This is a genomic window from Pseudomonas salomonii (assembly GCF_900107155.1).
Lineage (GTDB): Bacteria > Pseudomonadota > Gammaproteobacteria > Pseudomonadales > Pseudomonadaceae > Aquipseudomonas > Aquipseudomonas salomonii.
In genome coordinates this window covers 333,717-390,375 of sequence record NZ_FNOX01000003.1, presented here as the reverse complement: position 1 = coordinate 390,375, position 56,659 = coordinate 333,717, and the positions used below count along the sequence as shown (strand labels likewise).

The window sequence follows — 56,659 nt, the reverse complement described above, 5'->3', positions numbered from 1 at the left end:
GCCTGCGTGTACCGGGCGGGCCGGCTCATTCGCGGCATATCGAACACCGGATTTGCGGGGCCGACGCCAACCCATACCTGGCCGCTGCTGCCATCCTGGCGGGTATTCACCGAGGCATTCGCGAACAGCGCGACCCCGGTGCGCCGGTGGAAGGCAACGGGTACGCCCAGGCCAATGCATTGCTGCCCACCGACTGGCTGACCACCTTGCGTGCGCTGGAGGGTTCAAGCTGGGCGCGGGAGGCGTTTGGCAGCGAGTTCCTCGGCGTCTATTTGGCGGTGAAACGTGAGGAATATCGCCAGTTCATGGGGGCGGTGGGCGAGCAGGATTGGCGCTGGTATCTGCATCAGGCGTGATCCGCTGGCAGCAGATTTGGATACACCGAAGCGCTGCTTTTGTGTGGGAGCTGGCAAGCCAGCTCCCACAGTCGATCGCCGGTGTTTTATAGCCGTCATGGTTTCAACCTTTTTTTCACGTTGCAGTGGTTAAGCTGCGGTTCAAGGTCGTTCACCACCGTTCCACTCACATGAGCCCGCAATGTCGCCACAACCTCCATCCTCTATCGAGATTGAATTCGCCGAACGCTGTGACCGCGAGCATGCCCAGGTCTGCGGCGACACGCGTCCGCCCGCGCTGCTCAAGCGTCTGGCGGCCTGGCGTGATGAACGGTTGGTGCGCCAGGCATTGAAAGTGGCCGGCGAGCCTGGGTTGATCCTGGACTTGGCGTGTGGCTCGGGCCGGTTCTGGCCGGTGTTGGCCGAACACGTCAACCGGGTGATTCTGGCCTCGGACAATTCCCAGGCCATGCTCGACCACGCGCGCACCCATCACCCGGCGGCGTTGCTCAAGCGGGTCAAAACGTTCCAGGGCTCGGCGTTTTCCATCGGCCTGTCGGCCAACGCGGTGGACTGTATTTTCTGTCTGGAACTGTTTCGTCACGTGCCCGGCAGTGACGTGCGAATAGCGCTGTTGCGCGAATTCCACCGTGTCAGCCGCGACACGGTGATTGTCTCGGTGAACTCGCGCACGCCGGTGGAGGACGAATTCCGCCAGGCCGGGTTCAAAGTCCTTCATCACCAGGAGTTCCTGCCGGGCTCCAAGTTGTGGCGTGTCTATGTTTTGCGTAAGAGGGGCTAACTCCCGCCTGTCGGACTATTCTCCATCTCTTGTCAGAGTTTTCATGAAGGTGTGTGCACTGCGGATGCTCGCAAGCCCCTTTCGCGATATATACTGCGCGCCATTCTTCAAGGGAGAGCCGTGTGGCCATCGATATTCACTGGATCTGCGACAACGATAGCCTCGGCCAGCATTGCGCCGAATGGCAGCAGTTGCCATTCGTCGCCCTCGACACCGAATTCATGCGGGTCGACACCTTTTATCCCATTGCCGGGCTGATCCAGATCGGTGATGGCGTTCGCGCTTACCTGATCGACCCCCTGACCATCGACAACTGGCAACCCTTGGCCGCCTTGCTGGAGAACCCGGCGGTGATCAAGGTGGTGCATGCCTGCAGCGAAGACCTGGAAGTGCTGCTGCGTCTGACCGGCAGCCTGCCGGTGCCGTTGTTCGACACTCAATTGGCGGCGGCTTACCTGAACCTCGGTTTCTCCATGGGCTACTCGCGCCTGGTGCAGGCCGTGCTGGATATCGAACTGCCCAAGGGCGAAACCCGCTCGGACTGGCTGCAGCGACCATTGTCCGAGACGCAGGTGAGCTATGCCGCCGAAGACGCGGTGCACCTGGCCGAGGTCTATGTGCGCTTGCGCCCGCAGCTGTCGGATGACAAATACGCCTGGGTACTGGAAGACGGCGCCGAGCTGGTGGCCAACCTGCGCCGCGAAGTCGACCCGTATGAGGTGTACCGCGACGCCAAGCTGGCGTGGAAACTCTCGCGTGCCCAGCTCGCGGTATTGCGCGAACTGTGCGCCTGGCGCGAGCAGCAGGCCCGTGCCCGAGACCTGCCGCGCAACCGCATCATTCGTGAGCACTCGTTGTGGCCCCTGGCCAAGTCTCAGCCGGATAACCTCGCCGCGTTGGGCAAGATCGAAGACATGCACCCGCGCACCGTGCGTCAGGATGGCCAGTTCCTGCTGGACCTGATCAAACGCGCCGCCAGCGTGTCGATGGACCAGTGGCCGCCCGCCGTGGCCGAACCGTTGCCGGTGGATGCCGCTGCGCTGATCAAGCAACTGCGCGCCCTGGGCCAGGCCGAGGCCGAGCGCCTGGAGATGGCGCCGGAACTGATGCTGCGCAAGAAAACCCTCGAAGCCCTGGTTAAAAGTGGCTACCCCGATGGGCCTTATACATTGCCAGACTCGCTGCGTGGCTGGCGCCGCGAGTTGATGGGCCAGGCGCTGCTCGACAGCCTGGCCACTGCCGGAGAACAGCCTTGAAACGTATTTGCTCCATCTATCGCAGCTTGAAAAAAGACGGGATGTACCTCTACGTGCTCAAAAGCGATGCGCTGGAGCGCGTGCCGGAGCCGTTGATGGCCGCCTTCGGCAAGGCTCATCTTGCGTTCGAGATGATACTGACGCCCGAGCGCAAGCTGTCGCGCGAGGACATCACCGTGGTCCTGGAAAACCTCGACAAGCAGGGCTACCACCTGCAAATGCCGCCGGCCGAGGACGAGTACATCGAACACTTGCCCGAAGAGCTGCTGCGCCGCAACGACCCGATGTAAGCGTTCAGTGCCCTGTTCAGGGCACATTCTTTTATGGACTCGTATTCGATTGGCGGTGGCCGTAAGGAAGCGGGCGGCCGTCTGCATTGTTTTTGAAAGGTTTGAACCATGCGTGTTCTGATTGCTGAACAGGATCACCCGCTCTACGCCCAATTGCTGAGCGAAGCGGCCCCGGACGTTGAGGTGTTGACCAGCGGCGACTCCGCCCAATTGTCGCGCCTGGCCGCCGATTGCCCGGTTTGGCTGGGCCAGCCTGACCTGCTCGCCACCCTGCTGCGTCAGGGCCATAAGCCGCAATGGCTGCAATCGACCTGGGCGGGTATTACGCCACTGCTGGCCGACGGCTTGCCGCGCGACTACCGCCTGACCCGCGCGGTCGGCATCTTTGGCCAGGTCATGGCCGAGTTCGTGCTCACCTATATGCTCGGGCATGAGCGCGAAGTGCTGGCGCGGCTGGTCAGCCAGGTCGAGCGCAAGTGGGACAACCGCATGGGCCAGAGCCTGGCGGGGCGCAAGGTGCTGGTGGTTGGCACCGGCGATATCGGCCAGAGCGTGGCTGATTTTTTGCTGCCGTTTGGCGTCAAGCTCTACGGGATCGCCAGCAGCGCGCGGGAGCAGGCACCGTTTATCGAAGTGGCCGGCCTGGACCAACTGAGCCGGCTGGTGGGCGAGGTGGACTACGTGATCAACCTGTTGCCGAACACGCCTGACACCCATGATTTGTACGATGCGGCGCTGTTCAAGCAATTCAAGCCGACCGGGTTGTTTATCAACGTCGGGCGCGGCGTGGCGGTGGTCGATGCCGACTTGGTCGAGGCACTCAAAGAAGGGCACTTGGCCGGTGCGGTGATCGACGTGTGCCGTCAGGAGCCTTTGCCGCAACGCCACCCGTTCTGGACCGCCTGGGGTTTGCTGCTGACCGGGCACAGTTCCGCGCCGACGTCGCCGGGGATGATGGTGGAGTTGTTTGTGCAGAATCTGCGGGCTTATCAGGCCAAGGAAGCGTTGCGCAGGGAAGTCAGCTTCGAAAGGGGTTACTGACACAACGCCGGAAAAAATGTGGGAGCGGGCTTGCTCGCGAAAGCGGAGGGTCAGGCACAAAATGTGGCGACTGATACACCGCTTTCGCGAGCAAGCCCGCTCCCACATTGGATCTATGCAAGGTTTACAGGCTGAAGTCACCCTCGGACACCAGCTCGCTCAGCGGCCGACGCGGGCTTGGCGCTTCACGACCTTGCAGGTACTCCGGCAAGCTCGACTTGTCCCCCAGCTTGCCCACCGCTACGGCTGCATGCAGCGCATAACCTTCAGGAATCTTCAGCTCCTTGCGGGTCAGCTCCTGATCGAAACCGGCCATGCCGTGGGTGTGCCAGCCGCTGAGGCTGGCTTGCAGCGCCAGGTGGCCCCAGGCTGACCCTGTGTCGAAGGTGTGCCACAGCGCCGGGGTTTCTTCAGTGGCGCCGGGGGCGATGAAGTCGGTTTTTGAGGCGATGATCACCAGGGCTGACGCGTGTTGCGCCCAACCACGGTTGAATTCATTGAGCAAACCCAGGAAACGCTCCCAGTTTGGCGTGTCGCGGCGCGCATAGAGAAAGCGCCACGGCTGCGAGTTGTAAGCCGATGGCGCCCAGCGAGCGGCTTCGAAGAAGCTCAGCAGCGTCTCTTGCGGGATGCTTTCGCCGGTAAAGGCGCGGGGCGACCAGCGCTCGGTGAATTGGGTGTGGATCGGGTAATCGGCAACGCGTGTCATGGGCAGTTCCTGATCGTCAATTCGGCCTTCAAAGCTACTGCGCGCCCACTGGGCTGACAAGTGTTGTTGCACCGCCAGTCGTAAGCGCTTGGCCCCAGGCGCCTTGGGCACTAGACTGGCGGCCTTTTCACCTACCGATACTGATGTAGAGCCATGGCCGCCAAAGTCGAACCTTTCTGGATACGCAAAACCCTTGAACACCTCGACCAGGAGGAATGGGAGTCGTTGTGCGACGGCTGTGGTCTGTGCTGCCTGCAAAAGCTTGAGGATGAAGACGACAACAGCGTCTATTACACGCGCATCGCCTGCAAACTGCTTGATCTAAAAACCTGCCAGTGCAGCGACTATGCCAACCGTCGCGCCTCGGTGCCTGACTGCATCCAGCTCACGCCGGGCCAGGCCGACCAGTTCAAATGGCTGCCGCCGACCTGCGGCTACCGCCTGGTCAGCGAACGCAAGGACCTGCCGCTGTGGCACCACCTGGTGTGTGGCGACCGCGATGCCGTGCACCATGAACGCATTTCCCAGTCCGGTCGCATGCTTGCCGAAGGCAGCGTGCCCGAAGATGACTGGGAGGATTACCTGATCTTCCGCGCAGGCTGAAAAAAGGAGTGTGTATGAGGGTGGCAACCCGGCTGGCGGCATCCTTGGTGCTGCTGACACTGAGCCTGCCTGCGTGGTGCGCGAAGAAAGTCGACCTGGATTATCACGTCAAACTGCTGCCCCAGAGTGATCAGGCCGAGGTGCGCGTGAGCCTGTCCCAGGGCTCGGCCGTGCGCAGCCTGAACTTCGACCTGGGCCGTGACGGCGACTACAGCGACTTCAAGGCCGACGGCCAATGGCAGGTCACCGGCAGCCGTGGCCTGTGGCAACCCAGCGCCGACAAAGCCAGCCTGACTTACCGCGTGCGCCTCACCCATGCGCGCAAGGCGGGCGTGTATGAGGCGCGGATGACGCCGAGCTGGGCGCTGTTTCGCGGCGAAGACCTGGTGCCGGCTGCGCGCCTCGATCAGCAGGACGGTATCGAGTTGGTGTCGCGGCTGATGTTCGAGTTGCCGGCCGGCTGGAAAAGCGTCGAAACCGCCTGGCCGCGTGTCGGTAAGCACAAGTTCCGTATCGACAACGTGTCCCGCCTGTTCGACCGGCCCACCGGCTGGATGCTCGCGGGTAACCTCGGCAGTCGTCGCGTGCGCCTGGGTGAAACCGAAGTCACCGTGGCCTCGCCCAAGGGCCAGGCCATGCGCCGCATGGACGTGCTGACGCTGCTGACGTTCGTGTGGCCGCAAGTGGAGGCCGCACTGCCGCGCCATCCGGCCAAGCTGTTGATCGTCGGCGCCAGCGACCCGATGCGCCGTGGCGCTTTCTCGGCGCGCGATTCGATTTACCTCAACAGCCGCACGCCGCTGATCAGCGAAAACGGCAGCAGCCCATTGTTGCGCGAAGTGGTGCAAGCCATTGGCCGCTTTAACGACCACGATACCAGTGACTGGATCAGCGAAGGGTTGGGCGAGTATTACGCCATTGAACTGCTGCGGCGTGCCGGCGGCATTACCGATGAGCGCTATGCGGCGATACAGACGCGGTTGGCCAGGGAAGGCAAGGGCGTGACCAGCCTGCGCGGCGATCACGTCAACGGTGCGACCGTGGCGCAGGCGGTGCTGGTGTTGCAGGAGCTGGACCGCGAGATCCGCGTCAAGACCCACAACAAGCGCTCGCTGGATGATCTGGCGCAGGCGGTGATGCGGGCGAACAGTGTGAATACGGCGGAGTTTGTGCAGTTGGCCGAAAGTGTGATCGGCGAGTCGTCGGTGGTGCTGGACAACAAATTATTGCGTTGACCCAAAACAACTGTGGGAGCTGGCCAGTTCCCACAGTTGATTGGGGTTGGCCTGGCTATTTAGTGGCTTTCTCCGCCGCCACTTCAGCCTTGGTCTTCAAGTTCTTCAACTCTTCGCCCGCGCGTTCGATCCTGGTACGCACGCTGTTCATTTCCTGACGGCCTTGCTCCAGCTTGTCCTTGAGCGAGCTGTGCCCGGTCACGCCGCGCACCAGCGCCACGCCACCAATCGCCACCTGGATCAGCCCGAAGATGCCGCCACGGCGCAGGCCTTTGCCGACCATCATCACACCGCCGGCCACCGAAAGAATGCGTTCCGACCCGTGCACGTTTTGCGCGCTTTTGGCGGCTGGTTGCAGGTGTTCGATGATAGGTCGCAGGGTTTTGCTGTCGCTCATGGTGTGTCTCCAACAAAGGCAAGTGTAAGTAGCTGACTGTTTGCAGGCGTCGGATGTTCCCGAAATATCAGTACTTGGGGCCCGAGCGGGTGTTGTTGCCTTTGGCCAGACGGTCGTAGAGCACCACATTGACGGTGGCGGCCAGGTTCATGCAGCCGGAGGTCGGGATGTACACCACGTCTTCACACCAGTCGCGGATCTCTTTGTCCAGCGAGCCGTCTTCGGGGCCGAAGATGTACAGCGCGCGGTCGGGGTGCGTGTACTCGGGCAGCGGGCGGGCGCCTTCCACCAGCTCCACGGCGACCGGGATACAGCCCAGCGGCAGGATCTTTTTCAGGTCATCGATGCCGATCAACGGAATGTCGTGGTGGACCTTCTTGGTGTCGGTGATGAAGTCCCGGGCGCGCTCGTAACGCACGCCGGTGTAAAACACCGAGGCCACGCCGTAGCAGCCGGCGGCGCGCATCACCGAGCCGACGTTTTCGGGGGATTTGGGGTTGTACAGACCGATGCAGCTGTAGCGTTTATTGCCCACGGGGAAGGGTGCCTTGGAGGAAAACCGCGATTATACGGCCTCAACGAGATGCAGTGTTTGTGCTATCGCCTTCGCGAGCAAGCCCGCTCCCACATTTGTCCGCGTACATCATTTGGAATGCGGTCGAATGTGGGAGCGGGCTTGCTCGCGAAGAGGCCAGTACAGGCAGCCTCTAGTCGTCCTTCTTCATCAACCCCGCCAACGCCGCAAACGGGTTGTGCGTGGCCTTGGCAATCGTCGGGCTGCTGGTGGAGCCTTCGCCGAAGTACTGCTGGTCGGTGTAGCGCGAGTGTTCGTTGTCGTGGCAGTACAGGCACAGCAACTCCCAGTTGGAACCGTCCTGGGGGTTGTCATCATGATTGTGGTTGCGATGGTGTACGGTCAGTTCGCTCAAGCGTTTGCCGGCAAACTCACGGGCGCAGCGGCCGCACACGTGCGGGTACATCTTCAAGGCTTTGTCGCGGTAGCCCATTTCCCGGTCGCGCTGGGCATCGGCGAGGATGCGGTCCAGCTTGGCGGTGTGGGAGGGCGGGTTGGTCGAGCTCATCATGGCTCCTGGCTATTTGGGGGTTCACGGATAGGGTTGATTCTAGCCGCTCGCGCGGCAAATGACCGCTGGCTTTTTCAGCCGCGGTACAGCCGGGCTTGAGCGAAGGTTTGTAGTATCGGCACATTCACTTCACAAGGATCTGAAACCTATGCGTGTGTACACATGGACCGCAGCCCTGCTGCTCAGCGTGCTGGCCGCTCAAGCCCAGGCGTTCTCCACACCCAGGCCCGGCCAGGTAATCGAAGTGGCCCTCGAGCAACTGCACCCGACCCAGGCCGTGGTGGGCTTTGACCAGATCTACTACAGCCTGGGGCTGTTCGCCGACAAACCGGCCAAAGTGTTCGACGAATACTGCGAAACCAACGGCCAGGGCGCCGCCGACAATGTGCCGAAAAAAGCCGACCTGCACCAACCCGACAGTTTCACCTGCAAGGACCCGGTGGGCACCCACCCCGACGACATGAAAACCGTGGTGGTCGGCCCCGGCGGCCAGTTGTACCTGACCGACGGTCACCACAGCTTCACCACCTTGTGGGAAGTGCCCGGCGGCGGCCCGCAGTTGAAAATGTGGGTCAAGGTGACCGATGACTTCAGCAACAGCGCCGACATGAATACCTTCTGGCAGCGTATGGAGGCGGCCCGCAAGGTCTGGCTCAAGGACAATCAGGGCCAGACCCTGCCGCCGCAGCAACTGCCTGCGCACCTGGGCTTCAAGAACCTGCAGGACGACACCTTTCGCAGCCTGGTGTATTTCACCCGCAAGGCCGCCTACGGCAAGCCGGACGATGGCGCGATTGCGCCGGAATTCCTGGAGTTCTACTGGGGCAATTGGCTGCGTACGCAGATTGATTTGAAGGCGTACAACCTGAACAAGAAGGGCGGCTACAAGGATGCGATTGAAGCGGTCGCCAAGCGCATGGTCAGCCTGGCGCCGGGTTCACAGGTGGGCAGCAGCGGTTTCACCGCCAGGCAACTGGGCGGTATGACCCAGCTGGACCAGGGCGAGCTGGACAAGACCTTCGAGAAAAAAGTGCCGTATGTGATCGACCACCGCAAATCCCGAAACTGACGCAGAACCAAAAATGTGGGAGCTGGTTTGTGTGGGAGCTGGCCAGTTCCCACAGGGAATGTGTGGTGTCAGCGGGCCTCAGCCCTTGAGCTTCTCGGCAATCCAGATGGTATGCCGGGTGCCCTTGTTGCCATGGGCAAACACTTGCACTTCTTCGGCCTTGAACCCGGCCTTGCGCAGTTTGTCGCTGAACAGCTTGTCGGCGCTGGCTGACCATACCGCCAGCACGCCTTTGGGCCGCAGCGCCTTGGCACACGCGGCCAGGCCACCGGCCGAATACAGCCAGCTGTTGGCCTTTTGCGTCAGGCCTTCGGGGCCGTTGTCCACATCCAGCATGATCGCGTCAAAGCCCTGGGGCTCGGCCTGCAGGACCTTGGCCACGTCTTCCATGCGGATCACCGTGCGTGGGTCCAGCAGCGGACGGCCGGATTTTTCCCCCAGCGGGCCACGGTTCCATTCCACGACGCCGGGCACCAATTCCGCCACCACCACTTCGGCGCTTTTGCCCAAATGCTTGAGTGCCGAGGCCAGGGTAAAGCCCATGCCCAGGCCGCCGATCAGCACCCGCGAACCCGGCCGGCCGGCGACTTTACGGCAAGGAATCTCCGCCAGCGCGTCTTCGGAGCCATGCATGCGCGTGTTCATCAACTGGCCGCCGTCTCCGCCCTGGATCTTGATGACAAAATCCTCGCCGTATTCGAACAGGCACAAGGCACCGCCGTTGTCGGGGATCGGGGTGGTGTCGAGCAGAACGAAACGTTTCATGGAAATCTCATTGGGAAGGGCATTCTTGCGCGGTTGGGAGTAGCCTTACGACATTCCGGTCAGGCCATGGAGCCATCGATGAAGTGCAGCATTCTAACGGTCATTGCGTTGAGCGCGCTCACATTGGGTGCGGCGCAGGCGCAAGAGGCGCAAACCGTGCCGGTGGCGCCAGCGCCAACTCCCGGTGCGCCGGGCACACCGACGCCCACCTTGTACCCGCAAGTCACCCCGCCCGTGGCGCCCAAAGCCTCTGCGAACGGTTCACCGGCGCTGGTGCCGATTGTGTTGCCAACGCCGCCCAAGGATCAGACGGTGCCCGGCCTGCTGCAAAATGACAGCAAGCCGAAGACACCCGGCGGTTAAAACTGCTGGGACAGTAATTGCCCGTCGGCCATGCGCAGGCGCTTGGACAAGGCAATCGCAATCGCGCGAATGATCTTGGCCGCCACCCTGGGGGCTTCGTTGAGCATTTTTTCCAGCGCATCCTTGCCCAGGTTCAACAGCACGCAATCACTGGCGGCCACGCAACTGGCGGAGCGGCGCTCGCCGTCAAGCACCGCCATCTCGCCAAAAGCCCGGCCACTGCGCAGGGTGGCGATGGTCAGGCGCTGGCCGCTGTGATTGGTTTTCTGCACGGCCACCTGGCCGCTGTGCAGGATGCACATAAAGGTGCCGGCATCGCCCTCGAGGAAAATCACCTCGTCGCGGGCAATGCTGCTGATATTGAAGTAGCCGGCGGCCACGTGAAAATCTTCCGGCAACAGTGGGTCGAACAGGCCGCAATCCATGAGCATGTCGCGAATTTCGTTGTTCATCAGAGTCGGTAGTGGCATAGCTGCAGTCTTGGTCCATCAATCAAGTCGGGCGGTCTTGTGTTCAGACAGGACCGCCAAACTAAGTTCCTTAAACGAGGCCCAGGGCCTTGAAGACAAATCCATATTCGAGCGCTACGTCACGTAATCCCTGATAACGCCCGCTCATTCCGCCATGGCCGGCACCGAGCTCGGTCTTGAGCAGCAACAGGTTGTGGTCGGTTTTGGTGTCGCGCAATTTGGCCACCCACTTGGCCGCTTCCCAATACTGCACGCGGCTGTCGTTATAACCGGCAATCACCAGCATGTGCGGATAAGCCTGGGCCTGGACGTTTTCGTACGGTGCGTAGGCCTTGATGCGTTCATACACCTCGGGCTCTTGCGGGTTGCCCCACTCGTCGTACTCGGTGATGGTCAGCGGCAGTTCCGGGTCGAGCATGGTGTTGAGCACGTCGACGAACGGCACTTCGGCAATCGCCGCCTGGAACAGCTCCGGGCGTTGGTTGAGCACCGCGCCGATCAACAGGCCACCGGCGCTGCCGCCGCTGATAGCCAGCTGCTTGGAGCTGGTCAGCCCTTCGGCGATCAAGTGCTCGGCGCAGGCGATAAAGTCGCTGAACGTGTTCTGTTTATGCGCCTGCTTGCCGTTGCGATACCAGGCTTCACCCAGCTCACCGCCGCCGCGTACATGCGCGATGGCAAAGGCCACGCCGCGCTCCAGCAGGCTCAGGCGCGCATGGGAGAACCACGGGTCGAGGCTTGAACCGTAGGCGCCGTAGCCATAGAGGTACAGCGGTGTGGGTTTGCCCAGTTGATCACGCTTGACCACCAGGCTGATCGGCACCTGGGTGCCATCTGCAGACGTCGCCCACAGCCGTTGGCTGACATAGTCGTCGGCGTTGAACACGCCGAGTACCGGGGTTTCCTTGAGCACCACCTGCGCGCCGCTGGCCAGTTCAAGCTGGCGCACCTGGGCCGGACGGTTCAGGGCTTCATAACGCAGGCGAATCTTGTCGCTGGCAAATTCCAGGCTGTTTTGCACGTAAAGGCTGTAGGCGGCGTCAGGCAATTCCACGCGATAGGCGCTCGAACCCTGCGGGTGCACTTCGATCACCGGCAGGCCGCCGATACGCAGGCTCAAGGTCATGGCGCCGGCATTGAGGGTCACGCCGTCGAGCATCACGTCATCGCTGTGGGGGATCAGGTTCTGCCATTGATCCTCAGTCGGCACACTGCCGGTGTCGGTGGCGACGAACAGCGCATAGTTGATACCGTCACGGTTGCTGCGGATAAACCAGGTCCATTTATCATCCAGCATGCCGTGGTCGACATCGTATTCATGGTCTTCGACCCGTGGCGCCAGGCAGGTGAAAGCTTGCTGTGGCTGGTCGGCGTCCAGCGCCCAGATTTCGCTGGTGGTCTTGCTGCCCAGAGCCAGCAGCAACTGGCGCTCGGAGCTGGAACGGTAGCAATGCAGGAAGAACCGCCCGTCGGGCTCGTGGAACACTTCCTGCGCCGCCGTGCCATCCAGGCGGTAGCGGTAAAGCTTGTGTGGGCGATGGGTGTCGTCCAGTTCGCCGAAGAACAGCGTCAGGCTGTCGTTGGCCCAGGTCATGCTGCCGTCGCAGTCTTCAAACTCCAGTTCGCTGACCTTGCCGGTGGCCAATTCCTTCACGTACAGGGTGTAAATCTCTTCACCACTGGTGTCGAGGCTGTAGGCCAGGCGCTGGTGGTCGGGGCTGATGCTGAACGCGCCAAGGGAGAAAAAGCCGCCATTGGCCAGCACGTTCGGGTCCAGCAGCAGTTCTTCGCTGCTTTCATCCACCCCGTTGCTGTCATCCGTCGGGCGACGGCAGCGGTAATGGCGGGCGTATTCATCACCGGCGGTGGTGCGGGTGTAATACAGGTACGGGCCCCACGGCGAAGGCAACGACAGGTCGGTTTCCAGGATGCGGCCCTTGATCTCTTCGAACAGGCTTTCGCGCAGGGCTTGCTGGTCGGCGAGCTGGTCTTCCTGCCAGGCGTTTTCGGCTTTGAGGTAGTCGAGCACTTCAGCTGTGTCACGTTCCTGCAACCAGGCGTACGGGTCTGGGCCTTGGGCCTTGCGGGCGATCGGGGCGGTCGATATAGGCATGGATCACTCTCTGTCTGGCGGATGGTGGCAGGCATTGCAGCCGAGACACGCAAAAGCCGTTATCATAGCCGCCTCTTTGCCAGCCTTGCCATGGACACCATGACCGAGAACGACTATCTGACCGCTTGGGGCCTTTACGCCTTCGCCGCTTTGGGCTGCCTGTTGGTGTGGTGGCGCATGACCCGCTGGATCTGGCGCTGGCTGCGCGAGCCGCTGCAATTGCTGATGGCGGTGTTGCTGTTCAGCCCGACCATCGTCGACCCGGTCAAGACCCAGTTTGCGCCGGCCGTGGCCATTACCGCGCTGGACCTGGTGCTGCATGTGGGCAATAACGCCTGGCGCGCCATCTCCGACCTGTTCATGTACACGATGATCGCGTTTGGCGTGTATATCGTGATCGTGTTGATCCGCTGGCCCATCGAGCGCGCCGCCAACGCCCGCCGTGAGCGCAAGGCCGCCGCCGATGCCGCCCTGGCCGCCGAGCCGGTAGACGAAGACGACGAACCTTTCCGTCGCCCTGCGCCTGCCGGCAATCTGCGGGTTGAGCCGCGCCTTTAACGTTGTAAGCCCTGCAGCGAGAGCCCTGGCATGTGTGAATTATTGGGCATGAGTGCCAACGTCCCCACCGATATCGTGTTCAGCTTTACCGGGCTGATGCAGCGCGGCGGGCGTACCGGCCCCCACCGCGACGGTTGGGGCATCGCATTTTACGAAGGCCGTGGCCTGCGGCTGTTCCAGGACCCGGCCGCGAGCAGCGAGTCGGAAGTTGCGCTGCTGGTGCAACGTTATCCAATCAAAAGTGAAGTGGTGATCGGCCATATCCGCCAGGCCAATGTGGGCAAGGTGAGCCTGGCCAACACGCACCCGTTCGTGCGCGAACTGTGGGGCCGTAACTGGTGCTTTGCGCATAACGGCCAGCTGGCCGACTTTAACCCGCGCGCCACGTTCTACCGGCCGGTGGGCGATACCGACAGCGAAGCGGCGTTCTGCGACCTGCTCAACCGCGTGCGCGAAGCCTTTCCGGAACCGGTGGAAATCGAGCAAGTGCTGCCGGACCTGATCGCCGCCTGCGCCGAGTACCGCAGCAAAGGCGTGTTCAACTGCCTGCTCAGTGACGGTGACTGGCTGTTTTGCTACTGCTCGACCAAACTGGCACAGATCACCCGGCGCGCACCGTTTGGCCCGGCGCGCTTGAAAGATGTCGACGTGATCGTCGATTTTCAGGCCGAAACCACGCCCAATGACGTGGTCACGGTGATCGCCACCGAACCCTTGACCGACAATGAAAACTGGACCCGCTACGAACCGGGCCAATGGAGCCTGTGGCGACGTGGTGAATGCGTCAGCCAAGGCGTTACCGAGTAAGGATATCGACCATGTTGCTCAGTTATCTGCGGTTGGTGCTGTTTGCCATTGGCTTGTTGGTCGGCGTGCAAGTGCCGGGGTTTATCAACGACTACGCCAAGCGCGTCGAAGCCCATTTGATCGAAGCCCAGACCGGCCTGCGCGGCTTCGATGCCACGGCGCAGCAGTTCTTCAATGGCGACTTGCAGGCGCTGGTGGCCCATTACCGCGCCAGTGATGACCCGGTGTTTCGCAGCGATGCCAACAGCCTGGGCACTTTGCTCGATCGTCAGGTGGCGTTGGACACGCAGTTCCAGGCCATGCAAGGCCCGTGGTACATCCGTGCGCTGCAAGTGGCGGTGGCGGCCGACCCGGATATCCGCCTGGAAACCTGGAATGGCTACAGCTACCAGATTTTGCTGACGCCTGAGGCGATGGGCTGGGGCCTGGGCGGGGCGATGCTGTTGTCGTTCGGCCTCGAATGCCTGTTCCGCCTGATCGACTGGGTGGTGTTGGGCGGCAAGCGCCTGCGCCAGAGCCGGCCGATCGAAGAGCGCGACCTTAAAGGCCTCTAAAGATGATCGTTCCCACGCTCTGCGTGGGAATGCCTCTTGTGACGCTCTGCGTCAGGCTTTGGGACGCAGAGCGTCCCGGGCTGCGTTCCCACGCGGAGCGTGGGAACGATCATTGGCTTAGTACCATCCTTTCTTCACCCACTTCCTCGGCATACCGCGCCACGACCTTCTGACACAACCCCACAATCTCCTCCACCAACTCCACCCCCACACGCCACGACACCACCACCTGCAAATTCGGCAGGCGTTGCGCCATGGGCAGCATCACCAGCTCTGCGCGGGCCAGTTCTTCCATCACCAGCACCGGCGGTAACGCGCCAATCCCGAAACCATCGCGCAGCAAGCGGGTAATCGCCGACACCGAGTTCACACAGTTCATGCGTGGCGAGGCCACCCCGTTGGCCTGCATCAGGCTCAGCACATCCTGGTGCGGGTGGGAGTTTTTCGAGTAGGTGATGATGCGCTCCTGGGCCAGTTCGGCGAGGGAGGCGTAGTCACGGTTGTAGAGAGACTGGCTGGCGACGATCCAGGCCATGGGATGGCTGGCCAGCTCCAGGCTGCGCACGGTTTCCAGGCGCAGCAGGTCGGTTTGCAGGATCAGGTCGAGGAAGCCTTTTTGCAGTTGATCGCTGAGGTTTAACGCGGTATCGGCGACCAGTTCGATTTCTACTCGCGGGAAGTGCTCCATCAATTGCGCCACCAACTGGCTCAGCCAGGTGTGGATCACCGTGTCCATGGCGCCGATGCGGATGCGCCCAACCTTGCTGCTGGTGGTCTCCAGGGACTGCTTCAAACCCTGCATAGTGACCATCATCTGCTCGGCATAATCGAGTACCTTCACGCCTTCCGGGGTCAGGCTCACGCCGCGTGAGTCGCGCAGCAACAGCTTCACACCCAACTCGCTTTCGAGCACGGCGATGCGGCTGGAAATCGAGGCCTGGGTAGTGAACAGCTTCTCGGCGGTCAGGCGAAAGCTCTTGAGCTTGGCCACCCAGACGAAGGTTTCGAGGAACTTCAAATTCATGGGATCAACTTTTCTTATGCTTGGATCGGTTTTTATTAGTTGGACGCCGCACCGGGCAAACGCCAAAAATCGAACCATTGCACGATAAGCGTCGCTGGGGTGTCAGGACAAGTTGCGAGTTCTGCGTGAAAAATCCCACACTACAAAAAATACAACGCCTACAGGAGTATCCACCGTGAGCCGCTTGCTATTGAATTGTGATATTGGCGAAAGCTTTGGCAACTGGACCCTGGGTCTGGACGCCGAGGTCATGCCGTTCATCGATTGTGCCAACGTGGCTTGCGGCTTTCATGCCGGCGACCCGAGCATCATGCGCAAGACCGTCGGCCTTGCGCTCAAGCACGGTGTGCAAGTAGGCGCGCACCCGGCCTACCAGGACCTGCAAGGGTTTGGTCGCCGCTCCATGAACTATACGCCGCAAGAAATCCAGGACCTGATGCATTATCAAATCGGTGCCCTTGATGGTATCTGCCGGGCACAAGGTTCGCGTGTCAGCTACGTCAAACCACATGGTGCGATGTACAACGACATGATGGCTAACCCGGCTCAATTGCGCGCGGTAATCCAGGCGGTGGCCGCCTATGGCGATCTGCCGTTGATGCTGCTGGCCATGCGTGACAACAGCGCGGCTCAGGCGTTGGCTGACGAATATGGGGTCACGCTGTGGTTCGAAGCCTTCGCTGATCGTGCCTACGACCCTACAGGCCATCTGGTTTCCCGCCAGGTGCCGGGTGCCGTCCATCACGATTGCGACACTATCGTGCAACAAGCCCTGACCATTTCCCGTGGGCAAGCCCTGACGGCCAGCGACGGCAGCGCCCTGGTGTTGCAGGCCAACACCCTGTGCGTGCACGGCGACAATGCCAGCTCGATCGCCGCTGTGCAGCGCATCCGCGAGGCGTTGAAGCCAGCATGAAGCCACGCATCGAAGTGGTGGCCATCGACTGCCTGATGGTGCGTCTGTTTGAGGTGATTGCCGAAGCCAACATGCCGTGGATGCTCGCCGCCACCCAACGTCTGCGTGAAGGTTTTGGTAACGCGCTGGTGGATCTGGTGCCGTCCTACACGACCTTGATGGTGCATTACGACCTGACTGCGCTGAGCCCCGCTCAAGCGCGGGAACTGATCGATCAGGCGCTGACCGACTTGCAACCCCAGGCGCAAGGCAGCGGCCAGTGCCACGTGTTGCCGGTGTGGTACGACCTGAGTGTCGGCCCGGAACTGACCTTGCTCAGCCAGCGCAGCGGGTTGTCGGTTGAGGACGTGATTCATCGTCACAGTGCCCACGAATACCAGGTATTTGCCCTCGGTTTCGCCCCCGGCTTTGCCTTTATGGGGTTGGTGGACGAAATCCTCGCCACGCCACGCCTCAACACACCGCGTAAACGCGTGGTGGCCGGCAGTGTCGGGATTGCCGAGCGGCAAACCGCTGCCTACCCGGTGGTGTCGCCGGGCGGCTGGAACCTGATCGGCCGCACCCCGGCCAAACTGTTCGACCGTGAGCGTGACGGCTACAGCCTGATGCAACCGGGCGACACGGTGCGTTTCGAAGCAGTTGATCACGCCGAATTCATCAATCTGGGTGGCGATGACACGTCCTTGGAGGCGCAGGCATGAGCCGCTTGTTGATCGAGGCCAGCACGCCGCTGTGCCTGTTGCAGGACGCCGGGCGCTTTGGCGTGCGCCACCTGGGCGTGACCCAGGGTGGTGCGCTGGATTGGGTGTCGATGTCTTGGGCCAATTGGCTGCTGGGCAATGCGCTGGATGCATCGGTGGTGGAAATCACCTTGGGCGGGTTTACCGTGCAGGCCGAAGACTATTGTTTGCTGGCATTGGCCGGGGCGGATTTAGGCGCCTATATCGACGAACGCGCCATCAGCCCTGGGCGCAGTTTTATCCTGCAAAAGGGCCAGCGTCTGCGCTTTACCCAGCCGTTCAGCGGTGCGCGGGCTTACCTGGCGGCGCCCGGCGGGTTTGATGCGCCGGCTGTGCTGGGCAGTTGTGCCACGGTGGTGCGTGAGGCATTGGGCGGGCTGGACGGTTTAGGCAAGGCCTTGGCCGAAGGCGGGCGGTTGGTTTATTCCGGTACGGGCGGCGCGATGAAAGTGCTGAGCACGCCTGATCTGCCGGCAAAAGCGCCGCTGGAGGTGATTGTCGGCGCGCAGATCGGCCAGTTCAGCGGGCAGAGCCTGTTCGATGCATTCAATACCGACTGGTCGCTGGATAGCCGTGCCGATCGCATGGGCATGCGTTTGCTGGGCACGCCGTTGCAGTATCAAGGGCCGTCGTTGATTTCTGAAGGGATTGCGCTGGGTGCGATCCAGGTGCCGCCGGATGGGCAGCCGATCGTGTTGCTTAATGACCGGCAGACCATTGGTGGGTATCCACGTTTGGGCGCTTTGACGCCGTTGGCGCTGGCGCGGCTGGCGCAGTGTTTGCCGGGGGAGACGGTGAGGTTGGCGCCGGTGGTGCAGGAGACGGCGCATCGGCAGCACATCGAGTTTTTGCAGCGGTTTAACGCGATCTAAAAATGTGGGAGCGAGCAAGCCCGCTCCCACATTTGATCTTCATTTACTTGGAAAGAAACCGCATCCCTTCTTCCAACCCACGCAACGTCAGCGGGTACATCTGATCCTCCACCAACTCGCGCACAATTGCCGTCGACGCCGTATAACCCCAGGTGTCTTTCGGGTAGGGGTTAATCCAGATCAGCTTCTTGTACTTGGCCATGAAGCGCTGCATCCACACATACCCAGGCTCTTCATTCCAGTGCTCGACACTGCCGCCGGCCTGGGTGATTTCATACGGCGCCATCGACGCATCGCCGATAAAGATCACTTTGTAGTCGGCGCCGTACTTGTGCAGCAGATCCTGGGTGGAGGTGCGCTCCGAAGTGCGGCGCTGGTTGTTCTTCCACACCGACTCGTACACGAAGTTGTGGAAGTAGAAGTACTCCAGGTGCTTGAACTCGGTCTTGCACGCCGAAAACAGCTCTTCGCAGATCTTCACGTGAGCGTCCATCGAACCGCCGATATCGAACAGCAGCAACAGCTTGATGGTGTTGCGCCGCTCCGGGCGCATCTGGATATTCAATAAGCCGGCATCCCGCGCCGTGTGGTCGATGGTGCCGTCGATATCCAGCTCTTCAGCCGCACCCTGACGCGCAAACTTGCGCAGGCGGCGCAGGGCGATCTTGATATTGCGCGTGCCCAGCTCGACCTGATCGTCGAGGTTCTTGTATTCGCGCTGGTCCCAGACCTTCACGGCTTTGCCCTGGCGTTTGCCGGCATCGCCAACCCGAATACCCTCCGGGTTGTAGCCGCCGGAGCCAAACGGGCTGGTGCCGCCGGTGCCGATCCACTTGTTGCCGCCGGCGTGGCGTTCTTTCTGTTCTTCCAGGCGTTTCTTGAACTCTTCTATCAACTTGTCCAGGCCGCCAAGGGACTGGATCTGCGCGCGTTCCTCATCGGTCAGCGAGCGTTCGAATTCCTTGCGCAGCCATTCTTCAGGGATCAACGCCTGCAAGTGGTCGTCGAGCTTTTCCAGCCCATTGAAATAGGCGCCGAACGCGCGGTCGAACTTGTCGAAATGCCGCTCGTCCTTGACCAGAATCGCCCGGGCCAAGTAATAAAACTCGTCCATGTCGGCAAAGACCACGCGCTGTTTAAGCGCGTTGATCAGGTCGAGCAGTTCGCGCACCGACACCGGCACCTTGGCGGCGCGCATCTCATTGAACAGGTTGAGCAGCATCAGCGATTACCGCGACGGCTCATGAACGCCAGACGCTCCAGCAGCTGTACGTCCTGCTCGTTCTTGACCAGGGCGCCGGCCAGCGGCGGGATGGCTTTGGTCGGGTCGCGCTCGCGCAGCACGGCTTCGCCGATGTTGTCGGCCATCAACAGCTTGAGCCAGTCGACCAGCTCGGAGGTGGACGGCTTTTTCTTCAGGCCCGGCACTTTGCGCACGTCGAAGAACACGTCCAGCGCTTCGCTGACCAGGTCCTTCTTGATGTCGGGGTAGTGCACGTCGACGATTTTTTGCAGGGTGCTGCGATCGGGGAAGGCGATGTAGTGGAAGAAGCAGCGGCGCAGGAAGGCGTCCGGCAGCTCTTTTTCGTTGTTGGAAGTAATGATGATGATCGGGCGTTTCCTGGCCTTGATGGTCTCGTCGATTTCGTAGACGTAGAACTCCATCTTGTCGAGTTCCTGCAACAGGTCGTTGGGGAACTCGATGTCGGCCTTGTCGATTTCATCGATCAGCAGAATCACGCGCTCATCGGCCTCGAAGGCTTCCCAGAGCTTGCCTTTTTTCAGGTAGTTGCGCACATCGTGGACTTTCTCATTGCCCAACTGCGAGTCGCGCAGGCGGCTGACCGCGTCGTACTCATACAGGCCCTGATGCGCCTTGGTGGTCGACTTGATGTGCCAGGTGATCAGCTTGGCGCCGAAGGATTCGGCCAACTGCTCGGCAAGCATGGTCTTGCCGGTGCCCGGTTCGCCCTTGACCAGCAGCGGCCGCTCCAGGGTGATGGCGGCGTTGACGGCCAGTTTCAGGTCATCGGTAGCCACATAGGCCTGGGTGCCTTCGAACTTCATCGGTCATTCCTCGAATTCATCAATGCCCGGACTATACCGCGCAGCCCCGGCGACTGTGAACGCAGACGGGTTATTCAGTCTCTGAATGGCCGGTCACATCGCAGGCCAACGGGCGGGGGTTATGCTGATGCTTATGTGGGAGCTCCCAGGGTTAGTTGGCGGAAGGCTTGGGTTGTTCATACCGAGCGTTGAACGCTTGAATAAAACCATTGCGCAAAATCGCCAAAAACGCAGAGAACGCGCTGATATCTTGCTGATGCACGCTGCCACTGAGTTCCACGCGGGTGGCAAACTGGTTTTTGTTCTGGTTTTTGAGCACGGTTTCGCTGGTGCCTACCACGGCTTCCCAGATCGAGCGGAAGATGTTTTTGTCCTTGTTTTCCACGTCCTGTTTCCAGTCGAACACTTCTACATCGCGCAGCAGCGGCTTGATATAGCCAGTGAGCTGGCCTTTTTCCGCTTGGGCTTCAATCACCACGTCGCCGGTACCAGCCTTGAAGTCGAATTTGCCATAGGCCGAGGCGAAGTCGTTCATGCGTTTAAGTTGCAAGTCGCGGGCGCGGAAGCGGAATTCGAAGTCTTCAAAATTATTTAAAGGATCAAAGGTTGCGTTGGCCTCCATAGGGGCCTGGCCCTGCAGCAGGGCCTTGCCTTCGAATCGCGCGTCGCGTTTGCCTTTGAGGTCTACCACGTTGGTCAGGTTGTACAGACTGGCATTGACCTCGGTGGCCTTGATGTTCACCTGGGGCTTGGAGCTGAAATTATGAAAGGCGATCTTGCCATCTTCAATGCGCACTTCATTCAGCGTGATCGGCAGCAGTTTTTTCAACTGTTGCTGCCAGTCTGTGCCCTTACCGGTTTGGGACGCCTGTTTGTTGGCACCGCCGTCGACGAAGTTGATTTCAGGCTTTACGAAATGGCCCTCGGCGACGACGGCATGGTCGTACCACAACGAGTGCCAGCTGACCGCAAATTCAATCAGCGGCGCGTTGACGAACGGCACCGGCACTTTGCCGTCGACCTTGACAATTTTCAGGCCATTAATGCGGTAGGCACCACGCCACAAGGCCAAGTCCACGTCAGTGACCTGGCCACGGTAATCGCCCATGTCGGCCAGCTTGTCGTTCAGGTAATTGCGCACCAGATAGGGCAGGGCCAGGTCCAGGGCGATCAGTACTACCACCAGTACGGCGACGATCCATAGCAGCCCACTGTAGCGACGTTTCATGTCAATGCTCTCCAACGGTATAGGCGATGGACCGCACGCGCGGGCGCAACGTTCCTCTGACTGGACGCCCAAAGGCCTGAGGCATACCCTTGGGGCCTTCTTGAAATTGCCTTAAGGACCCGTCATGAGCCGTATCTTTGCCGACAACGCGCACTCCATCGGTAACACGCCCCTGGTGCAGATCAACCGCATTGCGCCGCGTGGCGTGACCATCCTGGCCAAGATCGAGGGGCGTAACCCGGGTTATTCGGTGAAATGCCGCATTGGCGCCAACATGATCTGGGACGCCGAAAGCACCGGCAAACTCAAGCCGGGCATGACCATTGTCGAGCCGACCTCCGGCAACACCGGCATCGGCCTGGCGTTTGTCGCCGCCGCCCGTGGCTACAAGCTGCTGCTGACCATGCCGGCCTCCATGAGCATCGAGCGCCGTAAAGTGCTCAAGGCCCTGGGCGCCGAGCTGGTGTTGACTGAACCGGCCAAGGGCATGAAGGGCGCCATCGACAAGGCTGGTGAAATTGTCGCCGGCGACCCGGCTACCTACTTTATGCCGGCCCAGTTCGAAAACCCGGCCAACCCTGCAATTCACGAGAAAACCACCGGCCCGGAAATCTGGAACGACACCGACGGCGCGGTGGACGTGCTGGTGGCGGGCGTGGGCACTGGCGGCACCATTACCGGGGTTTCGCGCTATATCAAAAACATTGCCGGCAAGCCGATTCTGTCGGTGGCGGTTGAGCCGAGGGTGTCGCCGGTGATCACCCAGGCGCTGGCCGGTGAAGAAATCAAGCCGAGCCCGCATAAAATCCAGGGCATCGGCGCCGGGTTTGTGCCGAAAAACCTCGACCTGTCAATGGTTGACCGCGTGGAACTGGTGACCGACGACGAATCCAAGGCCATGGCCCTGCGCCTGATGCAGGAAGAGGGGATTTTGTGCGGTATTTCCTGCGGCGCGGCCATGGCGGTGGCCGTGCGTCTGGCCGAGAAGCCGGAAATGCAGGGCAAGACCATCGTGGTGATCCTGCCGGACTCCGGCGAGCGCTACCTGTCGAGCATGCTGTTCAGCGATCTGTTTACCGAGCAAGAAACCCAGGCGTGATGCTCACCTGTGATGATCGTTCCCACGCTCTGCGTGGGAATGCCGCCCCGGACGCTCTGCGTCCTGCTTTGAAGGCGTGACGCAGAGCGTCACAAGCTGCATTCCCACGCGGAGCGTGGGAACGATAGGCCGCTCATCATCGCAGTTGATGTATATCAGCCGGTCGGCCTGGGCCTTCTGCATAATGGCCCAAGTGTTTATCATGGCCGGCTGCTACGTCTGGTTTCCCGTTGACGGGAGGTTGCTGGCCAGGCGCTTATTTTCAGGAGTTGCTGCATGACCTTTTCTTTGGCCGCCAAACTGTCGGTGCTGGCGTTGTTTATCGGCAGCATTCTGTATGTGCACTTGCGCGGCAAGGCGCGTTTGCCGGTGTTGCGCCAGTTCGTCAACCATTCGGCCCTGTTCGCCCCGTATAACGCCTTGATGTACCTGTTCTCGGCCGTGCCGTCCAAGCCGTACCTGGACCGCAGCAAGTTCCCGGAACTGGATGTGCTCAAGGACAACTGGGAAGTGATCCGCGAAGAGGCCATGCACCTGTTCGACGAGGGTTATATTCGCGCCGCCGAAAAGAACAACGACGCCGGTTTCGGCTCGTTCTTCAAGAAGGGCTGGAAGCGTTTCTACCTCAAGTGGTATGACAAACCGCTGCCATCGGCCGAGGCGCTGTGCCCGAAAACCGTGGCCTTGGTCAGCAGCATCCCCAACGTCAAGGGCGCGATGTTCGCGCTGTTGCCGGGCGGCAGCCACCTCAACCCGCACCGCGATCCGTTTGCCGGTTCCCTGCGTTATCACTTGGGCCTGTCCACGCCGAACTCCGACGACTGCCGCATCTTTGTCGACGGCCAGGTTTACGCGTGGCGCGACGGTGAAGACGTGATGTTCGATGAAACTTACGTGCACTGGGTGAAGAACGAAACCGAGCACACCCGTGTGATTCTGTTCTGCGATATCGAACGCCCGCTGAGCAACCGCCTCATGACCGGCGTCAACCGCTGGGTCAGCAAGCAGCTGGGCCGCGCGACAGCGCCGCAAAACCTGGATGACGAACGGGTGGGCGGGATCAACCAGGCCTATGCCTGGAGCAAGACCTTCAGCGACAAGTTCAGTGGTGTGGTCAAGCAGTGGAAGCGCAAGCATCCGAAGGCCTACCGCATTGCGCGGCCGGTGCTGGCGGTGGTTGTGTTGGTGCTGTTGTGGAAGTGGCTGTTCGGCTAAATTGAAATACGATCAAAACTGTGGGAGCGGGCTTGCTCGCGAATGCGCAGTGTCAGTCGATACTTTAATTGACTGACCCACCGCATTCGCGAGCAAGCCCGCTCCCACATTTGGTTTTGCAGTGTTGCTTACGACGCGATCAACTGGCGCAGCACATAGTGCAAGATGCCGCCGGCCTTGAAGTACTCCACCTCATTAAGCGTATCAATCCGGCACAGCACCTCAACCTTCTCGATGCTGCCGTCTTCGCGGGTGATCACCAGCGTCAGGTTCATCCTTGGCTCGATCTCGGCATCGGTCAGCCCCAGAATGTCGATCTTCTCCTTGCCGGTCAGCTTGAGCGCCTTGCGGTTCTGGTCCAGTTTGAACTGCAACGGCAATACGCCCATGCCCACCAGGTTGGAACGGTGAATCCGCTCGAAACTCTCGGCGATCACCGCCTTGACCCCCAGCAGGTTAGTGCCCTTGGCCGCCCAGTCGCGGCTTGAGCCGGTGCCGTATTCTTGCCCTGCAATCACCACCAGCGGCGTGCCCGAGGCCTGGTACTTCATGGCCGCGTCATAGATCGGCATTTTCTCGCCGGTGGGGATGTACAGCGTGTTGCCGCCTTCTTCGCCACCGAGCATTTCGTTGCGGATACGGATGTTGGCAAAGGTGCCGCGCATCATCACTTCATGGTTGCCACGGCGTGAGCCATAGGAGTTGAAGTCACGCGGCTCCACGCCCTGTTCGCGCAGGTAACGGCCAGCGGGACTGTCGGTCTTGATATTGCCGGCGGGGGAGATGTGGTCGGTGGTCACCGAATCGCCCAGCAGGGCCAGCACGTTGGCGCCCTTGACGTCTTCGATCACCGGCAATGGCCCGGAAATATCGTCGAAGAACGGCGGATGCTGGATGTAGGTCGAATCCTTCTGCCACACATAGGTGGCCGCCTGTGGCACTTCAATCGCCTGCCACTGCTCGTCACCGGCAAACACTTCGGCATATTCCTTGTGGAACATGCCGGTGCTGACCTGGGCCACGGCGTCGGCAATCTCCTGACTGCTCGGCCAGATGTCTTTGAGGTACACCGGCTTGCCGTCCTTGCCTTCGCCCAGCGGCTCGCTGCTGATGTCGATGCGCACGGTGCCGGCCAAGGCATAGGCGACCACCAGCGGCGGCGAGGCCAGCCAGTTGGTTTTCACCAGCGGGTGTACGCGGCCTTCAAAGTTGCGGTTGCCCGACAGCACCGAAGCCACGGCCAGGTCGGCCTTCTGAATGGCTTTTTCAATTGGCTCGGGTAATGGCCCGGAGTTGCCGATGCAGGTGGTGCAGCCGTAGCCGACCAGATCAAAGCCGAGCGTGTCGAGGTAGTGGGTGAGACCGGCCGCCTTGTAGTAGTCGGTCACCACTTTGGAGCCGGGCGCCAGGGAGGTTTTCACCCACGGCTTGCGGGTCAGGCCTTTTTCCACGGCTTTTTTCGCCACCAGCCCTGCGGCCATCATCACGCTGGGGTTGGAGGTGTTGGTGCAGGAGGTAATTGCGGCGATCACCACCGCGCCGTTTTTGAGGCGGTAGGTGTGGCCGTCGTACTCGTAATCGGTTTCGCCGACCAAATCCGCATTGCCCACGGCAACCCCGCCGCCGCCTTCACTTTCCAGGCGGCCTTCTTCTTTGCTGGCGGGTTTGAATTGCAGGTCGAGAAAGTCAGTGAACGCCTGGCCGACATTCGGCAGTGACACGCGGTCCTGCGGGCGTTTCGGCCCGGCCAGGCTGGCTTCGACGCTGCCCATGTCCAGTGCCAGGGTGTCGGTGAACACCGGTTCCTGGCCGGCGTTACGCCACAGGCCCTGGGCCTTGGTGTAGGCCTCCACCAGCTTCACGGTTTCTGCCGGGCGGCCGGACAGGCGCAGGTAGTCCAGCGTCACTTCATCCACCGGGAAAAAACCGCAAGTGGCGCCGTATTCCGGGGCCATGTTGGCGATGGTGGCGCGGTCGGCCAGGGGCAAGTCGGCCAAGCCGTCACCGTAGAATTCGACGAATTTGCCGACTACGCCTTTTTTACGCAGCATCTGGGTGACGGTCAGCACCAGGTCGGTGGCAGTAATGCCTTCTTTCAATTTACCGGTCAGCTTGAAGCCGATCACTTCCGGGATCAGCATCGACACCGGCTGGCCGAGCATCGCAGCTTCCGCTTCGATGCCGCCCACGCCCCAGCCGAGTACGCCGAGGCCGTTGATCATGGTGGTGTGGGAGTCGGTGCCCACCAACGTGTCGGGGAAGGCATAAGTACGGCCGTCTTCGTCTTTGGTCCACACCGTGCGGCCCAGGTATTCGAGGTTAACCTGGTGGCAGATGCCGGTGCCCGGTGGCACCACGCTGAAGTTGTCGAAAGCGTTCTGGCCCCAGCGCAGGAAGGCGTAGCGTTCGCCGTTGCGCTGCATCTCGATGTCGACGTTTTGCTCAAAGGCGTCGGCGTTGCCGAACTTGTCGACCATCACCGAGTGGTCGATCACCAGGTCCACGGGGGAGAGCGGGTTGATGCGCTGCGGGTCGCCACCGGCCTTGGCCACGGCGGCGCGCATGGCGGCCAGGTCGACCACCGCGGGTACGCCGGTAAAGTCTTGCATCAATACGCGGGCCGGGCGGTACTGGATCTCGCGGTCGGACTGGCGCTCTTTGAGCCAGGCGGCGATGGCCTTGAGGTCAGTGCCGGTCACGGTTTTGTTGTCTTCCCAGCGCAGCAGGTTTTCCAGCAGCACCTTGAGGGACATCGGCAGCTTATCCAGGTCACCCAGGCTCTTGGCGGCTTCGGGCAAGCTGAAGTAGTGGTAGGTCTTGTCGTCGATTTGCAGGGTTTTAAGGGTTCTCAGGCTATCTAGCGATGACATTACATGACTCCTTATGGTCCGCACGGCTACGGACCTGACGGGACGAACAGAGCTTTCAACTTAGCGCTGTTTTCATTAGCAGGCTAATAACTGGACTCTATCGTTAAGTCCAAGGTTCCGAACTCGGCTATCATGCGCGCGTTTTCATGACAGGTATTGCGATAGCGCAAGGCCGGTTGAGTCACCAGGAGAGTTGATGAACACCCTTTTTATGCACTGCCGCCCGGGTTTTGAAGGCGAAGTCTGTTCCGAGATCGCGGAACACGCCGCGCGCCTGAACGTTTCCGGCTACGCCAAGGCCAAGACCGGCAGCGCCTGCGCCGAATTTGTCTGCACCGAAGAAGACGGCGCCCAGCGCTTGATGCACGGCCAGCGGTTTGCCGAGCTGATCTTCCCAAGGCAGTGGGCGCGCGGGGTATTTATCGACCTGCCGGAAACCGACCGCATCAGCGTGATCCTCGCCCACCTGCGCGAATTCCCGGTGTGCGGCAGCCTGTGGCTGGAGATGGTCGACACCAACGACGGCAAAGAGCTGTCGAACTTCTGCAAGAAATTCGAAGTGCACCTGCGCAAAGCCCTGCTCAATGCCGGCAAGCTGGTGGACGACCCGAGCAAGCCGCGCCTGCTGCTGACCTTCAAAAGTGGCCGCGAAGTGTTCATGGGCCTGGCCGAGTCGAACAACTCGGCCATGTGGCCGATGGGCATCCCGCGTCTCAAGTTCCCGCGTGACGCGCCCAGCCGTTCGACCCTGAAGCTGGAAGAAGCCTGGCACCACTTCATCCCCCGCGACCAGTGGGACGAACGCCTGCACGGCGACATGACCGGCGTCGACCTCGGCGCAGCACCCGGCGGCTGGACCTGGCAACTGGTCAACCGCGGTATGCTGGTGACCGCCATCGACAACGGCCCCATGGCCGAAAGCCTGATGGACACCGGCCTGGTACAGCACTTGATGGCCGACGGCTTTACCTTCGTGCCCAAGCAGCCGGTGGACTGGATGGTCTGCGATATCGTCGAGAAACCGGCGCGTAACGCCGCACTGCTGGAAACCTGGATTGGCGAAGGGCATTGCCGCGAAGCGGTGGTGAACCTGAAACTGCCGATGAAGCAGCGTTATGCTGAGGTGAAGCGTTTGCTTGAGCGCATCGAAGAGGGCTTTAAGGCCCGTGGCATTCGGGTGGAGATCGGCTGCAAACAGCTGTATCACGACCGTGAGGAAGTGACCTGCCATTTGCGTCGCTTGGTGGATACGAAGAAACCTAAATCCCGCTGATTGTGTGTCTGGCTCAGTTTAAATGTGGGAGCGGGCTTGCTCGCGAAAGCGGTATAACAGTCGAAATTTATATTGAATGTGCCCGCGTCTTCGCGAGCAAGCCCGCTCCCACATTGTTGAGCGGCGCCCGTTTCAGGAGTGATGTATGAATCAAACCCTCGACCTGCCTGTAGACGCTGTGCTCGACGCCACCGGCCTCAACTGCCCGGAGCCGGTGATGATGTTGCACCAGCACATCCGCGACCTGCCGCCGGGCGGCTTGCTCAAGGTGATCGCCACCGACCCGTCGACCCGCCGTGATATTCCCAAATTCTGCGTGTTCCTCGACCACGAACTGGTGGATCAGCAGGAGCAGGCCGGCAAATACCTGTACTGGATTCGCAAGAAGTCCGCTTAAACCAGGCGAATCCGCCGGCGCGCGCTGCGTGCCAGGCGGATCACCAGCATCGCTGCGGCGCAGCTCAAGCCCACGATCAGCCCTTGCCACAGCCCACTCGGCCCGCTCGCTGCGCCCAGCCAGTCGGTCAGCCCCAAGGCATAACCCACCGGCAACCCCACGCCCCAGTAAGCAAACAAGGTCAACACCATGGTCACCCGTGTGTCCTGGTAGCCACGCAGCGCGCCGGCAGCAGTGACCTGGATCGCGTCGGAGAACTGGAACAGCGCCGCAAACACGATCAGCATCGATGCCACATGGATCACCAGCGGGTCAGGCGTGTAAATCGTGGCAATCTGTTCGCGAAACAGCAGCATCAGGCTGCAGGACAGGCACGCGTAGGTCAGTGCCGTGCCCATGCCGACCCCGGCGGCAAAGCGTGCTTCACGCGGCTCGCCACGGCCCAGTGCCTGGCCGACCCGCACCGTGACCGCCATGCTCAGCGAATAGGGAATCATAAACACCAGCGAGCTGAAGTTCAGCGCGATCTGATGCCCGGCGACCACGTTGGCGCCCAGGCTGCCGATCAGCAGGGCGATCACCGCAAAGATGCTCGATTCGGCAAACACGGCGATCCCGATCGGCAGACCGATGCCCAGCACGCGCTTGATCACGGCCCATTGCGGCCAGTCGAAACGCTTGAACAACTCGCTGCTCTGATACGCCGGTGCCCAGCGGGTCCAGGCGGCGAGGCCGAGCATCATCACCCACATCACAATGGCTGTAGCCCAGCCACAGCCCACGCCGCCCATGGCCGGCACACCGAAGTGGCCATAAATGAACACGTAGTTCAGTGGAATGTTCAACGCCAGCCCGCACAGGCCCATGACCATGCTGGGGCGCGTCCGGCCCAGGCCATCACTGAAGCAACGCAACACGTAATACAGGGCGATGGCGGGCATGCCGGAAGCGATGCCGTGCAGGTAGGCCATGCAGGGCTTGATCAACTCGGGGTCGACATTCATTGCGTGCAGGATCGGCTCGGCGCTGATCAGCATCAGCAAGGCAGTGATGCCCACCACCACTGCCAGCCACAGGGATTGGCGCACCAGCGGGCCAATCTCGGTGTGGTGACCGGCGCCGAAGCGCTGGGCGACTTTGGGCGTGGTGGCCAGCAGCGTGCCGGTCATCAGCAGGTACACCGGAATCCAGATCGAGTTGCCCAAGGCCACCGCCGCCAGGTCTCGCGGGCTCACGCGCCCGGCCATCACCGCATCGACAAAGCCCATGGCCGTGGTGGCGAGTTGGCCGATCATGATCGGCAGGGCGAGGGTCAGCAGGCTGCGGACCTCGCGACTGACGCGGGCGGGGCGGGAAAGGGTGGCGGTGGCGGTGTTCACGTGCGGGTGTCCAGTAAAAGAGGTGCAAAGGACGGCGAAGTCTACGCTTTGACGCAGTGGTCAGGAAAAAACCTGTGTTGCTGATTTGTAATGCGACCTGTCGGGCACCTCAGAATCCTGTGGGAGCGGACTTGTGTGGGAGCTGGCTCCCACACTCAAACTACGCATCCCTGTACACTGCCAATCCGCGAAAGGAGCCTGCCATGTTGATTGTTGCCGACGAAAATATTCCGCTGCTCGATGCCTTCTTCGAAGGGTTTGGCGAGATTCGCCGCGTACCCGGGCGTTCCATCGACCGCGCCACGGTCGAGCAGGCCGATGTGCTGCTGGTGCGCTCGGTCACCAACGTCAACCGTGCCTTGTTGGACGGCTCCAAGGTGCGCTTTGTGGGCACCTGCACCATCGGTACCGATCACCTGGACCTGGATTACTTCAAGCAGGCCGGTATCACCTGGTCCAGCGCCCCAGGCTGCAATGCCCGCGGCGTGGTGGACTACGTGCTGGGCAGTTTGCAGACCCTGGCCGAAATCGAAGGCGCCGACCTGAACCAGCGCACTTACGGCGTGGTCGGTGCCGGTGAAGTGGGCGGGCGTCTGGTCAAGGTGCTTAAAGGCCTGGGCTGGAACGTGCTGGTGTGCGACCCCCCACGGCAGATCGCCGAAGACGGCGATTACGTGAGCCTGGCGCAGATCATCGAGCAGTGCGACGTGATCAGCCTGCACACACCGCTGACCAAATCCGGCAATGGCTCCACTTGGCACCTGTTTGATCGTGAGCGCCTTGGCCGTCTCAAGCCCGGCACCTGGCTGATCAACGCCAGCCGCGGCCCTGTCGTCGATAACGCGGCCCTGCGCCAGGTGCTGCTGGAGCGCGAAGACCTGCAAGCGGTGCTGGACGTGTGGGAAGGCGAGCCCGAAGTGGACGTCGACCTGGCCGACCTGTGCGTGCTGGCCACACCGCATATCGCCGGCTACAGCCTCGACGGCAAACAGCGCGGCACGGCGCAGATCTACCAGGCGTTCTGCGCCTATCTGGGCCAGGAACCCGGTATTCAGCTGGCTGATTTGCTGCCGCAGCCATGGCTGACCGAGGTGCATCTTAATGCCTCGACAGACCCGGCCTGGGCGCTGGCGACCTTGTGCCGCAGTGTGTATGACCCGCGCCGCGATGATGCGGATTTTCGCCGTAGTCTCGTAGGCACCGTGCAAGAGCAGCGCAAGGCGTTTGACCTGCTGCGCAAGCATTACCCGGAGCGTCGCGAGCTCGATGGCTTGAAGGTGCGGATCAATGGCGAGTCGGCAGTGTTGTCGAACATCGTCACTGCATTGGGCGCCATGCCTTTATAGGACTGCCACGCAAAACCGAGCACAAACATCCAGGCATAAAAAACCCGGCCATAGAGGCCGGGTCTGAAAGAGCGTGGGCGCGTCAGCCTTGCTTGGCAGGTTTGACCAGTCGCTGTTCCAGGTCGCTGCACGCTTGCTGGATCATTTCTTCGGTAATCTGCACTTCGCGGCCCTTGGCATCGATATACGAGCACGGCAACTGCTGCGGCTGGCGAATCACTTCAATTTTGGCATCACTGCTGTTTTGCAAGGTCATGGCCTGTCTCCTCATCAGGTTGTGTACCTAATCTAATCCCCCCGCGTGACCGCGCTATTACAACTCCTTACACGATCACCGGTTCGAACGCCCAGTCCAGCAGAAACCGATACAAATTTCCACCCAGGCGTTAGACCGATAGCCTCTAGGCATCGATATCGGCGGGCATAATTAACCTGACGCATTGTTATTTAGCTAAGTTCCCCCAATGTTGGTGTACAGGTTCCTCATCGGTATGCCCGCCATGTTCTCAGTCCGTCAACGCCGTGCCATTCGCCTGGCCAGCCGCTTTATCGCGCCCTACCGTTGGCAGGCGCTGGGCGCCTTGCTGGCGCTGATTGTCACCGCCGGCATCACCTTGTCCATGGGGCAGGGTATTCGCCTGCTGGTGGACCAAGGCTTCATGACCCAGTCGCCGCACCTGCTCAACCAGTCCATCGGCCTGTTCATGGTGCTGGTACTGGGGCTGGCCGTGGGTACGTTTGCGCGGTTTTACCTGGTGTCGTGGATCGGCGAACGGGTGGTGGCGGACATTCGTCGGCAAGTCTTCAATCACCTGATCTACCTGCACCCAGGCTTTTACGAGAACAACCGCAGTTCGGAGATCCAGTCGCGGCTGACCACCGACACTACTTTGCTGCAATCGGTGATCGGCTCGTCCCTGTCGCTGTTCCTGCGCAATGCCTTGATGGTCATCGGCGGCATCGTGCTGTTGTTTGTCACCAACCCCAAACTCACCAGCATCGTGGTGGTGGCGCTGCCGCTGGTGCTGGCGCCGATCCTGATCTTCGGTCGTCGCGTGCGCAGCCTGTCGCGGCTGAGCCAGGACCGTATTGCCGATGTGGGCAGCTACGTGTCGGAGACGCTTGGCCAGATCAAGACCGTGCAGGCCTACAACCACCAGGTGCAGGACGAACAGCGCTTTGCCGTCACCGTGGAGGAGGCGTTTGCTACCGCGCGTAAACGCATTGCACAGCGCGCCTGGCTGATTACGCTGGTGATCATGCTGGTGCTCGGCGCCGTGGGCGTGATGCTGTGGGTGGGCGGTATGGATGTGATCAGTGGGCGCATTTCCGGCGGTGAGCTGGCGGCGTTCGTGTTTTACAGCCTGATCGTCGGCAGTGCGGTGGGCACCCTGAGCGAAGTGCTCGGCGAGCTGCAGCGTGCCGCCGGTGCCGCCGAGCGGATTGGCGAACTGTTGCAATCAAGCAACGATATCCAAGCCCCCGCCGAAGGCACCGTGCAGTTGCCGGAGCGGGTCAGTGGTCGTATGGAGTTGCAAGACCTGCGCTTTTCCTACCCGTCGCGGCCGGACAGCTACGCCATCGACGGCTTGAGCCTGAGCATCAACCCCGGCGAAACCCTGGCGTTGGTCGGGCCATCCGGCGCGGGTAAATCGACGATCTTTGATTTGCTGCTGCGCTTCTACGACCCGCAGCAGGGCCGCATCCTGCTCGAAGGGCACGCGCTGACTGAACTCGAGCCGATGGACCTGCGCCGTCATTTCGCCTTGGTGTCCCAGAGCCCGGCGCTGTTTTTCGGCAGCGTTGAGGAGAACATCCGTTACGGCAACCCGTCCGCCACCCGCGAACAGGTCGAAGCCGCGGCACGCATCGCCCACGCCCACGACTTCATCCTGCAAATGCCCGACGGCTACCAGACCCATCTGGGCGACGGCGGCATGGGCCTGTCCGGCGGCCAGCGCCAGCGCCTGGCCATCGCCCGCGCGTTGCTGGTGGACGCGCCGATCCTGCTGCTGGACGAAGCCACCAGCGCCCTCGATGCGCAGAGTGAACACTTGATCCAGCAAGCCTTGCCGCAACTGATGCAGGGCCGCACCACGCTGGTGATTGCGCATCGGCTGGCCACGGTGAAGAACGCCGACCGCATTGCGGTGATGGACCAGGGCAAGCTGGTGGCGGTGGGAACGCATCAACAGTTGATCGCGAGCAACCCGCTGTATGCACGGTTGGCGGCGTTACAATTCAGTGATGGCGGTGAGGTTGCGAAAAACCAAGGCTAGCTCGATCTATGTGGCGAGCGGGCTTGCCCCGCGTTGGGCTGCGTAGCAGCCCCAAAACCTGCCGACTCGGTCTATCAGTTACACCATGGCGGGGCTGAATAGGGAGCGCTTCGCACTCCAGCGCAGGGCAAGCCTGCTCGCCACAACAAGCCTACTTGCCACAACAAGCCTGCCGATCACACTTCAGTCAATCTTACTGATCATCAAAATACCGCTCATGCCAATCCACCAGCGGCTGCGGTGAATTAAGCTTCTGCCCGTAGATCACCGAATAAGACAGCACGTTCTGCACATACTGGCGGGTTTCGTCGAACGGGATGCTTTCCACCCACACGTCGAAACTCAGGTGATCGGCACCGCGCAGCCACTGGCGCACACGGCCGGGGCCGGCGTTGTAGGCGGCGGAGGCGAGTACGCGGTTGCCGTTGAACTGGCTGTGTACCTGGCTCAGGTAAGCGGCGCCGAGCTGGATATTCTTGTCCGGGTCCAGCACCTGAGCCGGGGAGGCCAGCGGGATGCTGAATTTGCGTGCGGTTTCTTTGGCGGTGCCGGGCATCAGTTGCATCAGGCCACTGGCACCCACGCCGGAGCGGGCGTCGTCCATGAAGGCACTTTCCTGGCGGGTGATGGCGAACACCCAGCTTGAATGCAGGCCACGCACCTTGGCTTCACGCACCAGCGTGTCGCGGTGAGCCATCGGGAAACGGATATCCAGGTCATCCCAGTACTGCGCCTGGCTGATGGTGCGGATCGCCGGGAAGTACCACTTCATGTCGTAGGCCAGCTTGGCCTGGGCGACCATTTCATCGCGGTTGAAGTGACGGCTGACGTGGTACCACTCGCGGCGGCCATCGACAATCTGGCCGCGTGCGTAGAACTCCATCGCGCGGCGCACACCGGGGGTGTTGCGCACTTTGTTGATCAGCGCCTGGCTCATCACCAGCGGTTTGTTCTTCAACTGGTACGGCGCTTTGGAGCGATCAGCGGCGAGGAAACCGTAGAAATCACGTTCCTGCGCGAGGTTTTTGTACAGCACCAGCGGCTGCGGGTTCTTTGGCTCGGCCAGTTCCAGGCTGCGCGCCTGCCAGTAACGCCAGCGGTTGGTGGTGGCCAGGTCTTGTGGGAGTTTGCGGGTCAACTGGTAGGCATCTTCCCAGCGCGCCAGGCGCAACAGCAGGCGCAGGCGCCATTCGGAGACGGTGTTGTCACGCAGCTCGGGGTCGTACTGGGTCATCACGTCGAGGGCGCGTGGGTCGTAGCGGCGCGCGAGGGTCAGGCCGATTTCGCGGGCGATCGACACTTTTTCGTCACGGGAGAAGTGCATGCTGCTGGCATAGCCGTCGAGCAGGGCCATGGCCTTGTCCGGGTCCTGGCGTGCCAGGCGGCGCAGGCCCAGGCCCACGGCGTCGGACATGGCCTCATTGGCCGGCAGGAAGCGCGACGGGTCGCTGAGCATGTCGGGCTTTTGCGCCACGTCGATCATCAGGCGGCCTTGGGCGCCGAGGGTCGGCAGGGTTTTTACCAGGCTGTTGGCCAGCGCGTAGTTGCGGGCTTCGGCGGCGAGCTTGGCGCGGTCCCAGATTTTCTGTTCGGTGAGTTGGCCGTCGGCGGCCCACTGGCCAAAGGTGGCGTCACAGGCGGCCGGCTGGGATTTGCCGGTCATCCAGAGTTTTTCGGTGGTCTTGTAGCCTTCGGCTTTGAGGTTGTGCGTCAGTTGGTACTGGCCATGCAGGCAGTCCAGCTCGACGAAATTGAGCTTGGCGTCGTAGTACTTTTCAAAGGTTTGCCAGTCACCCCGGTCAGCCAGCCAGCGTAACCAGCGCAGTTTCATCCAGTTGGCCTGGGGCAGGTCGCCGTTTTTGGCGAGGAACTGCTCGATTTCCTCGTTGCTCGCGGTTTTGAGGCGCGCGGTCAGCTCGTCGTAGGCCAGGTACGGCGTGAGCGGATAGTCGGCCAGGGCCTGGCTGTATTGCATGTACGGGCCGCTGTCGCCTTTGGCGAGGGCGCGTTTGGCTTCATCGTAATATTGACGTTGGGTGGTGAGGTCCACGGCCTGGGCGGATTGAACGGCGGTGGCGGAAAGAAGCAGACAAGATAAAAAGTTGAAAAGGCGACTGCGCATGAGACGTCCGTGCAGAGAAATCACGACTAGCACCGGCACCGCCGACACTGATTGCCCCTAGCTTAGCCTTTTGCCTGCGGCTGGCGAAAGCTTTGCCGGCCGGCTGGCAGCAGTTCACTGTAAATGTCCTACAGAACGTGTCTGTGGCAAAAATGCCGGCCGCATCCCACCCTCAAGTCAGGTAGAATGCGCGCCCAGTTTTTGGAGAAGCGTATGACCCTGCTCAAATTCAGCGATGTGTCCCTTGCTTTCGGCGCTATGCCGTTGTTGGACAAGGTGTCCTGGCAGATCGCCCGTGGTGAGCGGGTGTGCATCATCGGCCGCAACGGCACCGGCAAGTCCAGCATGATGAAGCTGGTAAAAGGCGACCAGAAGCCCGATGACGGCTCTGTATGGCGCGCGCCGGGCCTCAAGATCGGCGAATTGCCCCAGGAATTGCCGGTGGCCGACGGACGGACAGTGTTCGACGTGGTTGCCGAAGGCCTCGACGGCGTGGGCGAGTTGCTCGCGCAGTACCATCACCTGGCGCAGAACTGCGTCACCGAAGCCGACCTGGACAAGCTGATGCATGTTCAGCAAGACCTCGAAGCCCGTGACGGCTGGCGCTTGCAGCAACTGGTCGACAGCACCCTGAGCCGCCTGCAACTGCCGGCCGACAAGACCCTCGCCGAGTTGTCCGGTGGCTGGCGTCGTCGCGTGCTGCTGGCCCAGGCGCTGGTGTCCGAGCCCGACCTGCTGCTGCTCGACGAACCAACCAACCACTTGGACATCGGTGCAATCGCCTGGCTTGAAGAAGCCATCAAGGACTTCCAGGGCGCCGTGCTGTTTATCACGCACGACCGGGCCTTCCTGCAAAGCCTGGCCACGCGCATCCTCGAGCTGGACCGTGGTGGCCTGATCGACTGGAACGGCGACTACGCCAGTTTCCTGGTGCACAAGGAAGCCGCACTGTCCGCTGAAGAAACCGCTAACGCGCTGTTCGACAAAAAGCTCGCCCAGGAAGAAGTCTGGATCCGCCAGGGCATCAAGGCGCGTCGCACCCGTAACGAAGGCCGTGTGCGCGCCCTGAAAGCCTTGCGCAACGAGCGCAGTGAACGTCGCGAGCGCACTGGCAAGGCCAATATCCAACTGGATACCGCCGACAAGTCGGGCAAGCAAGTGATGGTGCTGGAAAACGTCAGTTTCCATCACCCGGACGGCCCGTTCCTGATCAAGGACTTCTCCATGGTCCTGCAGCGCGGCGACCGTATCGGCCTGCTGGGCGCCAACGGCACCGGCAAGACCACCTTGCTCAAGCTGATGCTCAATGGCCTGCAGCCGACCAACGGCAAGGTAGAGGAAGGCACCAAGATCGACGTGGCCTACTTCGACCAGTTGCGCCACCAGTTGGACCTGGAAAAAACCGTGATCGACAACGTTGCCGAAGGCCGCGACTTTATCGACATCGACGGCCAGAGCCGCCACGTGCTGAGCTACCTGGGCGACTTCCTGTTCAGCCCGCAGCGCGCACGTACACCGGTGAAAGCCTTGTCCGGGGGTGAGCGTGCGCGTCTGTTGCTGGCCAAACTGTTCAGCAAACCGGCCAACCTGCTGGTACTCGACGAACCGACCAACGACCTCGACGTGGAAACCCTCGAGCTGCTGGAAGAGGTCTTGCTGACCTTCAACGGCACCGTGCTGATGGTCAGCCACGACCGGGCATTCCTCGACAACGTGGTGACCAGCACCCTGGTCTTCGAAGGTGAAGGCAAGGTGCGTGAATACGTCGGTGGTTACCAGGACTGGCTGCGCCAGGGCGGCTCGCCGCGCCTGCTGGGCGTGACTGAGAGCAAATCCGGCAAGGCCGACCTGACCTCGGCCGTCGTGGCGCCTGTGGCCGCTGCTGCTGCACCGGTTGCGGACGCTGCACCGGCAGCCAAAAAGAAGCTCAGCTACAAGCTGCAACGCGAGCTGGAAGCCTTGCCGGGTGATATCGACGCCAAGGAACAGCAGATCGCTGCGGTCGAAGCAGACATGGCTGACGCGGGTTTCTACCTGCGCCCGGCGGCGGAAACCGCCAAGGTGATTGCTTCCCTGGAGACGTTGAACCAGGAGCTGGAAGTGCTGATGGAGCGCTGGGCTGAGCTGGATGCCTGAGTGATTCGTTGGTAATAAAAAGCCCGGCGCTCATTTTTATGAGCGCCGGGCTTTTTTATATGAAATGCGATTCAAAAGGTGGGAGCTGGTTTGTGTGGGAGCTGGCTCCCACACTGGTTCTGCAGTGTTCTTACGAGCTTTTTACCAGCTTCACCGCCAGCACATCACACGGCGCGCCGTGCAGCACGTCATTGGCGGTAGAACCCAGCAACAACGCCAGGCCATGGCGACCATGGCTGCCGACCACGATCAGGTCGCAGTTCTGCTCTTTGGCCAGGTGATGGATTTCCTGGCGCGGCTGGCCGTAGGTGAGGTGGGAGTTTTCCTTGGTCACTTCCGGGTATTTGAGGATCAAGCGATCCAGGCGCTCTTTGGCTTGGTCAAACTGCTGTTGCTGCAACTGGGAAAGGTCCATGGGCACGTCGCCACCAAAAGCCATGGCCATGGGCTCGACGATATGCACGAGTGACAGCTTGGCGCCGTTGGCGATTGCTGAAGCCTGAGCGCGCTTGATAACCGGGTCGCACTCTTCGGTCAGATCCACAGCGACCAGGATATGTTTGTAGGAATGTTCGTTGGGCATGGCGCGTTCCTCCAGGAGACTGCAATAAGTTCAGTATGGCTGGTTTCAAGCGGATGGGGTTGCGTCAGCTCAAATCCGCGCATCGGAAATTCGGGAGTACACATATGACGGTCTGGATAGTGGTGTCAATCCTTCTGGTGGTTCTGAGCCCCCTGGCATGGCTGCGCCCGTCGCGCCATCAGAGCGGGCGCATGGCCCTGCGTATGGAGGCGCGCCGCATCGGTTTGGCCATGCAATTGGCGCCGCAGGAGTGGCCGCACTGGCTTGCCCAAGAGCCGCCGAGCCCCTGCGCGCAGTACTGCAGGCCACGGCGGGGCAGCACGCCGGCGCTGTGGAGTTATTGGCAAATGTCGCCAGGCGTGTGGGTCAATCAGTGGCGTGAAGTGTGTGAGGATGAAAAGTTGTTGCCGCATTTTGCGACGTTGCCGGCCAACGTCTACAAGGTCGAGGCCGACAAGCAAATGATCGCCTTGTATTGGGGCGAGAAGGGCGAGGCCAGCGTGCTGAAGGACATCGATACGCTGCTCAAGGCCTTGGCATGACGCCATGGCGTTAAAAGCCAGGCATTAAAAAGCCCGACATCATCATCGGGCTGGAGTTGGCCAGGCAGGCCGGTAATTCTGTGTTCCTCGCGCCGGGTGTTCATCACGGGCGCTTTGCGGTTGTCGCAAGCCTAGCGGCATATCCGATTCTGTACAGCCTTTTCCCACATCTTTTTTATTATTGATTCTGTGAATATTTGAATATTGACAGGGCGTGGGCGTGGGCGTGGAGTTCTGAACTGACTGGAAAGTCGCGCTTTTCCTGGCCTTTCGGGCGATTGACAATTGCCCTGAATTGGATGAAGGTGACGTACCCAAATCAAACGGGCGTATGAATTGAGCGTTTGTCTGTCAGACGACTCATACAGAACCCCGACTAGCGCATTGGCGGGTGTGCCTGGCGGATTGGCATGAGCATTGACGCAACTATCAATGTCCAACCAATAGGCCAGCGTCCAGTGTGTACTGTTCAGCTTCCATATCGTGGAGATCAGTTGATGATTTACGAAGGTAAAGCCATCACGGTTAAGGCTCTTGAAAGTGGCATCGTCGAACTGAAATTCGACCTCAAGGGTGAGTCCGTCAACAAGTTCAATCGTCTAACCCTGAACGAACTGCGTCAGGCCGTAGACACCATCAAAGCAGATGCTTCGGTCAAGGGCGTGATCGTCTCCAGCGGCAAGGACGTGTTTATCGTCGGCGCTGACATCACCGAATTCGTCGACAACTTCAAGCTGCCCGATGCAGAGCTTGTGGCCGGCAACCTCGAAGCCAACAAGATTTTCAGCGATTTCGAAGACCTCAACGTGCCAACCGTGGCTGCCATCAATGGCATCGCGTTGGGCGGCGGCCTGGAAATGTGCCTGGCTGCAGACTTCCGCGTCATGTCGGCCACCGCCAAAATCGGCTTGCCTGAAGTCAAACTGGGCATCTACCCAGGGTTTGGCGGCACTGTGCGCCTGCCGCGCCTGATCGGTGCCGACAATGCGATCGAGTGGATCGCCGCCGGTAAGGAAAACCGTGCCGAAGATGCGCTGAAAGTCGGCGCCGTCGACGCTGTGGTTGCCCCGGATAAACTGGCCGAAGCCGCCCTGAACCTGATCAAAGGCGCCATCAGCGGCGAATTTGACTACAAGGCCAAGCGTCAGCCGAAGCTGGAAAAACTCAAGCTCAACGCCATCGAACAAATGATGTCGTTCGAAACCGCCAAAGGTTTCGTCGCAGGCCAGGCCGGCCCGAACTACCCGGCGCCGGTTGAAGCGATCAAGACCATCCAGAAGGCTGCGAACTTCGGTCGCGACAAAGCCCTGGAAGTGGAAGCTGCCGGCTTCGTCAAACTGGCGAAAACCTCGGCTGCCCAGAGCCTGATCGGCCTGTTCCTGAACGATCAGGAACTGAAGAAAAAGGCCAAGGCCTACGACGAGATTGCCCGCGACGTGAAACAGGCGGCCGTACTCGGCGCCGGCATCATGGGTGGCGGTATCGCTTATCAGTCGGCGTCCAAAGGCACGCCGATCCTGATGAAAGACATCAACGAGCACGGCATCGAGCAAGGCCTGGCAGAAGCCGCCAAGCTGCTGGTGGGCCGCGTTGATAAAGGTCGCATGACCGCCGCGAAGATGGCTGAAGTGCTTAACGGCATTCGTCCTACGCTGTCCTACGGCGATTTCGGCCACGTCGACCTGGTGGTCGAAGCCGTAGTCGAAAACCCAAAGGTCAAGCAAGCCGTACTGGCTGAAGTGGAAGCCCAGGTTAAAGACGACACCATCCTGGCCTCGAACACCTCGACCATTTCCATCTCGCTGCTGGCCAAGGCCCTCAAGCGTCCGGAAAACTTTGTCGGCATGCACTTCTTCAACCCGGTGCACATGATGCCGCTGGTGGAAGTGATCCGTGGCGAGAAGTCTAGCGAGCTGGCCGTTGCCACCACCGTTGCCTACGCCAAGAAAATGGGCAAGAACCCGATCGTAGTCAATGACTGCCCGGGCTTCCTGGTCAACCGCGTACTGTTCCCGTACTTCGGCGGTTTCGCCAAGCTGGTCAGCGCCGGTGTCGACTTTGTGCGCATCGACAAAGTCATGGAAAAATTCGGCTGGCCAATGGGCCCGGCGTACCTGATGGACGTGGTCGGTATCGACACTGGCCACCACGGTCGTGACGTAATGGCTGAAGGCTTCCCGGACCGCATGAAAGACGACCGCCGCTCGGCGATCGACGCGCTCTACGAGGCCAAGCGCCTGGGCCAGAAGAACGGCAAGGGCTTCTACGCCTACGAGGCTGACAAGAAGGGCAAGCAGAAGAAAGTGGCCGACCCGTCGGTGCACGAAGTACTCGCGCCAGTCATCTACGAACAGCGTGAGGTGTCCGATGAGGACATCATCAACTGGATGATGATCGCCCTGTGCCTGGAAACCGTGCGTTGCCTGGAAGACGGCATCGTTGAAACCGCCGCCGAAGCCGATATGGGCCTGGTGTACGGTATTGGTTTCCCTCCATTCCGTGGTGGTGCGCTGCGTTACATCGACTCGATCGGTGTGGCTGAGTTCGTTGCCCTGGCTGACAAATACGCTGATTTGGGCCCGCTGTACCACCCGACCGCGAAGCTGCGTGAAATGGCCAAAAACGGCCAAAGCTTCTTCGGTTAAGCGCCCAGACGAATAGAGCGAGAATATTTATGAGCTTGAATCCAAGAGACGTGGTGATTGTCGACTTCGGTCGCACGCCAATGGGCCGCTCCAAGGGCGGCATGCACCGCAACACCCGCGCCGAAGACATGTCGGCGCACCTGATCAGCAAGTTGCTGGAGCGTAACGTCAAGGTCGACCCTAACGAAGTCGAAGACGTGATCTGGGGCTGCGTCAACCAGACTCTGGAGCAGGGCTGGAACATCGCGCGCATGGCGTCGTTGATGACCCAGATCCCGCACACCGCAGCTGGCCAGACTGTCAGCCGCCTGTGTGGCTCGTCGATGAGCGCGCTGCACACCGCAGCCCAGGCGATCATGACCGGCAACGGCGATGTTTTCGTGGTCGGCGGCGTGGAGCACATGGGCCACGTCAGCATGATGCACGGCGTCGACCCTAACCCGCACATGTCGCTGTACGCGGCAAAAGCCTCGGGCATGATGGGCCTCACCGCAGAAATGCTCGGCAAAATGCACGGCATTACCCGCGAAGCCCAGGACGCATTCGGCGTGCGCTCCCACCAGTTGGCCCACAAGGCGACCGTGGAAGGCAAGTTCAAGGATGAAATCATCCCGATGAACGGTTACGACGAGAACGGTTTCCTCAAACTGTTCGACTACGACGAAACCATTCGTCCGGACACCACCCTGGAAAGCCTGGCGGCCTTGAAGCCCGCCTTCAATCCAAAGGGCGGCACCGTGACAGCCGGTACGTCGTCGCAAATCACCGACGGTGCTTCGTGCATGATCGTGATGTCGGCGCAGCGTGCCCAGGACCTGGGCATTCAGCCGATGGCGGTGATCCGTTCGATGGCAGTGGCAGGTGTGGACCCGGCAATCATGGGCTATGGTCCAGTACCGGCCACACAAAAAGCCTTGAAGCGCGCGGGCCTGACCATCTCCGATATCGACTTCTTCGAGCTCAACGAAGCTTTCGCCGCACAGGCCCTGCCAGTGCTGAAAGATTTGAAAGTACTCGACAAGATGAACGAGAAGGTTAACCTGCACGGCGGCGCGATTGCCCTGGGCCACCCATTCGGTTGCTCCGGTGCACGTATCTCCGGCACTTTGCTTAACGTGATGAAGCAAAATGGCGGCAACCTTGGGGTTGCAACCATGTGCATTGGTCTTGGCCAAGGCATTTCCACCGTCTTCGAACGTATCTAAACGTTTCGCTGACGGAAGCCGGGGCCCAGTGCCCCGGTTTTTGTTTTTTGGAATTTTTAATATTTTTTTCAACAAATTTTGCACGAGGGCCAAAGCATGAAAGTCGAACCAGGGCTCTACCAACATTACAAGGGCCCGCAGTACCGTGTTTTTAATGTGGCGCGGCACTCCGAGACCGAAGAAGAAGTGGTGTTTTACCAAGCACTGTATGGCGATTACGGCTTTTGGGTGCGCCCATTGAGCATGTTCCTGGAGACTGTCGAAGTTGACGGCGAGCAGGTCCCGCGCTTTGCTTTGGTGCAGGTCGAACCCAGTCTTTTTTCAGGGCAATAACGGCAGGCCGCGCAGAATGCTGCGCTTGACCTCACCTTGTTGCCACTATATATAGCGTTGCCGCGACAGGCGCCAACTGCCTTTCACTTCTCGAATTCAGGAATTTTCCGATCCATGGGCAAATCGCTGGTCATTGTGGAATCCCCGGCTAAGGCCAAGACCATCAACAAGTACTTGGGCAACGAGTACGTGGTGAAGTCGAGTATCGGCCATATCCGAGACCTGCCCACCAGCGGTTCGGCTAGCGCCAGCAAGGAGCCTGCCGCCAAGCGCGGCAAGGCGGCTGCGGGCGAAGGTCCGGTGCTCAGCCCTAAAGAGAAAGCGCGCAAGCAGCTGGTCTCACGCATGGGTGTGGACCCGGATCATGGCTGGAAGGCCAAGTACGAAATCCTTCCGGGCAAGGAAAAGGTCATCGAAGAGCTGCGCCGGCTCGCCAAAGATGCCGACACCATCTATCTCGCGACGGACTTGGACCGCGAAGGGGAAGCCATTGCCTGGCACCTGCGCGAAGCCATCGGCGGTGATGACAGCCGCTACAAGCGTGTGGTGTTCAACGAAATCACCAAAAAAGCCATCCAGGAAGCCTTCTCCAAGCCTGGCGAGCTGGACATCGACCGTGTTAACGCCCAGCAGGCGCGTCGTTTCCTCGACCGCGTGGTGGGTTACATGGTCTCGCCACTGCTGTGGGCGAAAATCGCCCGTGGCCTGTCCGCCGGCCGTGTGCAATCGGTAGCGGTCAAGCTGGTGGTGGAGCGTGAGCGCGAGATCCGTGCGTTCAACCCTGAAGAATACTGGGAAGTGCATGCTGACCTGGGCACTGCCAAGGGCAACAACGTGCGCTTTGAAGTGGCCCGCGAGAAAGGCGAGGCCTTCAAGCCGCTGAACGAAGCCCAGGCCATGGCCGCGCTGGAGAAGCTCAAGGCTTCCAGCTACAGCATCGTCAAGCGCGAAGACAAACCGACCAGCAGCAAACCGTCGGCGCCGTTTATCACCTCCACGCTGCAACAGGCCGCGAGCAACCGCCTGGGCTTTGGCGTGAAGAAGACCATGATGATGGCCCAGCGTCTGTACGAAGCCGGCTACATCACCTATATGCGTACCGACTCCACCAACCTGTCGCAAGACGCGGTGGCGATGGCGCGTACTTATATTGAAAGCGAGTTCGGCAAGAAGTACCTGCCGGAGTCGCCGAACGTCTACAGCAGCAAGGAAGGCGCACAGGAGGCTCACGAAGCGATTCGTCCTTCCGACGCCAACACCGAGCCAAGCAAGCTGAGCGGCATGGAGCGCGACGCTGAGCGCCTCTACGAGCTGATCTGGCGCCAGTTCCTGGCGTGCCAGATGCTGCCGGCGCAATACCTGTCCACCACCGTCAGTGTGGGCGCAGGCGACTTCGAGCTGCGTGCCAAGGGCCGTATCCTCAAGTTCGACGGCTATACCCGCGTGATGCCGCAAATCGCCAAGCCAGGCGATGACGACGTACTGCCGGATATGGCCCAGGGCGACACGTTGAAGCTGATCAAGCTCGACCCGTCCCAGCACTTCACCAAGCCGCCGGCGCGTTACTCCGAAGCCAGCCTGGTAAAAGAGATGGAAAAACGCGGTATTGGTCGTCCTTCGACCTATGCGGCAATCATCTCGACCATCCAGGACCGTGGCTACGTGGCGTTGCACAACCGCCGCTTCTACTCGGAAAAGATGGGCGACATCGTCACCGAGCGCCTGTCCGAGAGCTTCTCCAACCTTATGGACTACGGCTTCACCGCCGGCATGGAAGAGAACCTCGATGACGTGGCCCAGGGCGAACGCGACTGGAAAAACGTGCTGGATGAGTTCTACGGCGACTTCAAAAAGAAACTCGAAGTAGCCGAAAGCCCTGATAGTGGCATGCGCGCCAACCAGCCGGTGATGACCGACATCCCATGCCTGACATGCGGCCGTCCGATGCAGATTCGTACCGCATCCACCGGTGTGTTCCTCGGTTGCTCGGGCTACAGCCTGCCGCCCAAAGAGCGCTGCAAGGCCACCGTCAACCTGGTGCCGGGCGATGAGATTGCCGCCGACGACGAGGGTGAGTCCGAGTCGCTGGTACTGCGTGGCAAGCACCGTTGCCCGATCTGCAGCACGGCGATGGACGCCTACCTGCTCGACGAGAAGCATAAGTTGCACATCTGCGGTAACAACCCGGATTGCAATGGCTACGAGATCGAAGAAGGCACCTACCGCATCAAAGGCTACGAAGGTCCGAGCCTGGAATGCGACAAGTGCGGCAGCGAGATGCAGCTCAAGACCGGCCGTTTCGGCAAGTTCTTCGGCTGCACCAACCCGACCTGCAAGAACACGCGCAAACTGCTGAAAAGCGGTGACGCGGCGCCGCCGAAGATGGACCCGGTGAAGATGCCTGAACTCAAGTGCGAGAAGGTCAACGACACCTACATCCTGCGTGACGGCGCTTCGGGCCTGTTCCTGGCGGCCAGCCAGTTCCCGAAAAACCGCGAGACCCGTGCCCCGCTGGTGATGGAGATCGTGCCGCACAAGGACGAGATCGATCCGAAGTACCACTTCCTGTGTGAAGCGCCGAAGAAGGATCCCGACGGTCGCCCGTCCGTGATCCGCTACAGCCGCAAAACCAAGGAGCAGTACGTTCAGACCGAGGTGGACGGCAAGCCTACCGGTTGGAAAGCGTTCTACGACGGCGGTAAGTGGAAGGTCGAGGACAAGCGCCAGGGCGCTTGATCGGCTGATCTGCCTACTACAAAGGCCGCCTGAAAAGGCGGCCTTTTTTTGCGCTTGCAGGAAACTTGGCTGATCCGTGACACTGTTCAGCCAGCATCACGCTTATTTCGTTGTGGAGACTGCCGTTATGGCCAACGAACTCTATACCCGTACCAATCAGAAAATTTACTTCGCGGGTTTGTCCCTGGAAGCCCTTGGCCGCGCCGAGGAAGGGAAGGAGATGAATGCCATCGCGCTGGTCCAGGCCGGGCGTGAGGCGGCGTTGTTCCACCTCTATGGCGCTTTGCTGGGCCTGTGCCATGAAATTGCCGGGTTCTACCGCTTGCCCCAGGCAGGCGCGCCACGCGCAGAAATGATCATGAACCGCGAAGTGCTGGACAGCATGGCGATTCCTGAATTGGCCGAACTGGTGGAAATGGCCCAGAGCCCCGACAGTTGGGTTGCGCGATTGCTCAAAGCGCATGCGGATATGTTCCAACCGCCGCGTGTCCCCCATGTGCCCAAGGGCGATGTGACGCAGCCGCTGATCGTGGCCGTTGCGCTGGAAGAGGATGAGCCCAAGCCGCTGAGCCGTGAGGAGCTGGAAAGCTGGCGTCAGGCGCTGAAGAAGATGGCGTTGCGGTTTCGTGAAGGCTTGAACGAGTGTTGAGGCGCTATTGCTGATACACACGAATCAAAACTGTGGGAGCGGGCTTGCTCGCGAATGCGGTGGGTCTGTAATGAATTCTTTACTGAAACTCCGCATTCGCGAGCAAGCCCGCTCCCACATTTGAACCCAGTTAGACAGGAAGTGCGGCGCAGGCCTCAATAAGCACCATTCATCAAGCCGCCAAGAAACCTGTTCAGATCCTCTGCGAGGCTGGGTGGATGACTGATATAATCCCGGCCTTTCGTGGAGAACAGACTTATATGCCAACGTCCTTTCTGGAAATTGTTGAACTGCCTGACGGCCGAATCGAGCTGCGCCGGGCTGAGGACGAGGGTTCTCTGGTTATTTTGGATTTTTCCGAGGACGCTAAGGCGTTCTTGCAAGGCCAGCACGTGGAAGTGGCGAAAGCCATGTTGAGCGTTGGTGTGCAGATGGCTGGTCGCCTGGCCGAAGGCGAGCCGGAGAAGGAAGATGGGCCGCGAGTGCTTCACTGAGTCTTCGCGATGAGCGTGCTTGCGTGGTGAGCAGGCTTTTTTTGTGGTGAGCAGGTTTTTTGTGGTGAGCGGGCTTGGCCCGCGTTGGGCTGCGAAGCGGCCCTGAAATATTTTAATGCGGTGTATCAGGTATTCCACGGTGCCTGGTTTTTGGGGCTGCTGCGCAGCCCAACGCGGGGCAAGCTCGCTCGCCACAACAAGCTCGCCTGCCACAACAAGCCCGTCCACAGGGCTGGCCTGCATCAGGCCGCATTACCCCAATCGAATATTCAAACTCTGCGCATCGCCCGTACGTGCGGCGCTGATCAGCTGTTGCTTGGCGGCCGCATTCAGCGGGTTCAACCAGCTCACCACCGTATGGCTGCGCCCCAGGCGCAAGGCCTCGCACGTCAGTTGCTGAGCACTTTGCGCGCCGCGTGGTTGCAGCAGCAGGATGCGCTCACGGTTGAGGCCGGCGTCCCGCAGCCAGGCCTGGGTCAGGCTGGCGGGCGGGGCGATCAGCGTCAGCCAGCGTGCGTCCTGCTCCTCGCTCAATTCGCGAAGGATCGGCGCCAGCAGGCTCAGGCAGCTCCCGGCAGCACCGCGCAACGACAGCTCACTGAACGCCTCAGGTTCGGAGCCCCAGGGGGCTTCGATCGTTTCCTTGAGGATGGGCGCAAGGGGTTGGGCCATAAAGGCCTCGAACAGCGACAGTTGTGTGTGTTGCGGTGTGTGCACGAGCTGCATGGTGCCTCCTTTAGCGGCGAATGACGCCGACGCTCAAGCCTTCGATCACCAGGTCCTGATCTTTCAGGTTCACTTCAATCGGGGCGAACTCAGGGTTCTCGGCCATAAGCCAGACCTTGCTGCCTTCACGCTTGAAGCGTTTGACGGTGACTTCATCGCCGATACGGGCAACGACGATCTGGCCATTACGGGCTTCGCGGGTGGTGTGGACGGCCAGCAGATCACCGTCGAAAATGCCCACGTCCTTCATGCTCATGCCGTGTACGCGCAACAGGTAGTCGGCACGCGGATGGAAGAAGGTCGGGTTGATGTTGCAGGACTCTTCGACGTGCTGCTGCGCCAGGATCGGCGCACCGGCGGCGACGCGGCCGATGATCGGCAGGGTCGATTCGTCGGCCTTGGCTTCAAAGCCAGGGATACGAATACCGCGTGAAGCACCCGGGGTCATCTCGATCGCGCCTTTGCGGGCGAGGGCCTTTAGGTGTTCTTCGGCGGCGTTGGGGGACTTGAACCCCAGTTCCAGCGCAATTTCCGCTCGTGTCGGCGGGTAGCCGTTGTCGTCGAGGCAGCGCTTGATAAAAGCCAGAATCTCAGCTTGGCGTGGCGTCAGTTTTAGCATGTTGATCGCTCTGTCTTTTTATACAGTGACTGGGATTATATACAGTGAACTGCGCTTGGCAATCATCCTTTTTTGGCACGCCGCTGGACGGTCGTCTGCCACTCTTCCTGCAAGGCATAGACAGCGCTGCCTACAGGGCGCGAAGGATGTGATTAAATAGCGATGAAATAGATGACTGCCCGGCCGGAAAACGGACTCGCAGGCTTGACAAGACACATCCTGAAACGTATGTTTCAAACAAGTGTTTGTCAGGCGGAGTAGCCATGGCCCAGTCGGAAACCGTTGAACGCATTCTCGATGCTGCCGAGCAATTGTTCGCGGAAAAAGGATTTGCGGAAACTTCATTGCGGCTGATCACCAGCAAGGCTGGGGTTAACCTCGCCGCCGTGAACTATCATTTCGGCTCGAAAAAAGCCCTGATCCAGGCGGTGTTCTCACGCTTCCTGGGGCCGTTCTGTGCCAGCCTCGACCGTGAGCTGGAGCGTCGCCAGACCAAGCCCGAAAACAAGCCAAGCCTGGAAGACCTGCTGGAAATCCTGGTTGAGCAAGCGCTGGTGGTTCAACCGCGCAGCGGCAATGACCTGTCGATCTTCATGCGCCTGTTAGGGCTGGCCTTCAGCCAGAGCCAGGGTCACTTGCGCCGTTATCTGGAAGACATGTACGGCAAGGTGTTCCGCCGATACATGCTGCTGGTTAACGAAGCCGCTCCGCGTATTCCGCCGATCGAACTGTTCTGGCGTGTGCACTTCATGCTCGGCGCCGCCGCCTTCAGCATGTCCGGCATCAAGGCCTTACGCGCGATTGCCGAAACCGATTTCGGCGTCAACACTTCCATCGAGCAAGTGATGCGCCTGATGGTGCCGTTCCTTGCCGCCGGCATGCGCGCCGAAACCGGCGTGACCGACCCGGCCATGGCCGCCGCGCAACTGCGCCCGCGCAGCAAGTCGACGCCGGCCGTCGCCAAGGCGTGATTGCCCCAGGTGTGCGCGGCGGCTAAGCTAGCCGCCATGCCGATTTCAGCTATTTACTCGCAACCCGTTGTGCTCACCGCGCTTTTCGCGCCAGGTGAGGGCAACGGGTTGTGTGCGTTATTTAAGGAAGGTTTATGACTGCTGCCCTGCAAGGTTCGTTAATGGTCGATGTGGCCGGCACTTGGCTGACGGCCGAGGATCGCCAGTTGTTGCGCCAGCCTGAAGTCGGCGGGTTGATCATTTTTGCGCGCAATATCGAGCATCCACGCCAGGTGCGCGAGCTGAGCGCGGCGATTCGCGCGGTGCGCCCCGACCTGCTGCTGGCGGTCGATCAGGAAGGCGGTCGTGTGCAGCGCCTGCGTCAGGGTTTTGTACGCCTGCCGGCCATGCGTCTGCTGGCGGATAAGCCGAATGCCGAATACCTGGCCGAGCAGTGCGGCTGGGTCATGGCCACTGAAGTGCTGGCGGTCGGCCTTGACCTGAGCTTCGCCCCGGTGCTCGACCTCGACTACCAACGCAGCGCCGTGGTCGGCACCCGTTCCTTCGAAGGCGACCCGGAGCGCGCTGCCGTGCTCGCGGGTGCCTTCATTCGCGGTATGAACAGCGCCGGCATGGCGGCCACCGGCAAACACTTCCCGGGCCATGGCTGGGCCGAGGCGGATTCCCACGTCGCGATTCCCAATGACGAACGCAGCCTGGAACAGATTCGCGCGAACGACCTGGTGCCTTTCGCACGCCTGAGCAAGCAATTGGCGGCGGTGATGCCGGCTCACGTTATTTACCCGCAAGTGGACGCCCAACCCGCCGGTTTCTCGCGTCGCTGGTTGCAGAACATTCTGCGCGGCGAGCTGCAATTTGATGGGGTGATTTTCAGCGATGACCTGTCCATGGCGGGGGCGCATGTGGTCGGTGATGCGGCCAGTCGAATTGAAGCGGCGCTGACGGCCGGTTGTGATATGGGCTTGGTCTGCAATGATCGGGCGGCTGCGGAGCTGGCACTCACGGCGGCGCAGCGCATGAAGGTCGCGCCATCGGCGCGGATTGCGCGGATGCGTGGGCAGGCGATTGCTTCGACGGAGTACAAGCAGGATCCGCGTTGGCTGACTGCGCTCACGGCGCTGCGCGATGCTCAGTTGATCGACTGAATATCGCGTCGCTGCCATCGCAGGCAAGCCAGCTCCTACCTTTGATGTGTGAATACGTTCAAGGGGGGAGCTGGCTTGCCTGCGATAGCGATCTAACCGTCAACGCTTCTCTTGCTTATGGGGCAATGGCGCAAACAACGCCTCAATATCCTCATTACCCAACTGCCAATCCCCGGTCGTGCGCCCATCCAGCACACCCGCCGCCAGGTCAGACTTTTCCTTCTGCAGGTGCTGGATTTTCTCCTCCACCGTGCCTCGCGCGATCATCTTGTACACGAACACCGGCTTCTCCTGCCCGATGCGGTACGCACGGTCGGTCGCCTGGTTTTCCGTCGCCGGGTTCCACCACGGGTCATAGTGGATCACCGTGTCGGCCTCGGTCAGGTTCAAACCGACGCCGCCGGCCTTCAGGCTGATCAGAAAAATCTGCAGTTTGCCGCTCTGGAAATCCTTCACCGGCGTGCGCCGGTCGCGGGTCTGGCCGGTGAGTAATGCGTAGGGCACGCCGCGTTTTTTCAGCTCGGCTTCGATCAGGCTCAGCATCGAGGTGAACTGCGAGAACAACAATATCCGCCGCCCTTCGGCAAACAGCTCTTCGAGCATCTCCAGCAGGCTGTCGAGTTTGCCCGAGCTGCTGCCGCGGGCGGGCAGGGTGGCGTCGTTGACCAGGCGCAGGTCACAGCACACCTGGCGCAGTTTGAGCAGCGCCTCAAGAATGATGATCTGGCTGCGCGCCACGCCTTTACGGGTGATTTCGTCGCGCACCTTCTTGTCCATGGCCAGGCGCATGGTTTCGTACACGTCGCGCTGGGCCTCGTTGAGGTCGACCCAGTGGATGATCTCGGTCTTGGGCGGCAGCTCGGTGGCCACCTGCTCTTTGGTGCGGCGCAGCAGGAAGGGTTTGATCCGACCGTTGAGGTGCTGCAAGCGCACCTCACTGGCGCGCTTTTCGATGGGCACGCGGTAATCGCGGTTGAAGCTTTTGACGTCTCCCAGCCAGCCCGGCAGCAGGAAATGGAACAGCGACCACAGCTCGCCCAGGTGGTTTTCCAGCGGCGTGCCGCTCAGGCACAGGCGCTGGCGCGCATTGAGCTCGCGCGCGGCCTGGGCAGCCTTGCTGTTGGGGTTCTTGATGTACTGGGCTTCATCGAGGATCAGCACGTGCAAGGGCTGGGCGGCGAGGGTGTCGATGTCTTTGGGCAGCAGCGCGTAGGTGGTCAGCAGCAGGTCATAGTCCTGCAGGTTGGCGAAATGTTTCTTGCGACCCGCGCCGTATAGCGCCTGCACCCGCAGTTGCGGCGTGAAGTGCGCCGCTTCATCCAGCCAGTTGGGAATCAGGCTGGTGGGCATCACCACCATGCACGGTCGGTCGAGGCGCCCGGCGGCTTTTTCGCTGAGAATATGCGCCAGGGTTTGCAGGGTTTTGCCCAGGCCCATGTCATCGGCAAGAATCCCGCCCACATCGAGCTGGCGCAACGACTGCATCCAACTCAAGCCTTCCAGTTGGTACGGGCGCAAGGTCGCGTTCAGGCCTTCGGGCGCCACGCAGGTGAAGTCCTTGATGTCGCGCAGGCGCTGGGCGAAGTTGCGGATCTTCTCGCCGCCTTCCCATTGCAGCGGCAGGTCTTCCAGCGGGTTCAGGCGAATGGCATCGGCCTTGGCCAGACGCAAGCTGGTGGTGCCGGTTTCCTGTAGGTAAAACTCGCCAAGTGTGGCCAGCACCGGCTTGAGCCGGCCGTAGGGCAACGCCACTTGCAGCGGGCCATGGCCGTTGGGCAGGCCGGGAATATTCACCAGGATCAGCTCGTCGTCACGGCGCCGGGCGAGCTTCTCCGGGTTGAGGATTTCGGTGTGGGAACGCATCAAGTTGAGCAAAATCGGCAACAGGCTCAGGCGCTCGCCATTGACGATAATCCCCAGCTCCAGGTCGAACCAGTCGCGTTCCGGGCCTTCATCGACGGTGGCGTACCAGTCATCGACGGCACTGAGGTCGAAACCGAAATCTTCTTCTATTTGCAGCTCCCAACCCTCGGCGCGCAAGGTCGGCGAGGCGTTGAGCGTGAAGTTCAGCCACGCACTGTCATTGACCAGTTCGAACAGCTCGCCGGCGCTCTCCGGCAATGCCTTGCTCTGGCGCGTGGCGATCTTGAAGCCCAGCAGGCGCAGTTGTTCGCGATAGGGTTGCTCCAGCTCCGGATGGCGCTTGATGCGCAGGCTCTGGGTTTCCTGGCGCACGATGATGTCGGCGTTTTTTTGCCCGCTGACATAGTTGCCCAGGTAATTGAACGACAGCGCCGCACGGTGCTGGATATAGCGCTGCATCTTGCCATTACGCGGTTCAAACGCGCTGAACTCCACGCTGGCCAGCCACAGGCGCGGCACCGGCCGCACCTCTTCCATAACCACTTGTGGCAGCACCACGCGGTTATCCAGCACGGCCTGGAGTCTTTCCAACAGTTCGGCATCTTGCGCAGCGGCCGGGTAAGCCAGGGTTTCCTGGACCTTGAGCAGCACGGCCGCGATGTGTTTGCAGTTGGTGTGTACCGGGCAGGTGCAGCGGCTGTCCACCAGGATCAGCGTGCCCTTGGCCGATTCGCGCAGCGAGATGGTTTGTCGGTAAACATTGCCGCCCGAGCCTTCGCAGCTGGCGATGATGGTGCTGTCGCCGGACTCGACGATGCGCACGCGGTTTTCCAGGGCGTAGCGCCGCCCGCGCTCAAGGCTTTGCTCTTTAAAGCGATTGGCCCACGAAGGGGCCAGGGGTTTGGTCAACGACGACGTCAGGGGCATGGCGCTGGATCAGTCCTGAATGTCGGGCGGTGGCGCACTGGGTGGTTTGGCGGTCAGCGACGTGATCTTGATCAGCAGCGCCAAGTGGCCGCCATCCAGGTAATTGAGCTGGTTGTTCTTGGTGCGCACGTCTTGCTGGCTCAAGTGTTCGCTGGCAATCACGCTGCCGTTGGCGTCGAACCGGTTGATCCAGAAATCCGCGTCGATATCGGTAAAGCGCCCCAACTGCAGGTTCAGCGTGCCTTCGATGGGGAACTGGCCGAACTGCTCCTGGCCATCGGTAATGGCCAGCTTCACCGGTTGCTCGCCCAGGTTCTGATCCCAGGCGCGGTGCAGCAATACGGTGTAACTGTTGTCCGCACTCAGCTTGTCGACGATGTTGCCCAGCCGCGGTGGGCTGAGCCTGTCGGTCGGCAGCCGCGCCGCGCCGGCATCCCAGTTTTCCGGCGCAGCGCGGCTATTGATCACCGGCTCGGCGTTCTGGCGCACCAGGATCATTTCCACCAGGTACGGGCTGTCGGCAAATGCCGAAGGAGCGACCACCACCAACATGAAGCTCAGAATGCGGAACAGGCGCATGGGGGCGTCCTTCAAGCAGATTTCGGGATGAGGCGCTCAAACAGCGCCTCCAGGGTATTGAAGCGTTCTTCGGCACGCTCCATCGGCACCATGAATTTGAACAGCGTAGCCCCTTCGAACTTGTAGCGGTTGGGTTGGCCCTGAATCAGTTTGATCAGCACCAATGGGTCCACCGGCGTTTGCGCCTCGAACTCGATGCGCCCACCCTGCGGCCCGGCGTCGACCTTCTTGATGCCCAGCTGTTCGGCCTGCAATTTCAGCAGCGTCAGGCGCACCAGGTTCTTGGTTGGTTCGGGCAGCAGGCCGAAGCGGTCGATCATCTCGACTTGCAAGTCCTTGAGGCCTTCTTCGTCGGTGGCCGAGGCGATGCGTTTGTACAGGATCAGCCGCGCATGCACGTCGGGCAGGTAGTCTTCGGGAATCAACGCCGGCAAACGCAGGTTGATTTCCGGGCCGCCGCCCAAGGGTTGGTCGAGGTTCGGTTGTTCGCCCTTGCGGATGGCTTTTACCGCGCGTTCGAGCATCTCCATATACAGCGTGAAACCCACCGCCTGGATCTGCCCGCTCTGGCCGTCGCCGAGCAGTTCGCCGGCGCCACGGATTTCCAGGTCGTTGGTGGCCAGTACAAAACCGGCACCGAGGTCCTGGGTATTGGCGATCGCTTCCAGGCGCTTTTCGGCATCGGAGGTGATCTGTTGGCGCGGCGGTGTCAGCAGGTAGGCATAGGCCTGGTGGTGACTGCGACCCACACGGCCACGCAACTGGTGCAATTGCGCCAGGCCGAACTTGTCGGCGCGCTCGATGATGATGGTGTTGGCGCTCGGCACGTCGATGCCGGTCTCGATGATGGTCGAGGCGATCAGCACGTTGAAGCGCTTGTGGTAGAAGTCGCTCATGACTTGTTCGAGTTCACGCTCGCGCATCTGCCCGTGGCCGATGGCGATACGGGCTTCCGGCACCAGTTCGGCGAGGTCGGCAGCGCATTTCTCGATGGTCTTCACGTCGTTGTGCAGGTAGTAAACCTGCCCGCCGCGCAGCAGTTCACGCAACAAGGCTTCCTTGACCGTGCTTTTGTTCTGCTCCATCACAAAGGTGCGCACCGACAACCGCCGTGCGGGTGGGGTGGCAATGATCGACAGGTCGCGCATGCCCGACACGGCCATGTTCAGCGTGCGTGGGATCGGCGTCGCGGTGAGCGTCAGAATGTCGACTTCGCTGCGCAGGGCCTTGAGCTGTTCTTTTTGCCGCACACCAAAGCGGTGCTCTTCGTCGATGATCACCAGGCCCAGGTTCTTGATCTTCACATCGTCCGACAGCAGCTTGTGGGTGCCGATCACGATATCGATCTTGCCCTCGGCCAGATCGGCGATGGCGGCGTTCACTTCCTTGGCGGATTTGAAGCGGCTCATCACTTCCACCGTCACCGGCCAGTCGGCAAAGCGGTCGCGGAAGCTGTTGTAGTGCTGCTGGGCGAGCAGGGTGGTCGGCACCAGAATCGCTACTTGCTTGCCACCGTGCACGGCAATAAAGGCCGCGCGCATGGCCACTTCGGTTTTGCCGAAGCCCACGTCGCCGCATACCAGGCGGTCCATCGGCTTGGGCGCGAGCATGTCGGCGCGCACCGCTTCGATGGTGGTTTGCTGGTCCGGGGTTTCTTCGAAGGCAAAACCGGCGCTGAAGGTGGCGTAGTCGGCTTTCGGGTCGGCGAACGCATAGCCTTCACGGGCGGCACGGCGGGCATAGATGTCGAGCAACTCGGCCGCCACGTCGCGCACCTGTTCGGCGGCTTTGCGCTTGGCTTTCTGCCAGGTCTCGGAGCCCAGGCGGTGCAACGGCGCCAGCGCGTCGTCGCTGCCGGTGTAGCGTGCGATCAGGTGCAGGCTGGCCACCGGCACGTAAAGCTTGGCGCCTTCGGCGTATTCCATGGTGAGGAATTCGGCGGCCTGATTGTCGATCTCCAGGGTCTGCAAACCCAGGTAGCGGCCCACGCCATGGTCGATATGCACCACGGGCGCGCCTTCGCGCAGTTCGGTGAGGTTCTTGATCACCGCGTCGTTGTTGGCGTCGGCGCGTTTTTCACGGCGACGGCGCTGCATCACGCGCTGGCCGAACAGCGGGCTCTCGGCGATGAGTGCCAGCGCCGGGTCGTCCAGTAGCAAGCCTTCGTCCAGCGGTGCGATGGTGATGGCCAGGCGCTCTTTGCTGGCGACGAAATCCGGCCAGCTGTCGACGGTTTTCGGGCGCAGCTTCAAGCGTTCCAGCAGCTCCAGCAGCACTTCGCGACGGCCGGCGGATTCGGCGGTAAACAGCACACGGCCTGGGAAGTCGCCAATGAAATTCGACAGCGCTTCCAGTGGCTGGGTGGCTTTGGCCTGAATTGCCAGGTCCGGCAAGGTGCTCGCCGGGAAGCGCTCGCGGCCACTGCCGGCGTCCACGTCCTGCTGGCTGGCAACCACGCGCGGCCAGTTTTTCAGGCGGGCGAAGCAGTCTTCCACCGGCAGGAACAATTCGGCGGGCGGCAATAAAGGCCGCGACGGGTCGACGCGGCGCTCTTCGTAGCGGTTGCGCACATCGTTCCAGAAGTTTTCCGCCGCCTGCTCGATGCCCGGCAGCGAGAACACCTGGGTGTCTGCGGGCAGGTAATCGAACAGGGTGGAGGTTTCATCGAAGAACAGCGGCAGGTAGTACTCGATACCGGCCGGGGTAATCCCGCTGCTTAGATCCTGAAAGATCGGGCAGCGGCGGAAGTCGACGTCGAAGCGTTCGCGAAAGCGCGCCTTGAAGCGCGTGACCGCGTCTTTTTGCAGCGGGAATTCCCGCGCCGGCAGCAGCTTGATCGACTCGACTTTGTCGATGGAGCGCTGGTTGTCCGGGTCGAAGGTGCGCAGCGTCTCGATTTCGTCATCGAACAGGTCGATGCGGTACGGCAGTTTGCTGCCCATCGGGAACAGGTCGATCAACGCACCCCGCACCGCAAACTCGCCGTGTTCGTACACGGTGTCGACGCAACGGTAACCGCTGGCTTCCAGGCGCGTGCGCATCTGCTCCACATCGAGCTTCTGGCCGACGTCCAGCACCAGGCTGCTGCCGAGCAGAAACTTGGTCGGCGCCAGGCGGTGCAGGGCGGTGGTGATCGGCACCACCAGCACGCCGTGGGCCAGTTCCGGCAGGCGGTAGAGGCTGGCGATGCGCTGGGAGATGATGTCCTGGTGCGGCGAGAACAGGTC

The 56,659-nt window shown here is 61.0% G+C and carries 52 protein-coding genes (2 of these 52 only partly in view); 31 read left to right on the top strand and 21 right to left on the bottom strand.

What is annotated here, in order from left to right:
* The 5 genes from BLV67_RS09155 to BLV67_RS09135 all read left to right on the top strand — a co-directional run.
* On the top strand, positions 1-356 hold the 3' end of the coding sequence (locus BLV67_RS09155; RefSeq protein ID WP_069788578.1) for a glutamine synthetase family protein. It extends 1,015 nt beyond the left edge of the window; the window shows 356 of its 1,371 coding nt (coding positions 1,016-1,371); the start codon falls outside the window, past its left edge; its stop codon occupies positions 354-356.
* A 181-nt stretch (positions 357-537) separates the two neighbouring features.
* Positions 538-1,137 (top strand): class I SAM-dependent methyltransferase, encoded by a 600-nt coding sequence (locus BLV67_RS09150; RefSeq protein WP_065929151.1) that lies wholly within the window; start codon positions 538-540, stop codon positions 1,135-1,137.
* 122 nt (positions 1,138-1,259) lie between these two features.
* Entirely contained in the window at positions 1,260-2,393 is a 1,134-nt protein-coding gene (rnd, locus tag BLV67_RS09145; protein ID WP_056857317.1) for a ribonuclease D, read from the top strand.
* The gene (locus tag BLV67_RS09140; protein ID WP_056857316.1) at positions 2,390-2,683 is read left to right on the top strand and encodes a YcgL domain-containing protein; all 294 of its coding nucleotides are present in this window, start codon (positions 2,390-2,392) and stop codon (positions 2,681-2,683) included. The genes rnd and BLV67_RS09140 overlap by 4 nt, the downstream gene beginning before the upstream one ends.
* Before the next feature lie 108 nt (positions 2,684-2,791).
* Complete coding sequence (locus BLV67_RS09135) at positions 2,792-3,724, top strand: D-2-hydroxyacid dehydrogenase (protein WP_069788579.1); 933 nt, start codon at positions 2,792-2,794, stop codon at positions 3,722-3,724.
* A gap of 124 nt (positions 3,725-3,848) precedes the next feature.
* Here BLV67_RS09135 and BLV67_RS09130 read toward each other — a convergent pair whose 3' ends face one another.
* Positions 3,849-4,433 (bottom strand): nitroreductase family protein, encoded by a 585-nt coding sequence (locus tag BLV67_RS09130; protein ID WP_056857314.1) that lies wholly within the window; start codon positions 4,431-4,433, stop codon positions 3,849-3,851.
* Between the two features lie 153 nt (positions 4,434-4,586).
* Here BLV67_RS09130 and BLV67_RS09125 point away from each other — a divergent pair, with 153 nt between their 5' ends.
* Positions 4,587-5,036 carry a YcgN family cysteine cluster protein gene (locus tag BLV67_RS09125; RefSeq protein ID WP_058419594.1) on the top strand — a complete coding sequence of 150 codons (450 nt, stop codon included), beginning with the start codon at positions 4,587-4,589 and terminating at the stop codon, positions 5,034-5,036.
* Positions 5,037-5,050: 14 nt separating this feature from the next.
* On the top strand, positions 5,051-6,271 hold the full coding sequence (locus BLV67_RS09120) for a M61 metallopeptidase family protein (protein ID WP_069788580.1): 1,221 nt from the start codon (positions 5,051-5,053) through the stop codon (positions 6,269-6,271).
* Between the two features lie 55 nt (positions 6,272-6,326).
* On the opposite strand, the gene BLV67_RS09115 is transcribed toward BLV67_RS09120, so the two are convergent.
* The 3 genes from BLV67_RS09115 to BLV67_RS09105 all read right to left on the bottom strand — a co-directional run bounded on the left by BLV67_RS09115 (position 6,327) and on the right by BLV67_RS09105 (position 7,750).
* Complete coding sequence (locus BLV67_RS09115; RefSeq protein ID WP_065929154.1) at positions 6,327-6,668, bottom strand: YgaP family membrane protein; 342 nt, start codon at positions 6,666-6,668, stop codon at positions 6,327-6,329.
* Positions 6,669-6,735: 67 nt separating this feature from the next.
* Positions 6,736-7,203, bottom strand: coding sequence for an RNA methyltransferase (locus tag BLV67_RS09110; RefSeq protein WP_069788581.1), 468 nt, complete (start codon positions 7,201-7,203; stop codon positions 6,736-6,738).
* Positions 7,204-7,375: 172 nt separating this feature from the next.
* Positions 7,376-7,750: a YajD family HNH nuclease gene (locus BLV67_RS09105; protein WP_003210675.1), complete on the bottom strand. Its 375-nt coding sequence runs from the start codon at positions 7,748-7,750 to the stop codon at positions 7,376-7,378.
* Between the two features lie 151 nt (positions 7,751-7,901).
* Between BLV67_RS09105 and BLV67_RS09100 the strand changes: the two genes are divergently transcribed.
* Positions 7,902-8,822 carry a ParB/Srx family N-terminal domain-containing protein gene (locus tag BLV67_RS09100; protein ID WP_069788582.1) on the top strand — a complete coding sequence of 307 codons (921 nt, stop codon included), beginning with the start codon at positions 7,902-7,904 and terminating at the stop codon, positions 8,820-8,822.
* Positions 8,823-8,900: 78 nt separating this feature from the next.
* On the opposite strand, the gene BLV67_RS09095 is transcribed toward BLV67_RS09100, so the two are convergent.
* The gene (locus BLV67_RS09095) at positions 8,901-9,587 is read right to left on the bottom strand and encodes a spermidine synthase (RefSeq protein WP_065929156.1); all 687 of its coding nucleotides are present in this window, start codon (positions 9,585-9,587) and stop codon (positions 8,901-8,903) included.
* A 78-nt stretch (positions 9,588-9,665) separates the two neighbouring features.
* Here BLV67_RS09095 and BLV67_RS09090 point away from each other — a divergent pair, with 78 nt between their 5' ends.
* A complete protein-coding gene (locus BLV67_RS09090) occupies positions 9,666-9,950 on the top strand; it encodes a hypothetical protein (RefSeq protein WP_065929157.1) in 285 nt (94 codons plus the stop codon).
* Here the strand turns inward: BLV67_RS09090 and BLV67_RS09085 are convergent.
* Positions 9,947-10,420 (bottom strand): cyclic nucleotide-binding domain-containing protein, encoded by a 474-nt coding sequence (locus BLV67_RS09085; protein WP_065929158.1) that lies wholly within the window; start codon positions 10,418-10,420, stop codon positions 9,947-9,949. The genes BLV67_RS09090 and BLV67_RS09085 overlap by 4 nt on opposite strands.
* Positions 10,421-10,490: 70 nt before the next feature.
* Positions 10,491-12,533 (bottom strand): S9 family peptidase, encoded by a 2,043-nt coding sequence (locus tag BLV67_RS09080; protein ID WP_069788583.1) that lies wholly within the window; start codon positions 12,531-12,533, stop codon positions 10,491-10,493.
* 21 nt (positions 12,534-12,554) lie between these two features.
* Between BLV67_RS09080 and BLV67_RS09075 the strand changes: the two genes are divergently transcribed.
* The 3 genes from BLV67_RS09075 to BLV67_RS09065 are packed head-to-tail and all read left to right on the top strand — an operon-like array spanning position 12,555 to position 14,452.
* On the top strand, positions 12,555-13,091 hold the full coding sequence (locus BLV67_RS09075; protein ID WP_065929160.1) for an MFS transporter: 537 nt from the start codon (positions 12,555-12,557) through the stop codon (positions 13,089-13,091).
* A 30-nt stretch (positions 13,092-13,121) separates the two neighbouring features.
* Complete coding sequence (locus BLV67_RS09070) at positions 13,122-13,898, top strand: class II glutamine amidotransferase (protein WP_056857305.1); 777 nt, start codon at positions 13,122-13,124, stop codon at positions 13,896-13,898.
* 11 nt (positions 13,899-13,909) lie between these two features.
* On the top strand, positions 13,910-14,452 hold the full coding sequence (locus tag BLV67_RS09065; RefSeq protein ID WP_069788584.1) for a DUF2937 family protein: 543 nt from the start codon (positions 13,910-13,912) through the stop codon (positions 14,450-14,452).
* Positions 14,453-14,561: 109 nt separating this feature from the next.
* Here the strand turns inward: BLV67_RS09065 and BLV67_RS09060 are convergent, their stop codons facing one another.
* On the bottom strand, positions 14,562-15,476 hold the full coding sequence (locus BLV67_RS09060; protein WP_065929162.1) for a LysR family transcriptional regulator: 915 nt from the start codon (positions 15,474-15,476) through the stop codon (positions 14,562-14,564).
* Between the two features lie 175 nt (positions 15,477-15,651).
* Between BLV67_RS09060 and BLV67_RS09055 the strand changes: the two genes are divergently transcribed.
* From BLV67_RS09055 to BLV67_RS09045, 3 genes are read left to right on the top strand one after another with little or no spacing between them, the layout of a single operon-like run.
* The gene (locus tag BLV67_RS09055; protein ID WP_065929163.1) at positions 15,652-16,392 is read left to right on the top strand and encodes a 5-oxoprolinase subunit PxpA; all 741 of its coding nucleotides are present in this window, start codon (positions 15,652-15,654) and stop codon (positions 16,390-16,392) included.
* Positions 16,389-17,093, top strand: a complete 705-nt coding sequence (gene pxpB / locus BLV67_RS09050) for a 5-oxoprolinase subunit PxpB (RefSeq protein ID WP_069788585.1) — start codon at positions 16,389-16,391, stop codon at positions 17,091-17,093. Before BLV67_RS09055 ends, pxpB begins: the two co-directional genes overlap by 4 nt.
* Positions 17,090-18,004, top strand: coding sequence for a 5-oxoprolinase subunit C family protein (locus BLV67_RS09045; RefSeq protein ID WP_069788586.1), 915 nt, complete (start codon positions 17,090-17,092; stop codon positions 18,002-18,004). Before pxpB ends, BLV67_RS09045 begins: the two co-directional genes overlap by 4 nt.
* A 43-nt stretch (positions 18,005-18,047) precedes the next feature.
* Here BLV67_RS09045 and BLV67_RS09040 read toward each other — a convergent pair whose 3' ends face one another.
* The 3 genes from BLV67_RS09040 to BLV67_RS09030 all read right to left on the bottom strand — a co-directional run bounded on the left by BLV67_RS09040 (position 18,048) and on the right by BLV67_RS09030 (position 21,299).
* A complete protein-coding gene (locus BLV67_RS09040; protein WP_056857300.1) occupies positions 18,048-19,226 on the bottom strand; it encodes a vWA domain-containing protein in 1,179 nt (392 codons plus the stop codon).
* The gene (locus BLV67_RS09035; protein WP_065929167.1) at positions 19,226-20,071 is read right to left on the bottom strand and encodes an AAA family ATPase; all 846 of its coding nucleotides are present in this window, start codon (positions 20,069-20,071) and stop codon (positions 19,226-19,228) included. The genes BLV67_RS09040 and BLV67_RS09035 overlap by 1 nt, the downstream gene beginning before the upstream one ends.
* Before the next feature lie 151 nt (positions 20,072-20,222).
* The gene (locus tag BLV67_RS09030; protein WP_017137403.1) at positions 20,223-21,299 is read right to left on the bottom strand and encodes a DUF748 domain-containing protein; all 1,077 of its coding nucleotides are present in this window, start codon (positions 21,297-21,299) and stop codon (positions 20,223-20,225) included.
* Positions 21,300-21,423: 124 nt separating this feature from the next.
* Between BLV67_RS09030 and cysK the strand changes: the two genes are divergently transcribed.
* A complete protein-coding gene (gene cysK, locus BLV67_RS09025; RefSeq protein WP_056857297.1) occupies positions 21,424-22,398 on the top strand; it encodes a cysteine synthase A in 975 nt (324 codons plus the stop codon).
* A 276-nt stretch (positions 22,399-22,674) separates the two neighbouring features.
* On the top strand, positions 22,675-23,613 hold the full coding sequence (locus BLV67_RS09015; RefSeq protein WP_069788588.1) for an aspartyl/asparaginyl beta-hydroxylase domain-containing protein: 939 nt from the start codon (positions 22,675-22,677) through the stop codon (positions 23,611-23,613).
* A gap of 128 nt (positions 23,614-23,741) precedes the next feature.
* Here BLV67_RS09015 and acnA read toward each other — a convergent pair whose 3' ends face one another.
* Positions 23,742-26,483, bottom strand: coding sequence for an aconitate hydratase AcnA (gene acnA / locus BLV67_RS09010; RefSeq protein ID WP_069788589.1), 2,742 nt, complete (start codon positions 26,481-26,483; stop codon positions 23,742-23,744).
* A 196-nt stretch (positions 26,484-26,679) separates the two neighbouring features.
* Between acnA and rlmM the strand changes: the two genes are divergently transcribed.
* Both rlmM and tusA read left to right on the top strand, forming a co-directional pair.
* Positions 26,680-27,756 carry a 23S rRNA (cytidine(2498)-2'-O)-methyltransferase RlmM gene (gene rlmM, locus BLV67_RS09005; protein WP_058419609.1) on the top strand — a complete coding sequence of 359 codons (1,077 nt, stop codon included), beginning with the start codon at positions 26,680-26,682 and terminating at the stop codon, positions 27,754-27,756.
* Between the two features lie 145 nt (positions 27,757-27,901).
* Positions 27,902-28,153 carry a sulfurtransferase TusA gene (gene tusA, locus BLV67_RS09000; RefSeq protein ID WP_065929172.1) on the top strand — a complete coding sequence of 84 codons (252 nt, stop codon included), beginning with the start codon at positions 27,902-27,904 and terminating at the stop codon, positions 28,151-28,153.
* Here tusA and BLV67_RS08995 read toward each other — a convergent pair.
* A complete protein-coding gene (locus BLV67_RS08995) occupies positions 28,150-29,532 on the bottom strand; it encodes an MATE family efflux transporter (RefSeq protein WP_065929173.1) in 1,383 nt (460 codons plus the stop codon). The genes tusA and BLV67_RS08995 overlap by 4 nt on opposite strands.
* A gap of 203 nt (positions 29,533-29,735) precedes the next feature.
* Between BLV67_RS08995 and pdxB the strand changes: the two genes are divergently transcribed.
* On the top strand, positions 29,736-30,878 hold the full coding sequence (pdxB, locus tag BLV67_RS08990; protein ID WP_065929174.1) for a 4-phosphoerythronate dehydrogenase PdxB: 1,143 nt from the start codon (positions 29,736-29,738) through the stop codon (positions 30,876-30,878).
* An 82-nt stretch (positions 30,879-30,960) separates the two neighbouring features.
* Here the strand turns inward: pdxB and BLV67_RS32915 are convergent, their stop codons facing one another.
* On the bottom strand, positions 30,961-31,134 hold the full coding sequence (locus BLV67_RS32915; RefSeq protein ID WP_163005420.1) for a PA1571 family protein: 174 nt from the start codon (positions 31,132-31,134) through the stop codon (positions 30,961-30,963).
* 235 nt (positions 31,135-31,369) lie between these two features.
* On the opposite strand from BLV67_RS32915, the gene BLV67_RS08985 reads away from it, so the two are divergent.
* On the top strand, positions 31,370-33,157 hold the full coding sequence (locus BLV67_RS08985; protein WP_167365876.1) for an ABC transporter transmembrane domain-containing protein: 1,788 nt from the start codon (positions 31,370-31,372) through the stop codon (positions 33,155-33,157).
* 193 nt (positions 33,158-33,350) lie between these two features.
* On the opposite strand, the gene BLV67_RS08980 is transcribed toward BLV67_RS08985, so the two are convergent.
* Positions 33,351-35,279: a transglycosylase SLT domain-containing protein gene (locus BLV67_RS08980; RefSeq protein WP_065929175.1), complete on the bottom strand. Its 1,929-nt coding sequence runs from the start codon at positions 35,277-35,279 to the stop codon at positions 33,351-33,353.
* Positions 35,280-35,492: 213 nt separating this feature from the next.
* On the opposite strand from BLV67_RS08980, the gene BLV67_RS08975 reads away from it, so the two are divergent.
* Positions 35,493-37,415, top strand: coding sequence for an ATP-binding cassette domain-containing protein (locus BLV67_RS08975; RefSeq protein WP_069788590.1), 1,923 nt, complete (start codon positions 35,493-35,495; stop codon positions 37,413-37,415).
* Between the two features lie 130 nt (positions 37,416-37,545).
* On the opposite strand, the gene BLV67_RS08970 is transcribed toward BLV67_RS08975, so the two are convergent.
* Positions 37,546-37,998, bottom strand: coding sequence for a universal stress protein (locus tag BLV67_RS08970; RefSeq protein ID WP_058419614.1), 453 nt, complete (start codon positions 37,996-37,998; stop codon positions 37,546-37,548).
* Between the two features lie 104 nt (positions 37,999-38,102).
* Between BLV67_RS08970 and BLV67_RS08965 the strand changes: the two genes are divergently transcribed.
* The 7 genes from BLV67_RS08965 (at position 38,103) to BLV67_RS08935 (ending at position 46,602) form a co-directional block, all read left to right on the top strand.
* Positions 38,103-38,540, top strand: a complete 438-nt coding sequence (locus BLV67_RS08965) for a hypothetical protein (RefSeq protein ID WP_017137416.1) — start codon at positions 38,103-38,105, stop codon at positions 38,538-38,540.
* A gap of 497 nt (positions 38,541-39,037) precedes the next feature.
* Positions 39,038-41,185, top strand: a complete 2,148-nt coding sequence (gene fadB, locus BLV67_RS08960; protein WP_017137417.1) for a fatty acid oxidation complex subunit alpha FadB — start codon at positions 39,038-39,040, stop codon at positions 41,183-41,185.
* Positions 41,186-41,214: 29 nt separating this feature from the next.
* Positions 41,215-42,390, top strand: a complete 1,176-nt coding sequence (gene fadA, locus BLV67_RS08955) for an acetyl-CoA C-acyltransferase FadA (RefSeq protein ID WP_017137418.1) — start codon at positions 41,215-41,217, stop codon at positions 42,388-42,390.
* 96 nt (positions 42,391-42,486) lie between these two features.
* On the top strand, positions 42,487-42,723 hold the full coding sequence (locus BLV67_RS08950; protein ID WP_017137419.1) for a DUF1653 domain-containing protein: 237 nt from the start codon (positions 42,487-42,489) through the stop codon (positions 42,721-42,723).
* A 114-nt stretch (positions 42,724-42,837) separates the two neighbouring features.
* On the top strand, positions 42,838-45,459 hold the full coding sequence (gene topA, locus BLV67_RS08945; protein ID WP_069788591.1) for a type I DNA topoisomerase: 2,622 nt from the start codon (positions 42,838-42,840) through the stop codon (positions 45,457-45,459).
* Positions 45,460-45,586: 127 nt separating this feature from the next.
* Positions 45,587-46,108: a DUF6586 family protein gene (locus tag BLV67_RS08940; protein WP_065929178.1), complete on the top strand. Its 522-nt coding sequence runs from the start codon at positions 45,587-45,589 to the stop codon at positions 46,106-46,108.
* Positions 46,109-46,368: 260 nt separating this feature from the next.
* The gene (locus BLV67_RS08935) at positions 46,369-46,602 is read left to right on the top strand and encodes a hypothetical protein (protein WP_017254451.1); all 234 of its coding nucleotides are present in this window, start codon (positions 46,369-46,371) and stop codon (positions 46,600-46,602) included.
* A gap of 252 nt (positions 46,603-46,854) precedes the next feature.
* Here BLV67_RS08935 and sulA read toward each other — a convergent pair whose 3' ends face one another.
* Both sulA and lexA read right to left on the bottom strand, forming a co-directional pair.
* Positions 46,855-47,328, bottom strand: coding sequence for an SOS-induced cell division inhibitor SulA (gene sulA / locus BLV67_RS08930; RefSeq protein ID WP_069788593.1), 474 nt, complete (start codon positions 47,326-47,328; stop codon positions 46,855-46,857).
* Positions 47,329-47,338: 10 nt separating this feature from the next.
* Positions 47,339-47,947, bottom strand: coding sequence for a transcriptional repressor LexA (lexA, locus tag BLV67_RS08925; protein WP_017137423.1), 609 nt, complete (start codon positions 47,945-47,947; stop codon positions 47,339-47,341).
* A gap of 263 nt (positions 47,948-48,210) precedes the next feature.
* Between lexA and psrA the strand changes: the two genes are divergently transcribed.
* Positions 48,211-48,918: a transcriptional regulator PsrA gene (psrA, locus tag BLV67_RS08920; RefSeq protein ID WP_058419618.1), complete on the top strand. Its 708-nt coding sequence runs from the start codon at positions 48,211-48,213 to the stop codon at positions 48,916-48,918.
* 134 nt (positions 48,919-49,052) lie between these two features.
* Positions 49,053-50,063 (top strand): beta-N-acetylhexosaminidase, encoded by a 1,011-nt coding sequence (gene nagZ / locus BLV67_RS08915; protein WP_069788594.1) that lies wholly within the window; start codon positions 49,053-49,055, stop codon positions 50,061-50,063.
* Between the two features lie 99 nt (positions 50,064-50,162).
* Here nagZ and BLV67_RS08910 read toward each other — a convergent pair whose 3' ends face one another.
* The 3 genes in view from BLV67_RS08910 to mfd are tightly spaced (at most 11 nt apart) and all read right to left on the bottom strand, a layout consistent with a single transcriptional unit that may run on beyond the window.
* A complete protein-coding gene (locus BLV67_RS08910) occupies positions 50,163-52,853 on the bottom strand; it encodes a DEAD/DEAH box helicase (protein WP_065929182.1) in 2,691 nt (896 codons plus the stop codon).
* A 9-nt stretch (positions 52,854-52,862) separates the two neighbouring features.
* Positions 52,863-53,432: a CsiV family protein gene (locus tag BLV67_RS08905; protein WP_069788595.1), complete on the bottom strand. Its 570-nt coding sequence runs from the start codon at positions 53,430-53,432 to the stop codon at positions 52,863-52,865.
* A gap of 11 nt (positions 53,433-53,443) precedes the next feature.
* Positions 53,444-56,659, bottom strand: partial view of a transcription-repair coupling factor gene (gene mfd / locus BLV67_RS08900; protein ID WP_065929184.1) — the 3' portion only. 234 nt of this gene lie beyond the right edge of the window; only the last 3,216 of its 3,450 coding nucleotides appear in the window; the start codon falls outside the window, past its right edge — the gene reads right to left on this strand; it ends in the stop codon at positions 53,444-53,446.

Bases quoted from the DNA above. Each gene is read 5' to 3' on its own strand.
- BLV67_RS09150 (WP_065929151.1), top strand. From the start codon at position 538: ATGTCGCCACAACCTCCATCCTCTATCGAGATTGAATTCGCCGAACGC.
- BLV67_RS09135 (WP_069788579.1), top strand. From the start codon at position 2,792: ATGCGTGTTCTGATTGCTGAACAGGATCACCCGCTCTACGCCCAATTG.
- BLV67_RS09130 (WP_056857314.1), bottom strand. From the start codon at position 4,433: ATGACACGCGTTGCCGATTACCCGATCCACACCCAATTCACCGAGCGC.
- BLV67_RS09125 (WP_058419594.1), top strand. From the start codon at position 4,587: ATGGCCGCCAAAGTCGAACCTTTCTGGATACGCAAAACCCTTGAACAC.
- BLV67_RS09120 (WP_069788580.1), top strand. From the start codon at position 5,051: ATGAGGGTGGCAACCCGGCTGGCGGCATCCTTGGTGCTGCTGACACTG.
- BLV67_RS09115 (WP_065929154.1), bottom strand. From the start codon at position 6,668: ATGAGCGACAGCAAAACCCTGCGACCTATCATCGAACACCTGCAACCA.
- BLV67_RS09105 (WP_003210675.1), bottom strand. From the start codon at position 7,750: ATGAGCTCGACCAACCCGCCCTCCCACACCGCCAAGCTGGACCGCATC.
- BLV67_RS09100 (WP_069788582.1), top strand. From the start codon at position 7,902: ATGCGTGTGTACACATGGACCGCAGCCCTGCTGCTCAGCGTGCTGGCC.
- BLV67_RS09095 (WP_065929156.1), bottom strand. From the start codon at position 9,587: ATGAAACGTTTCGTTCTGCTCGACACCACCCCGATCCCCGACAACGGC.
- BLV67_RS09090 (WP_065929157.1), top strand. From the start codon at position 9,666: ATGAAGTGCAGCATTCTAACGGTCATTGCGTTGAGCGCGCTCACATTG.
- BLV67_RS09085 (WP_065929158.1), bottom strand. From the start codon at position 10,420: ATGCCACTACCGACTCTGATGAACAACGAAATTCGCGACATGCTCATG.
- BLV67_RS09080 (WP_069788583.1), bottom strand. From the start codon at position 12,533: ATGCCTATATCGACCGCCCCGATCGCCCGCAAGGCCCAAGGCCCAGAC.
- BLV67_RS09075 (WP_065929160.1), top strand. From the start codon at position 12,555: ATGGTGGCAGGCATTGCAGCCGAGACACGCAAAAGCCGTTATCATAGC.
- BLV67_RS09070 (WP_056857305.1), top strand. From the start codon at position 13,122: ATGTGTGAATTATTGGGCATGAGTGCCAACGTCCCCACCGATATCGTG.
- BLV67_RS09065 (WP_069788584.1), top strand. From the start codon at position 13,910: ATGTTGCTCAGTTATCTGCGGTTGGTGCTGTTTGCCATTGGCTTGTTG.
- BLV67_RS09060 (WP_065929162.1), bottom strand. From the start codon at position 15,476: ATGAATTTGAAGTTCCTCGAAACCTTCGTCTGGGTGGCCAAGCTCAAG.
- pxpB (WP_069788585.1), top strand. From the start codon at position 16,389: ATGAAGCCACGCATCGAAGTGGTGGCCATCGACTGCCTGATGGTGCGT.
- BLV67_RS09045 (WP_069788586.1), top strand. From the start codon at position 17,090: ATGAGCCGCTTGTTGATCGAGGCCAGCACGCCGCTGTGCCTGTTGCAG.
- BLV67_RS09040 (WP_056857300.1), bottom strand. From the start codon at position 19,226: ATGCTGCTCAACCTGTTCAATGAGATGCGCGCCGCCAAGGTGCCGGTG.
- BLV67_RS09035 (WP_065929167.1), bottom strand. From the start codon at position 20,071: ATGAAGTTCGAAGGCACCCAGGCCTATGTGGCTACCGATGACCTGAAA.
- BLV67_RS09030 (WP_017137403.1), bottom strand. From the start codon at position 21,299: ATGAAACGTCGCTACAGTGGGCTGCTATGGATCGTCGCCGTACTGGTG.
- cysK (WP_056857297.1), top strand. From the start codon at position 21,424: ATGAGCCGTATCTTTGCCGACAACGCGCACTCCATCGGTAACACGCCC.
- BLV67_RS09015 (WP_069788588.1), top strand. From the start codon at position 22,675: ATGACCTTTTCTTTGGCCGCCAAACTGTCGGTGCTGGCGTTGTTTATC.
- acnA (WP_069788589.1), bottom strand. From the start codon at position 26,483: ATGTCATCGCTAGATAGCCTGAGAACCCTTAAAACCCTGCAAATCGAC.
- rlmM (WP_058419609.1), top strand. From the start codon at position 26,680: ATGAACACCCTTTTTATGCACTGCCGCCCGGGTTTTGAAGGCGAAGTC.
- tusA (WP_065929172.1), top strand. From the start codon at position 27,902: ATGAATCAAACCCTCGACCTGCCTGTAGACGCTGTGCTCGACGCCACC.
- pdxB (WP_065929174.1), top strand. From the start codon at position 29,736: ATGTTGATTGTTGCCGACGAAAATATTCCGCTGCTCGATGCCTTCTTC.
- BLV67_RS32915 (WP_163005420.1), bottom strand. From the start codon at position 31,134: ATGACCTTGCAAAACAGCAGTGATGCCAAAATTGAAGTGATTCGCCAG.
- BLV67_RS08985 (WP_167365876.1), top strand. From the start codon at position 31,370: ATGCCCGCCATGTTCTCAGTCCGTCAACGCCGTGCCATTCGCCTGGCC.
- BLV67_RS08980 (WP_065929175.1), bottom strand. From the start codon at position 35,279: ATGCGCAGTCGCCTTTTCAACTTTTTATCTTGTCTGCTTCTTTCCGCC.
- BLV67_RS08975 (WP_069788590.1), top strand. From the start codon at position 35,493: ATGACCCTGCTCAAATTCAGCGATGTGTCCCTTGCTTTCGGCGCTATG.
- BLV67_RS08970 (WP_058419614.1), bottom strand. From the start codon at position 37,998: ATGCCCAACGAACATTCCTACAAACATATCCTGGTCGCTGTGGATCTG.
- BLV67_RS08965 (WP_017137416.1), top strand. From the start codon at position 38,103: ATGACGGTCTGGATAGTGGTGTCAATCCTTCTGGTGGTTCTGAGCCCC.
- fadB (WP_017137417.1), top strand. From the start codon at position 39,038: ATGATTTACGAAGGTAAAGCCATCACGGTTAAGGCTCTTGAAAGTGGC.
- fadA (WP_017137418.1), top strand. From the start codon at position 41,215: ATGAGCTTGAATCCAAGAGACGTGGTGATTGTCGACTTCGGTCGCACG.
- BLV67_RS08950 (WP_017137419.1), top strand. From the start codon at position 42,487: ATGAAAGTCGAACCAGGGCTCTACCAACATTACAAGGGCCCGCAGTAC.
- topA (WP_069788591.1), top strand. From the start codon at position 42,838: ATGGGCAAATCGCTGGTCATTGTGGAATCCCCGGCTAAGGCCAAGACC.
- BLV67_RS08940 (WP_065929178.1), top strand. From the start codon at position 45,587: ATGGCCAACGAACTCTATACCCGTACCAATCAGAAAATTTACTTCGCG.
- BLV67_RS08935 (WP_017254451.1), top strand. From the start codon at position 46,369: ATGCCAACGTCCTTTCTGGAAATTGTTGAACTGCCTGACGGCCGAATC.
- sulA (WP_069788593.1), bottom strand. From the start codon at position 47,328: ATGCAGCTCGTGCACACACCGCAACACACACAACTGTCGCTGTTCGAG.
- lexA (WP_017137423.1), bottom strand. From the start codon at position 47,947: ATGCTAAAACTGACGCCACGCCAAGCTGAGATTCTGGCTTTTATCAAG.
- psrA (WP_058419618.1), top strand. From the start codon at position 48,211: ATGGCCCAGTCGGAAACCGTTGAACGCATTCTCGATGCTGCCGAGCAA.
- nagZ (WP_069788594.1), top strand. From the start codon at position 49,053: ATGACTGCTGCCCTGCAAGGTTCGTTAATGGTCGATGTGGCCGGCACT.
- BLV67_RS08910 (WP_065929182.1), bottom strand. From the start codon at position 52,853: ATGCCCCTGACGTCGTCGTTGACCAAACCCCTGGCCCCTTCGTGGGCC.
- BLV67_RS08905 (WP_069788595.1), bottom strand. From the start codon at position 53,432: ATGCGCCTGTTCCGCATTCTGAGCTTCATGTTGGTGGTGGTCGCTCCT.